Below are 57,671 nucleotides of genomic sequence, written 5' to 3'. Positions count from 1 at the left end.
TTCATGAAAAGCAGCCTCTAAGATCCTATCGTCCTTATGAGCCAACTGCGCTTTGATATGTTCACAAATGAATTGACTCAATTGCGAGGTAATAAAGTCTTTAACTTGCAGTGAATTAGCGCTTTGCTTTTCGAGTAAGACTTGTTCAACTAATCCATAGCTTTTTTGCTCTAACGCTTTATTCATCCATAAGGTTTTTTCAGCAAAGTAAGTTAACGAATCACTAATAAGATCTTTAATATCGTCAAAATAATAGGTTGTTGACGATAACGGCACCGATGCTTCACTCGCCACAGCTCGGTGCCGAACACCTCGGATCCCTTCTTTGACGATAAGACGTAAAGTGGCTTCTAAAATCTCTATTCTGCGGGCTTGTCCATCGCTTCGATTTGATTGCCGACCAACATAGGTCAATGCTTCCAGCATATTCGCTTCCTTAATTGCTAAAAATGGACTGCTAACGTTATAAAAGGGCTTCTTCAGCTGTAACAGGCCAACTTAGCACCTGAAGTCAGATCAAGTTCAAACAATAAACAAACTGTAACATGTAAAATGCGCGCCTCACTAATTATGTCATCGCTTATCTCGGTTAACTTATGTCCTTTTATCGCTCTCCTCTTTCTATCAGCGCTTTTGATGCAAAATTTGAAGCTCAGAAAATTGCTTTCGCCCCTATTAGCTTTCAAGTTGCCCGTTGCCTTTTGAAATTTAACCTATTGCAATTAATCTCTGAACACGGTGATAAAGGCTGTAGCCTAGATGCCTTAGCCATGCAGTCTGAACTATCTGAATATGCAATCGGTGTGCTAGTCGATATGGGACTTAGTATGGGTTTGCTTTACCTTAAAGATGATACCTACGTATTGGATAAGATTGGCCACTTTTTATTGCATGACGATATGGCGAAAGTGAACTTAAATTTTACCCATGACGTTTGTTACCAAGGTTTGTTTGAACTAGAGGCTTCTTTATTAGAGGGCAAACCTAAAGGTCTAGCTTCACTTGGTGATTGGCCTACTATTTATCCCGGTTTAAGCCAACTACCAGACGAGATAAAAAAGAGTTGGTTTGAGTTTGATCATTACTATTCAGACCATGCTTTTGAGTCATTGTTGCCGTTAATTTTTCAAGCACAGCCTAAGCTTATTGTCGATGTGGGTGGTAATACTGGTAAGTGGGCTCTCGCTTGTACTAGTTATAACTCAGACGTACAAGTCACCATAATGGATTTACCGGGACAATTAAAAGTTGCAATGGAAAATGCAGAAAATGCTGGCGTTGAACAGCGAGTACATGCTTTTGTGACTGATCTTTTAGACGAGCAAAAACCTTTTTGTGAAAACGGCGATCTATATTGGATGAGCCAATTCTTAGATTGCTTTTCTGAAGTAGAGATCCTTAGCATATTAAAACGTGCAGCTATGGTTATGAAACCAAATAGTGAGCTGTGTATTTTAGAAACTTTCTGGGATCGCCAACCCTTTGAGGCCGGTGCTTATTGTGTGAATGCAACTTCGCTATATTTTACCGCCATTGCCAACGGTAATAGCCGTATGTATCACAGTAAAACGCTACTTAAATTAATCAGCCAAGCGGGTTTATTTGTAGATGAAGATATCGATAACATTGGTCTTGGGCATACTCTGCTGCGTTGTAAACGCAAGCCTTAACTTCAAGCGAACACGGCGATTAAGAAAAATTGAACCCAAGATTAACTTAACTTCAATTTTAATTAATTAGCGTGTTCGCTAATATAATCTCATAAAGATTGTTAGAAGGATTTCATTATGACCAGCACAAATAACCAAACTCTTAGACATCGTGTTTCACGTCTACCTAGTCCAATGGCAGGTTTAGCATTAGCTATCGCAAGCCTTGGTTGGGCTTGGGAAAGCATGGTTCCAGGGTTAAATGGTCAAGGCCAACTAGTCGGTGCCTCTATTGCTGCAGTTATGTTGCTGATGTTAGTCGCGAAATTTGTACTTCACCCTAGAGTACTTATTGAAGAGCTGACCCACCCTGTAGTGGGCAGTGTGATCCCTACTTTTGCTATGGGCTTAATGGTTGTCTCTGCAGCTCTGGGGAAATTCAATCATGCTGTTGGCGTCGCTTTATGGTTGACTGCTATCGCCATCCATATCGGCTTTCTAAGCATGTTCATTTATTATCGTGCAATTGACTTCAAACTTGAGCATATGGTGCCAAGTTGGTTTGTTCCCCCTATCGGCATTATTGTCGCGGCTGTATCTTTCCCTCATGGCTCTGAAATGCAATATCAATGGCTCGCTGATGCAATATTGATGTTTGGTATGGTGAGCTACTTGGTGATGTTACCTATCATGTTATATCGCCTGATATTTTGTGAGCCAATTGCCGATGCAGCAAAGCCAACAATAGCGATTATGGCTGCGCCTGCGAGCTTATCTCTTGCTGGATACTTAACAATGACCTCGCAGCCATCTCTAATTATTGTAGGAGTATTGCTAACGTTAGCGTTACTGATGACAAGTGTGATTTACTTGGCTTTTTTCCACTTACTAAAACTGCCTTTTTCACCAGGGTATGCGGCATTTACCTTCCCTATGGTGATCGGTGCTACCGCCTTATTTAAAACTGTTAACTGGATAGTCGCTACATTCGGTGCCAACAATGTTTCAGCAGATTTGTTAATTACAGCCAAAGTAGAATTAATTGTAGCAACCCTAGTTGTCACTTATGTTGCAACAAAGTATCTGTTTCACTACAAAGGTAGCATCCTTAAGCGCAGCGTAATTTAGTAATCAGGTATATGAGTTTGTTCATTTTTTAATAGGCTGAGCCCAAGGTTATTACTTAGATCTCCTCATATTTTTTTACTTTGCACTTTAAATGCTAAACGCCAAACGTGACCTTCTTCACATTTGGCGTTTTTTGTTCACCCTCATACTAACAAGATTAAACAGCTGTACACTCCCAATAAAAGAAACCATACGGCAAACAATCAACCCCAAAAAACAAACCCATACGCAACACCAAAACAACAAATGCAACACCTGCAGTACAGCTAAACACCAAAAGTTAATATTAAGGGTGAAATAAGTTAATCGTGGCAACAATAAACCAACAAACCACACCGTAACACACCTGTAAATAGCATGTTGCTCCAGTTATTTACTTGTGTTTATATCCCGCCTCAGGAATAGCTTTTAGATACATTTGCAACATCTTAAAAAGCAAATCCTAAATAAAAAATATAATGATGATGAGTTCCAAGGGAGTAAAAGATATGCAGCTTAACTCAAGATTGGCCAAAGCAATCCGCTTTGCGTTAGCTACAGGTGCCGCAACAGCAGCACTTAGCTCGCCAGTAGTTCTTGCAGCCGATGATGAAAATGTAGAACGTATCCAAGTTACAGGTTCACGTATTCAACGTAGCGATATGGAAACAGCCACACCAGTCACAGTGTTAAGCGCTGATGAAATGTCTAAACAGGGTTTCACTAGCGTTCAAGAGGCATTAGAAAGCCTAACTTCGACAACTGGCGCGATGACAACTCAGTCTGTACACGGATTCACACCTGCAGCATCTTCTATCAGCCTACGTGGTGCAGGTGCAAACCGTACCTTAACCCTTATCAACGGTAAGCGTTTAAACCAATATCCAAAACCCGCTGGCGGAACAGACAACTTTGTTGATACTGCTAACCTGCCTATGGAAGCGGTACAACGAATTGAAATCCTACAATCGGGCGGTTCAGCTATTTATGGTGCTGACGCAGTAGGTGGGGTAATTAACATCATTCTAAAGAAAGATTTTGAAGGTGTAGCCCTTAAATACCGTCATGGCGATACCACTAACGGTGGCGGTGCAAGTGACCGTATTTCTCTATCATTGGGTGCGTCTTCAGACAGAGGTAACGTATCTAGCTTTATCGAATTTACTGACAACCAGTCTCTTTTAGCATCTGACAGAGATAACTTTGGTCTTCATACCGACAATGTTCCACATAGTGAGTTTTCTGGCTACAGCTCATACGGTGCGCGCATTGCAGGTGTTAAGCCTGTAGGCGGCGAAACTCCAACGGGTCAGCGCGTATTAACTGAACAAGAATGTGAAGCTGGCGGATTCCTTTGGACCGGCAGCACTTGTGGTTTCGATCGCTCTGCATGGCGTGATCTTCAACCTGAAAGTACACGTTTCATCAGCTCAACCAACTTCAACTATGAACTAGCTGAAGATGTTAGCTTTGTCGGACGTTTAGATTTTGCAGAAGCTAAGTCTGTTACTAACATCGAGCCTTCAGCATTTGATGATTACGACATCACAGTTGATGGTGACAAACTAACTGTCAGTTATGGTCAAATTGGCAAAGATGGGTACATGAGCAAAGAGTTCGACAAAGACACAGGTCTTGGTGGCGACTTTGCCAATGCAGAAGACGGCTCATATTACTATGCACGTCGTCTACATGAGTTAGGACATCGCTCAACAGAAACCAAAACTCGTAACTACTTCTTTACCGCAGGCTTGGAAGGCTTAATTGCTGACGAATACAGCTGGGATGCATCAGTAAACTACGGTCGCACCAGTGTCGATGTTTTCGGCAGCGGTAACGCGACTGTTGGCGGTATGTTTGACTACATCACTGCAGGCGAAAACGGTAACTCTCTGTTAGAAAATATCTCAGCAGAAGATGCAGATAAAGTGGCTTACAGCTCATTTGAACGTGCTCAGTCTACCCAAAAGAACGTACAAGCAAACATCACAGGTTCCTTATTTGAGATGGATGCTGGCGATGCGATGTTCGCGTTTGGTGCTGAATACACGATTCAAGACTACGAAACAGACTCTGATTCAGAGTCTAAAAATGGCAATATCTTAGGCAAAGGTGGTTCGTCAGGTGCTGGTGAACGCAAAAACTGGGCGACTTATGCTGAAGTTAGCTTCCCTGTATTAGATGATTTAACAATCGATGCAGCACTTCGTTACGACCATTACGATAACTTTGGCGGTAATCTTTCGCCACAAATTGCTGTTGAATACCGCCCTGTTAGAGAGCTGTTAGTTCGTGGTTCATGGAGCTCAGTATTCCGTGCACCAGATATGCACCGTGTATACGGCGATCCAACAGATGCATTTACGACTGTAATCGACTTTAAGCAATGTGCAGCTATGGGCGGTACACCAGGTACCGTTTATCCTGATGAACTGCTGAATGCGGTATGTAATGAATTACACATTGATACCACAACCGGTGCTAACCAAGAGCTTGATGCTGAGACAGGTTATACTGCTAACATAGGTGCTGTTTGGGGCGGTGATTCATTTGACGCTTCATTTGACTTATGGGAATGGAAACTTGATGACATGGTCAGCGACATCAGCGCTTCTCAAGCCGCTCGTGATTATGAGCTGTATGAAGACATGATCACCCGTGACGACCAAGGTACTATTACTCACATTAATGCTGTTGCACAAAACCTTGCTTACCAAAAGGTTCGCGGTTTAGATTTAACAGCAGGTTATTCTTGGGATCTAAATAGTTTTGGTGAGCTTAAGCTTAACTTTAGCGGTACCTATATCATCAATTCTGAGTACCAGTTAACTTCAACTGATCCTGTTGAAGATGATATCGAAAACGGTGGTTTACCACAGTATCGTGCAAACTTAATCTTGGGTTACTACATTGAAGATTTTGAGGCGACTTTAGGCGCTTACCACACAGCGCGTATGCATGGTGTACAGTACAAATCTTTCAAAGAAGCTGCTGAAAATGCAGGTGAAGCGTTTGTTGAAGAAGATCATGAAGTGGCTTCACAAACTAAGTGGAACCTAACTGCGGGCTACACTATCTCAGAGTCTATTAAGCTAAAAGCAGGTATCATTAACTTGTTTGATGCGGGTCCAAACTTTGACCCAACTGATACTCAGTGGCCTCATTACCCACGTGGGATCTACAATGCTCGTGGTCAAGAGTACTTTATTGAAGGTGAAGTGAAGTTCTAAGCTAAGCTCACTTAACCTGATAGTATTTTAAACGGCACCTTAGGTGCCGTTTTTTTATGTCTAAAGTAAGGCCGCCTAAATGACTAAAATCAAAAAATTTTTGATGAGAAAATAATTAAAAATATAATGCCAATCTATAATTGTGATTAATAAAAAGCTCCCAGAAAGGGAGCTTAAACAGCGTTATGTAAAAGTATCGTGCTCTATTTAATCGTTAGCTAAAACCCAAGTAATGCGCACCAATAACGATAACACTTGAAACAACAAATAACGCTAACATGAAACGCCAGATAAACTTAAGCCACTGGCCCCAGTCAACGCGGCAGACACCTAAGGTCGCCATCAAAGAAGCTGAAGTCGGTACTAAAATATTGGTAAAGCCGTCACCAAGTTGAAACGCGAGTACAGATACTTGCCGCGTGACCCCCACAAGATCAGCTAACGGTGCCATTAGCGGCATAGTTAACGCTGCTTGGCCTGATCCAGATGTTACAAAGAAATTAAACACCGACTGGAACACATACATAAACCAAGCAGACATCACACTTGGCAACTGACCAATAAACTCTCCAGCCTTACTCAAAATGGTATTGAGCACACTTGGAGTCGAAGCATCACCACCGCCAAGTAATAATAAAATACCGGAGGCGCAACCAACCAGTACAGCCGGCTCCAACATGGTTGCAGCGCCCTGCTTAAAGCTTACCGCGACCGTATTAATGTCCATTTTATTAAGTTTAAACACCACACCAATAATACCGACAACAATACCCATAGTGAAAAACTGACTGGCGATTTCAGGGATAAACCAGGCTTGGGTAACCACGCCCCAAATAATCCAAGCAACGGTAGCAAAAATCGTCAACAGCACTAAAATATCGCCGAGATTAAAACGACTATCTAACTTGGCTTCTTTTTGATTTTCTCTAAAATAGCTATCACTTTGATAACTGTATGAGTGCAGAGGGTTAGCTTTTACTTTTGCGCCGTAACGTAAGGTAAAAATTAGCCCCATTAAGGTAAAGACCGTCCACATAATAAAGCGGACACCCGCTCCAGAAAGTACCGGAACGCCAGCAATACCTTGAGCGATTGCAACACTAAATGGATTCATCCACGATGCGGCAAAACCTATTTGGGTGGCAACATAAGTCACCATAACAGTTGTTATACCGTCATAGCCTAAACGAATCATCAGTGGACAAATGATAATTGCAAATGCGATGGCCTCCTCGCCCATGCCAAATACTGCACCGCCTAACGAAAACAGGATGAAGATAACCGGTATAAACAGTCCCTCTTTTCCCCGTGTCACATCAATCAACTTTAATATGCCGTTGTCTATGGTGCCTGTAGCCATGACAATGCCAAACGCACCACCAATAACCAACATAAACATGATCACGCCAATAGCGCTGCCCCATTTAGAGCCCGATACCAAACCTTCAAAGGCAAAATTAAAAAAGCCTGCGCCGCCATGTCCTTCAAATAAGGCAACGGGCTTTAAAATGGGCTCTCCTGCATCATCAACTTCAAAGACAAAAGAGTTTGGATCAATAACGCTACGACTTTTTTCAACTCCGTCAACAACATAAGTCACTTCCTGAGTGTCAAAAGAGCCTATCGGTACAAAGTAAGTCAGAACGGCTGCCGCAATGGCGACAAAAAAGATGATGACGAGAGTGTCAGGCATTTTCCACCTTACACCAGAGGCAGTTGCTTGCTCGTTGCTAGTATTTATTGGGCTAACAGGATCCATTTTGCTTCCACTTTATTATTATATGGCGGCAAATATAAACCAATGTCTAGCCCTTGACCAGCATGGGGTTAACCTATTTATGTACAACTAACATTAAGCCATAACATTAGCGTTTCATAAGTTATACCTTTACTTAGGGATTAATACAGCCCCTCGTATTACTGATTAGTCACAGTTCGTTTAGCAAGCGCATGTTCGATGATATGATTGAGCAGCAACATAGATAGTGAAAACACCAGTGCAGGAACAATTGGATGTATACCCGCTTGCAAGGGGATTTGTAGCTGTAAGGCCAAATAACTCAGCATTCCGCTGCACATAGCAATCAAAGCCGACTGACCACTGACACTAGGGAAAAATAGTCCGGCTATTATAGGCCATAAAAAAACGGCCTGCAGAGCACCAAATGCCGCAAGGTTTATCCACACAATCATGTCTGGTGGCTCTATTGCCCAAAAACAAGCTAATGCCGTGATGACAATCATCATTACTTGCGTTAATCGAACTTGATGAGTAGGAGTCATATTGGGTCTAGTTTTTACAATGCCGTCACGCACGATACTCACTGCAGATTGCAATAACATTGAGTCCACTGATGACATTACTGCCGCAATAGGGGCTGCCAGTAAAATCCCTGCCCAAAACGGCGTCATCAGCTGCGCAATTAGCGTTGGCATGATTTGATCTGGGATCACTAATTCAGGAAAAAGAATGCGACCGAGAAAACCACATAGATGTGGGATGAGTGTCATTAAAAAACAGATTAATGTTCCCCAAATCATGCCACGCTTCAATGATTTACTATCTTTCACCGCAAGCAACCTGACAATAGTATGTGGTAAACCCATAGTTCCAAAGCAAATTAACACCCAAAACGACAACATCATAGGCCAGCCAAGGGCATCACCGACTCCATGAGGACTGAGTAATTCAGGTGTATTTGAGGTCTCAGATGCAAGCTTGCTCGCTAAATCTGGCTGAGAAAGAATAACCATCAACAAGATAATTAACCCCATCAGCATTACCATGCCTTGCAGCGCATCAGTTAAAACTACAGCGCGAAAGCCACCGGTTAATGTATAAGCCAGCACGGTTACGACAAACACACCAAGACCTAATTCATAACTTATGCCAGTAACACCTGAAAGCAAACGTGCACCGCCAATAAATTGCACCGCAATCATAGCCACAAAGCCAATCACTAAACTTAGCATAGCTATACTACTTAACCAGTTGTTGTTATAGCGATTGTCTAACCATTCAATAATGGTGCTGTATCGTTGTTTTTGCGCTAAAAACTTAGGCCCTAATACACCTAACGTTAAAATAACCACTGGCACTTGGATCACAGCAAGCCATACCCAGCCTAAGCCGTATTTATAAGCAGCCCCAGGACCACCAATAAATGACCCGGCACTGGTGTAGGTTGCAACAAGTGTTAACGCTAATAATGGACCACTAAGAAAAGCACCACCTATGAAAAAACGTTTCGCTTTATCATCATTAAGTAATGCTGACTGGCTAGATTGACGGGCACTCCAGACTCGAGTGATCACTAAGCTAAGCGCTAAATAAATTAATACCGGAATTAAGCTAGTCATTATGTTTTTCAGTCATACGGCTCAGCAACCAACTAAGGCTGACTATCAATAATATTGGCGTAGCAATACAGGAAAGCCAAAACCATAAGGGTAAACCATACCAAGTTCCAAGGTGTTGCAACCATAAAGGGCCGGCACACCAAAGGAAAAAGTAACTAAAAGCGAGTAACAATGAGGTTTTTGTAAGTAAACTCATATATGAGGAGCGCCACTGCTGGTGTAAGCCGTAAATTTTAATCAATAATAATCAGCGATACCAGCTATCTGCGGGCCATTTAGTAAAAACATGATTCGCGTTCAATTCTCATCACTAATAAAAACCTACGGATCATTATATAAAGTCACTAAACACAGTTTTCGTAACCAATAAAAAAGCAGCTCATCTGAACTGCTTTATTTAAGAAAAACCTAACACCTAGTAACCAAGCACTAACGCTTACTTGCAGAGTCCGCACGAGTCGTTGCATCAACAGACTGCGTGCTTTCATTAACTGATAGAGTTGTTAGCGCGCTGTTTTCTACCATCCAATAGCCCAAGCCTACAAATACACCGCCACCGACAATGTTACCTAACGTGACAGGGATAAGGTTATTGAAGACAAAGTTCATTATCGTTAAATCAGCAAACTTATCACGGCTAATGTTTAATGCTTCAAACCAGGCAGGATCAGCAAACTGGTGAATAGTGATCCCTAGCGGTACCATAAACATATTGGCGATGCTGTGCTCAAATCCACTGCTAACAAACATAGCAACTGGCAACATAAGCAGTACAACTTTAGTTAAAATATCTTTGGTGGCAAATGTCATCCATACACCAAGGCAAACCATCATGTTACATAAAATCCCCAAGACAAATGCTTGAGTCCAGCTGTGATGCAATTTATGTTGTGCAATATTCAGTGCACTTAATCCCCAACGTCCACCATCGAGTTGGTACATCCCGGCTAGCGTGATGAGTAACACCATCAACATAGCGCCAACAAAGTTACCGGCATACACGCGTGCCCAGCACTTCATTACCGCTAGAGTACTAACCTTTTTCTGTGCCCAAGCAACGCTACTAAGCACTGTGCTGGTGAATAACTCCCCACCACAAACCACAACTAGGATCAGACCTAAACTGAACGCTAAACCGCCTATAAAACGTGTTAGCCCCCAAGAACCTTGGCTACCGGTAGTGACGGTAATATAAAAAACAAAAGCCAAAGCAATAAAAGCACCCGCAAAAATAGCGAGTCCAAAAGATTGCTTCTTAGACTTGAAAACTTTATCTGCGCCATAACTCGCAGCTTGTTCAACGAGGCTCAATTTAGCTGCAGACAAAGTGTCAGGTGCCTTGTTTGGCTGGTGATTCACAGTCATTTAATCCACCCAATATGGTTACGTCTGTCAAAACCGAATACAAATAACATAAACTTTCTCCACAACCCCAATATTCATCAATCACTTACAGTCTAAACAAGACTTAAAAATACAGAACCAAAACCAGTATGTTCAATGAGGGTTAGCGCCTCAAAGGTAAATTGGTCATACCAATTTGATTTTATGTAAGCCAAGATAACATAGCTGTAAAATAAAGGCATTAAAAACGCCTTACTAATATAGCAAAATATGATCATAGTTTAATCTAGATCTAATTATGACGAGTTTATCCCATTCATTTATGTCGATTCGTTGATGGGAAGAGCCATTTACTGCAATACAATCGCCCTGCTGTACTGGTTTTTCTCGGTTACAGATATACAAAAAAAACATATCTTTTGTGATAACGGATGCTATTCGGAATAGGTTGCAGCTGCTTTATAATCACTAAAAAAATCTCCAAATTTATCCGTGTCGCCTATAGCCATTATTATTAGCCAGCCAAAAGCCCACTCGACTATCGCGGTAGCACTTTCCCTTATCGCAACATGCCATTTCCAGTTAAAGCTGTAATATCACTCTTACAAAATATGACCTGAGCAGTTTTGCCGTATTGCCCCTAAAACCGGTAAATACATACAGGTTACAAGTTAGCAACCTCACACCGACTAGAGCATTAAAGATAGTGGTTTATTGTCTTAGCTAAACAATTAAATGACCACTTTATTGATTACTACAGCTTGACTAACACATTTAGCCGTTATTTTTTAGCCAAGTTGATTCATATGTATTCAACTTCAAGCTCACAATTAAATGCTTACTAACTAGACCGACATTGGTAACAGAGGTAATTTTTCATCTATAATTTCGATGCTATTTATAGAGCTTTTATTGTTAAAGCATTATTTCTAGCAAGAAGTTAGCTTGATATTGAAACTCTGAGCATAGGCTTACATATTCACTTTAAGTAACCTGCGAAAATCAGACCAGTTTTAAACTCAAGCAATAAACCTGAGACACTAAAAGCAGCTATCGTTCAAAAAGTGCTACCTCGGTAACAGTTTTTGCATTTCTCAGCCAGATGAAGACTGATTTAAGTGCAGTGCATCCTAGGTTATGCTAATATAATCATGGTTAATTGGTCTTACCAATTTTAATCTTCAGCCAGAGATGAGTGCTGGAGAATACAAGACAATTGAACTGAACAGATTACTGCGAAGTGAAATTACTTCGAAACGCGTCAATATGAATTCATGTTTAACGCGTTTAAGAATTTACTATTGGTGTATCGCACGCCTCATTTAGAGCCAATATCGATACCCAACAACCTTATCTCAAACAGAAGGTAATTGTACGATGACCGAAAAAACTGAACAGTTTGCAACCGCGTGGGCAGGTTTCACCGCTGGCGATTGGAAAACTGAAGTCAATGTGCGTGACTTTATTCAAGCTAACTACACTCCTTATGAAGGCGATGAGTCTTTCCTTGCTGGTGCTACTGAAGCAACAACCGAACTTTGGGACAAAGTTATGGTTGGCGTTAAAGAAGAAAACCGCACTCACGCTCCTGTAGATTTTGATACTTCACGTGTATCAACAATCACTTCTCACGAAGCGGGTTACATTACTAAAGATCTAGAAACTATCGTTGGTTTACAAACAGAAGCTCCGCTTAAGCGCGCTATGTTGCCAAACGGTGGTATTCGTATGGTTGAAAGTTCTTGCGCTGCATACGGCCGTGAACTAGACGCTGACGTTAAATACGTATACTCAGAGCTACGTAAGACACACAACCAAGGTGTGTTCGATATCTACACTCCAGAAATCATGCGTTGTCGTAAGTCTGGCGTTTTGACTGGTTTACCAGATGCATACGGCCGTGGTCGTATCATTGGTGACTACCGTCGTGTAGCGCTATACGGTATTGATTTCCTAATGGCGGACAAGTTTGCTCAATTCAGTTCACTTCAGTCTGACTTCGAAACTGGCGAAAACTTGTCTTATACTATGCAACTTCGTGAAGAAATTGCAGAGCAGCATAAAGCTCTAGGTCAAATGAAGAAGATGGCAGCAAGCTACGGCTTCGACATCTCTCTACCTGCGACTAATGCTCAAGAAGCTATTCAGTGGACTTACTTCGGCTACCTAGCTGCAGTTAAGAGCCAGAATGGCGCGGCTATGTCTTTAGGTCGTACTTCTAGCTTCCTAGATATCTTCATTGAACGCGACATCAAAAATGGCGTGATCACTGAGCAACAAGCTCAAGAAATGGTTGACCATTTCGTAATGAAGCTACGTATGGTTCGTTTCCTACGTACTCCTGAATACGATGAGTTATTCTCTGGTGACCCAATCTGGGCGACTGAGTCTATCGCTGGTATGGGTCTTGACGGTCGTACACTAGTAACTAAGTCTAGCTTCCGTTTCCTACACACATTGTACAACATGGGTCCTAGCCCAGAGCCGAACATCACGGTTCTATGGTCTGAGCAATTACCGCTAAACTTCAAGAAGTACGCGTCTAAAGTATCTATCGATACGAGCTCTATCCAGTACGAAAACGATGACCTAATGCGCCCAGATTTCGAATCTGACGATTACGCTATCGCTTGTTGTGTAAGCCCAATGGTTGTTGGTAAGCACATGCAATTCTTCGGCGCGCGTGCAAACCTTGCTAAGACTATGCTGTATGCAATTAACGGCGGTGTTGACGAAAAACTTAACGCTCAAATCGGTCCTAAGTCAGCTCCAATCACTGACGAAGTACTAAACTTTGATGACGTTATGGGTCGTTTAGACACTATGATGGACTGGTTAGCAACACAATATGTGTCTGCACTAAACGCTATCCACTTCATGCACGACAAGTACTCTTATGAATCTGCTCTAATGGCACTTCATGACAGAGATGTACGTCGTACTATGGCGTGTGGTATCGCAGGTCTTTCTATCACTGCTGACTCTCTAGCTGCTATCAAGTACGCTACTGTTAAGCCAATCCGTGATGAAAACGGTATTGCTGTAGACTTCGACATCGAAGGCGACTATCCAAAGTTCGGTAACAACGACCCACGTGTTGATGATATCGCTACTGAATTAGTTGAGCGCTTCATGGCTAAGATCCGTCGCATGAAGATGTACCGCAACGCGATCCCAACACAGTCTATCTTAACCATTACTTCTAACGTTGTTTACGGTAAGAAGACGGGTAACACACCTGACGGTCGTCGTTCTGGCGCGCCATTTGCTCCAGGTGCTAACCCAATGCACGGTCGTGATGAAAAAGGCGCTATCGCTTCTTTAACATCTGTTGCTAAACTACCATTTGCTCACGCTCAAGACGGTATTTCTTACACCTTCTCTATCGTACCTAACGCACTAGGTAAAGATGATGATGCACGTAAGACTAACCTTGCAGCGCTTATGGATGGTTACTTCGCTCACAACGATAACCGTGAAGGTGGTCAACACTTAAACGTTAACGTTATGAACCGCGAAATGCTTGAAGACGCAGTAGTTAACCCAGATAAGTACCCACAGTTAACTATCCGTGTTTCTGGTTACGCAGTACGTTTTAACTCGCTAACACCAGAGCAACAGCAAGACGTTATTACCCGTACCTTTACTAAAGGTCTGTAAGTTTAATTAAGTGTCGATTGGGCTGATGCTAGGCTAAGCCAGCATCAGCTAAACAGGAGTATAGATGGCAGTTATCGGTCGGATTCATTCAATAGAATCTTTTGGAACAGTAGATGGTCCGGGCATTCGGTTTATCACCTTTATGCAAGGCTGCTTAATGCGCTGTCTATACTGCCATAACCGCGACACTTGGGACTTACACGGTGGTAAAGAAATGAAAGTCGATGACTTAATGAGTCAAATCATTAGTTATCGACCTTTTCTTGAAGCCAGTGGCGGTGGTGTGACCGCAAGCGGCGGCGAAGCAATTTTACAAGCAGACTTCGTAGCTGAGCTTTTCAAAGCCTGTAAAAAAGAAGGTATTCATACCTGTCTTGATACCAACGGTTTTGTTCGTAAACACACACCGATTATCGATGAATTACTCGATAACACAGATTTGGTGATGCTAGATATCAAACAGATTGATGATGCAAAGCATATCGATCTAACCAATGTCAGCAACCAGCGTACGCTTCAGTTTGCAGAATACCTGCACAAGCGTGGGCAAAAAACTTGGATTAGATACGTGGTAGTTGGTGGTTACACCGACGATATCCCATCAGCGCAGGCTCTTGCTGAATTTATTCAACCTATGACTAACGTGGAAAAGGTCGAGTTACTCCCTTATCACGAACTAGGTAAGCATAAGTGGGAAGCGATGGGAGAGAAATATGAACTTAATGATATTTCTCCACCTAGTAAAGAGACCATGGAACTGATAAAGCAAACTTTTACCAATTTAGGTATTAACGCAGTTTATTAATATTGCGGGGAAAACGGGAAGTGCTACAGCTCTTCCCAATAGCTAGCGTCTAAGCGCTCGAAAGCGGCCTTTAAAATGAGTGCCATATCGAAATAACATGCTTTAGCGCCAAGCGGTCGGCAATTAACACCTAATTGGATTAATTTAGTCGATAATTGATTGCCCCAATCAAGTAATGAAAGCGGCAGTGGATGGCGAGCACGCCAACCTAACCAAAGTAAGCCTTGAATAGGCAAGCTGATAAAGAATAACGCGATAGTTATCGCCTGGGGTAAATAGCTCCAACCGTGCAAGTATAGCTGACTCGCTGCCGCTAATATGGCCAATAATGGCATTAACGGTAGAGCAAGTTTAGTGGCTCGCATAACGCGATACTCAGGAAAGTAAAAACTGAGTTGTCGAACCATAGGCCAAGTCTTCATATAACGACGACCTTCGCCCAAGGTTTTGAGAACTTGAATGCTCAAAGATGGCACCTATAAATAAAAAGAACAGCCTAACTTTAGCATAAACACTCAGCATGCCCCAAGGGCTAGCGCAGAGTATGACACAAATTTTGCTCTTTTGAAGAGCATACTTTACGACTTCGGCTATAGTTGCCATAGAAGTTTTGTTACTGGGTGGATCAAACGGATCCACTATTTATTGCAAAAGGTTTAAACATGTCAAACAAACTGGTACTGGTACTTAACTGTGGTAGTTCATCTCTAAAGTTTGCAGTTATTGATGCGCTAACTGGCGATGACCAAATTTCAGGTCTAGCTGAGTGTTTTGGTCTTGAAGATTCAAGAATCAAATGGAAAGTTAACGGCCAGAAAAGTGAAGCTAGCCTAGGTGCTTTCACTGCTCACAGAGAAGCTGTTGAATACATTGTTAACGACATTCTAGGTGCTCACCCAGAAATCGCTGCAGAGATCCAAGCAATTGGTCACCGTGTAGTACACGGCGGTGAGAAATTCACTCGCTCAGTAATCATTGACGAATCAGTTATTCACGGTATTGAAGACTGTGCAACACTTGCACCTCTTCACAACCCAGCTCACCTAATCGGTATTCGTGCAGCTCAAGCATCATTCCCAGCACTACCACAAGTTGCTGTGTTTGATACTGCGTTCCACCAGACTATGCCAGAAAAAGCATACATCTACGCACTGCCATACAAGCTATACCGCGAAAACGCAATCCGTCGCTATGGCATGCACGGTACTAGCCACCTATTCATCAGCCGCGAAGCTGCTGCAGCACTAGGTAAAGACGAAGCTGACACAAACATCATTTGTGCTCACCTAGGTAACGGCGCATCTGTTACTGCTATTAAAGGCGGTAAGAGTGTAGATACTTCTATGGGTCTGACTCCACTAGAAGGTTTGGTAATGGGTACACGTTGTGGTGACGTTGATCCTTCAGTTATCTTCCACCTAGTTAACCGTTTAGGTTACACACTTGACGAAGTTGAGTCAGTACTTAACAAGCAAAGTGGTCTACTAGGTATTTCTGAACTAACTAACGATTGCCGTGGCATCGAAGAAGGTTTTGAAAGTGGTCACAAAGGCGCGACACTAGCACTAGAAATCTTCTGCTACCGTCTAGCTAAGTACATCGCTTCTTACACTGTGCCACTAGAGCGTCTTGACGCAGTTGTGTTCACTGGTGGTATCGGTGAAAACTCTGATCTAATCCGTGAGAAAGTTCTTAACTCTCTAGCGATCTTCAACTTCAACGTTGATAAAGAGCGTAACGCTGCAGCTCGTTTCGGTAACGGTGGCCAAATCACTACTGATGAAGGTACTGTTGCTATGGTTATCCCTACTAATGAAGAGTGGGTTATTGCGCAAGACGCAATCGAGCTAATCAAGTAATAAAGCAAAAATACGGCTAATACTCAGTATTAGCCGTAGTTAGCGCAGTAAAGATTTTAGTCATACTTTGTATGGCATCACCGAGTTTCAAGAGGTCAATATGTCTCGTAACATTATGCTCATTCCAGTGGGTACCGGCGTGGGTTTAACTTCCATCAGCCTAGGTATGGTTCGTGCACTTGAACGCCATGGCGTTAAAGTACGCTTTTTCAAGCCAATCGCCCAACAACGTCCAAACGACAATGGTCCAGAGCGCTCTACGACAATTTTGAGCAAGTCTCCAACTGTTAATCCGCTTGAGCCATTCGAGATGGAACATGCAGAAAAGCTAATTCGTGCAGACCAAACTGACGTGTTGATGGAGCAGATCATTGCTCGTGCAACAGAATGTGCTGATGATACAGAAACCTTGATCGTTGAAGGTTTGGTGCAAACTCGTAACCATCCTTTCTCTAGCGATGTTAACCATGCAATCGCTAAAGCACTTGATGCAGACATCATCTTTGTTGCTACACCAGGCAACGAAAGTGCTACAGCATTAATGAACCGCCTAGAGATTTCTCATAACTCTTGGGGTGGATCTGAAAACAAGCGTCTAATTGGTGCTATCGTCAACAAAATTGGCGCACCGGTTGATGACGAAGGTCGCGCGCGCCCTGACCTATCAGAAGTATTTGACCATGACGAAATGCCGCGCCCAGACGCAGCAAGCATGTTCCAACTTCCAGGTAAGAGCCCACTACGTATTTTAGGTAGCGTGCCTTACAACCTAGATCTTGTTGCCCCACGTGCATCAGATCTTGCTAAGCACTTAAGCGCTAAAATCATCAACGCTGGTGAGATGAACACTCGCCGTATGCGTAAAGTGACTTTCTGTGCACGTAGCATCCCGAATATGGTTACCCATATTAAAACTGACTCACTACTAGTGACTTCAGGCGACCGCTCAGACGTTATCGTATCTGCATGTCTTGCATCGATGAATGGCGTTAAAGTGGGCGCACTACTACTTACTGGCGGTTATGAGCCAGAGCCACAGATCATGGAGCTTTGTGAACAAGCTTTCGAAACAGGCTTACCAGTATTCTTAATCGATACTAACACATGGCAAACAGCGTTAAACATCCAGCGTTTCGACCACGAAGTGCCTGTAGATGACGCTGTACGTATTGAACAAGTTCAAGAATACGTTGCCAGCCACATCGACCAAAACTGGGTTGAGAGCATCACTAAGAACTCTCCACGTGAACACCGTCTATCGCCACCTGCATTCCGTTACAAGCTAACTGAACTTGCTCGTGCTGCGCGTAAGACTGTTGTACTGCCAGAAGGTGATGAGCCAAGAACAATCGAAGCTGCAGCTATTTGTGCTGAACGTGGTATCGCTCGTTGCGTGCTTTTAGGTAACCGCGAAGAGATCGAACGTATTGCCAGCCAACAAGGTGTTGTATTAGGTGAAGGCGTAGAAATCGTTGATCCTGAAACATCACGCAGCCGTTACGTTGAAGCTATGGTTGAGCTACGTCGTGGTAAAGGCCTAACTGAAGTTGTTGCTAAAGAGCAATTAGAAGACAACATGGTACTAGGTACTATGATGCTTGCTCAAGGCGAAGTAGACGGTATTGTTTCTGGTGCGGTTAACACAACAGCGAACACAATTCGTCCACCACTACAGTTAATCAAAACTGCACCAGGTTCAAACCTAGTCTCGTCTATCTTCTTCATGCTAATGCCTGATCAAGTATACATCTACGGTGACTGTGCGATTAACCCAGATCCAAGCGCTGAGCAGTTAGCTGATATCGCGATTCAATCTGCAGAGTCTGCAATTGCATTCGGTATTGAGCCACGCGTTGCCATGATCAGTTACTCTACCGGTAGTTCAGGTACAGGTTCTGACGTAGATAAAGTTCGTGAAGCGACTCGTATTGCTCAAGAAAGACGTCCAGATCTAATGATCGACGGCCCTCTACAGTACGACGCAGCAGTAATGCCAAACGTTGCACGCTCTAAAGCGCCTAACAGCCCTGTTGCTGGTCAAGCGACTGTATTCGTATTCCCAGATCTAAACACGGGTAATACAACATACAAAGCAGTACAACGTAGTGCTGACTTGATCTCTATTGGTCCAATGCTTCAAGGTATGCGTAAGCCAGTGAACGATCTATCACGCGGCGCGCTAGTAGACGATATCGTTTACACTATCGCTCTAACTGCGATTCAAGCGGCTCAAAACGAACAAGCTTAATTAGCCTCGTTTAAATCCTAATAAAAAGCCTGCATTTGCAGGCTTTTTTGTTTTTAAATCTGTTTATAAACATTATGGACAGGATTATTTGTAAATCGGACTATCGTAATGGTGCCCTTCGTCACTGTAAGCGGTAACAATCGCATCAGCGACTAAGCCTGTTTCAGCTTGCACTTGAGTTTCAAAAAAGTGCTGAATTTGCTTACGAGTACCATGGGCAGCCCAAGCCTCTGCGCTTTGCCAGATCTCGTTAAATACAATCGGATATTCATTACGTGTAGCACTCGGATGATCAATCTGACGGGTGAGCATATATTGAATACAGCCCTCTTCTCTATATGAATCCGGCTCTAACGCTTTTAACACTTCAAATAATTCCGCTTCTTTACCCGGCTTAGGTTTAAATTGCGCTAATACATATACACGGCTAGACATATTCACTTCCTTCAGCTTTTTCAGTTAAAACAGATACTAGATGAGTTTTTAAGCAAATAATAGTTATACCAAGTAACTCAGGTTAATTGGCTACGCCGTATATTCAATTAAAGATAATTTGAGATGGTTATACGATCGCAAGATCGTTTATCTGCGCTAGAAATAGCGATTTTGATGCTTTAAAAGTAGATAAATATTAGACAAAACAGAATGTATCAAAAAATAACCAGTAGATTTACTGGTTACGAATCAGCAGCTTAAGCATGTTAAAAATAGTCTTCAACATGGTTATCCACAGATTCTGTGGATAACCTTTTCAAGTCATCTATACAGATATGCCTTAGATCTTTACTTAGGTCAAGCTTTAGATAAGATCTAAACTGATTTTCTTGCGTTAGCCCTTAATAATCGTAATACTGAGCCAAACTCATAAGAAGTTAACACATGTTTAAAGCCATTATTTTTGCCATTACTTTATTGGGTCTTAGCGCTTGCAGTCCATCAAACCAAGCCAGTGAAGAAATAAACGCTGGTGCAAAGCCATCCCTTCGTACACCTGAATTATCGTCACTAGGCTTTCTCAGCGCTGTGTACAATGACAAAGACATAGAAAAAGCTAAATTTTATGTTGATGATCCATTAAAGGAAATTTTAGGTCACTACTACATTGCCGCAGCAGTGCAGCGAAATATGCTTAATTTATCGATGACAAATGTTGAATTAGAAGTTGATGAGGTAGATATCGACTTCTTCCGTAAATTTACCGATGACGTCACCGTCATCGTCAAAATGAAGGGACTACGTGGCGGACAACCTTGGGTGGACGATAGAACATTACGCCTAAATAAGCGCAACGGTAACTGGATCATTGTCGAAATCATGCCAGAAAAGCGACAGGTGAACGGTTAAACCCTGCTATAAATAAGCTGCAGCCTATACTTTACAAACCGGCACGATAAAAGGCATCAAAGTAAGCACTCGTTACCTACTTTATACCAATCAATATAGTGACGGTTTTTTATGCTGGTTTAGCGGTCATCCAACAAAAAATAGCAACCCTTAGGTTGCTATTTTGTCTTAAGACTCGAGTTACAGTTTATGATGTCACACGCTATAACTGAGCTCTTAGCTATTTTCCTTAATCTAAAAACGCTTCTTCATCCATTTCAACTGGTAGAGACTCTAACATCTCATCTTGTAGTTGGTAATATGCGCCTTCATATTCCTGAATTTCCATAACGACTCCGGATCTTTGATTAAGGTGTAGGGTAAAGAGGCATGTCATCAAAAGTGTGACATTTAGCCTTTTTTCAAAAATATGCCAAATATGCATAGTTCTTAATTCGGAGTATAACAGTTTGCTGGCACCACTTACAGAAAACTTTCATTATTATTCTAATAAAACAGCAAAAACCACCTAAACCCCCCTAAAAACCGTCAACAACGGTTTGTGCAAGTGAAAGACTTTCAGTTTAATATTCACATTAACGCTTAACAGCCTACTTTTAGCGCTTAAATATTATACTAACCATTCCGTTTTTCGCACTTTATCTCCCCCCATTAGGTTATAAATAGGCTTATTTAGCACAAAACTGGCATAAAAAAGGCCAAACATCTTGTTTGGCCTATCGCGTCTTTCTAAAAGCTAGCGCATCTAAAAGCTATGACATCTAAAAACTAAACCTTATAAAAGCTAGCACCCGGCTTGCTTACGGTACCTAAGCACTTTTAACGCTTTATTAGGATCGACATCTTCAAACACTGTAGGGTTAGCCAGTTGCTCACAAAAAACCAAGCTTGGGCTGTACTCCTCAACCTGCTGCATTAAGAAATCAATACTCAATTCTGGCGCATTAAGGCACAGTAACATATCACCATCATCGGTTAATAACTCAGGCAAACGTTTTAGCAATCGAGCATAATCTTTGGTCGCCACAAAACTGCCCTTTTGATTACTTGGAGGATCAGCAACGATTACCTCATAAGGCCCAAGCTTGGTTAACTTACCCCAAGACTTAAAAATGTCATGACCTAAAAAACGCGCCCCGGCTTTAAAATCATTCAAAATGTGATTTTGCTTACCGATAGATAAAGCACCTTTACTCATATCGATATTAACCACTTCATCGGCTTTACCTTGCAAAGCGGCCACCGAGAAGCCACAAGTATAAGCAAATAGGTTTAGCACTTTTTTATGTGCACTATTCTCACGTACCCATTGGCGACCATTTGCCATATCCAAAAACAAACCATGGTTCTGGCCACGTAATAGATGCACTTGAAAACACGCGCCATTTTCAGTGACGATATGTTTTTCAGGCACTTCACCTTGAATGATTTCAGTATGAGTCTCACCACCACGGCGATATTGAAACACTAAGTTTAATGGCTCATTCCCTTTAACGGCTTGCCAACGTTGCTCTATTGCTTCGCACAACGTCTCAAGCTCACTTGGCTCTAAGCCTTTAAAGCTAGTTAATAGCAATACTGGCGAAAACCAATCCAAACATAAGTGTTCACAACCCGGGAAACGCCCACCACGCCCGTGAAATAAACGCGTAACATCTTCAGGAAACTCTACTTGTTGTACTGCTTCAATAAATAACTGCATCAAACTCACTTTTCACTATTTTTTAACTGATTACTGTCTTGCTGCTCGCTCGCTGCTGCAGATTGCTCTACGTCAGACTGCGCTAGCGATGTATTCTCTAATGCTGCGGTCGCGCTAACTTTGGCTTCTTGTAATTGCTCCTCAGACACATCATCACCTAGCAGCACCGCCAACCAACGTCCGCCAGAGCTAGACTCAAGGGCGATTTTCACGATCATGGTCAAAGGTACAGATAACAACATGCCCACAGAGCCTAATAACCAGCCCCAGAAAATTAACGACAGGAACACCACCAATGTCGATAAGCCTAAACCTTTACCCATGTATCTTGGCTCAACGGCGTTGCCCATAACCGTATTGGTACCAAGGTAAAGTAATGCCACACCACCTGCAGCCCCTGGGCCTAATTGAATGAAGGCTAATAGCACCGACGGAATAGCTGCAATGATAGAACCGATATTGGGAATATAGTTAAACAAAAACGCAATCACGCCCCATAACAATGCGTAATCGACACCAATAAAGTACAAACCAACACCAATGATTAAGCCCGTTGCTAAACTGACTAATGTCTTGATCACCATGTACTGGTTTACAGAATGTAAGAAACGGTCCACCTGCTTTAAGCGCATATCTGGATCGTCTAGTGCAAGGTGCATTTTGGTTGAAAAACCGTTCGACTCAAACAACATGAATACCACGGTCAAAATAATCAAAAACAGGTTAGCCATCACACTACCTACACCTGACAACATATTTGTTGTCATCGATAGTGCAACCCCTGGGTCGAAATAAGCCAAAATCTGTTCTTTGGAAATTTGAATATTAAACGCCGCTAGCTTTTCTACAATCCAAGAAAACTGATCGATTAATTGGTCACGATAAAAAGGTAACTGTTTGGAGAATTCATTAATTGAAGTGCCAACCACTGAGGCCAACCACAAGCCCATTAACACAATAAACACCATCAACAGCAGTACAGCTAAACCGCGTGGTGTACGATGACGTGTCATCCAACTGATCATCGGATTACAGATCACCGCAATAAATACTGATAATACAAACGGCACAACAATAGGGCTAGCTGCTTTAATACCTGCCAAAATGACCACAATAAATGCGGAAATGGCGAAGCCTTTAAAAGCGACCCCTTGATTCTCGAATCGAGTCATTACAATAAAGTCCTTCTTGATTCACTATAATATTGATAGGGTTATATAAACTGCTTCTAACATGAACTACAACAGGGACATCGTTTTTTATGAAACCAGAAATCGCCGTGATCCGCATTAAGAACCTAAGGTTACGTACTTACATTGGCATTAAAGAAGACGAAATTCAAAATAAGCAAGATGTCACCATTAATACTGTTATTCATTACTGTGCAGATAAAGCCAGAAACAGTGACAATATGGATGATGCTCTGAATTATCGCACGATTACGAAAAAGATCATTGCTTTAGTTGAAAACAACCGTTTTTCTTTACTGGAAAACTTAACCAGCCAAGTGCTGAGTATTGCCAGTGAGCATGATTGGGTCGACTTTGCTAAAGTAGAAATCGATAAGCCCCATGCATTACGTTTTGCCGATTCAGTGTCGCTAGAGCTGTGTTATCAAAAACAGTCGATCCAATAGGTCAGCCATAGCGTACTGATAATCATCTATTTTATAACCTCTGAGTTTGAGCCTATGAACATATTAATAACTGGCGCCAGCGGATTTATTGGTACGCAACTGGTTAACGCCTTAAAAGACAGCCATCAACTAACGATTTTAAGCCGCTCAGTTGAGGCTGCCAAAAAACGATTGGGCGCCTCACACCAGTACCTAGCGTCAATAGATCTGCTCACTCACCTCAATGACTTTGACGCCGTTATCAATTTAGCCGGCGAGCCCATTGCTGGAAAACGCTGGAGCGATAGCCAAAAGCAAGCTATTTGCCAAAGCCGCTGGGACCTTACCAGCAAACTAAGCAGCTTAATCAAACAAAGTGACACACCACCGCACACATTTGTTAGCGCCTCAGCCATTGGTTATTACGGTGACCAAAAGCTACAACCTATCGATGAGAGCTTTGAAGTTAGCCAACAGACCCAAGCAGAATTTACCCACAAAGTCTGCCGCCGTTGGGAAGATGAAGCCTTAAAAGCCCAAAGCGAGCAAACACGGGTGTGTATTGTCCGCATCGGGTTAGTATTAGGTCGCCACGGCGGCGCACTCGCCAAAATGTTACCGGCATTTAAATTGGGTCTCGGCGGCCCTATTGGTAACGGGCAACAGGGAATGAGCTGGATCCATCAGGCAGATCTTATCGCGCTTATCAGCCATTTGACCCTTGATGCTGACTGCGAAGGTGTTTATAACGGCACAGCGCCCAACCCTGTCAGCAATAAAGCCTTTACTCAGGCACTTGGCAAAGCCGTCAATCGCCCAGCTTGTATTCCCGCGCCGACATTTGCGTTAAAGCTTGCTTTAGGTGAGATGTCGACGCTATTAATTGAAGGCCAATACGTTACACCTAGGCGTGCATTAGCGTCGGGCTTTGAGTTTACCTATTCAGAGTTAGCGCCAGCATTAGCTGACATAGTAGCTAACTGATGTTTGATTAGCTCAATCACTAAGCTTAATCTACAGATAGTGACTAATTAGAAAGATGACTAAAACAAAAAGGATAACGCCCAGCGTTATCCTTTTTTGATTAGTGCTCAATTTGTTATGGGTAACTAATGCCCTTTAAGCAGCTCGCCACATGACTTGCTCAGTAGTTGTCTACAGCGCCAAATACCTAAAGTCGCCACAACTAATCCACCACAAAGCGGCGCAATCCCCCACCAAGGCCAATGCATATACACGTTTAACTCAAACACCTGCGTTTTAAGTAGGTAAAGCGTAAACTCGGCAACGATTACCGCCAAAATGCCGGCAATGGTACCAAGTAGCGCAAATTCAAGCCCTGTTGCTGCTCGCAGCAACCAGCCAGAGGCACCAAAGGTACGCAATACCGCCAACTCTCGCTGCCTTGTTGCCATACCTGCTTCAGTTTGTGCAATCATCACTAAGGCACTTGCTAGTAACACCAACACGAGTACCAATGACAGAGACAAAGAGACCTGATCAATAATCTGCCTAAGCTGACTCACCATAGCGCCAACATCAATAATCGATACCGTTGGGAACTGTTTGATTAACTCTAAAATCAATCCTCGCTGCGAGTCATCAAGATGAAAGCTCGACATAGAAGTATAAGCAAACGGCGCTAATGCTTCTTGAGTAAAGATCATAAAGAAGTTGGGTTGTAGTGTTTCCCAATGCACCGCACGAATGCTGGCAACATTTACCGTCAGGCTTTGGTTATCTATGGTGTAAGTTAATTTATCACCCAAAGATAAATCCAAGCGCTCAGCCACGCCCGACTCAACCGACACGTCATACTTGTCTTTATTAAACTCACCTTCTAACAAATCGTTATTGGGTGGCATAGTGTCGCGGTAAGTGAGGTTTAACTCGCGCGAGATCCCCACTCTGCCCTCTACCCCCTCTTGCTGCTGATCTCGCGAAATTAACACCTCTCCGTTAATTGCCGTCAATCGTCCACGAATAACAGGGTAAATAATTGGTGCAGATTGTAGATGTGGCGCTAAAAACTCACTAATTGGCTGAGTTTCTTCTGGCGCAATATTGACTAAGAAATAGTTTGGCGAGTTTTCCGGTAACTGTTTTTGCCACTCATTGAGTAAGTCTTGTCTAAGAGCAAAAATAGTCAGTAGCAACACCAACGCGCTACTAAAGCCCACCAGCTGCACCGCATTTTGTTTGGCGCGGCGTCTAAGCCCCGCCAATGCTAACTGCAATGGATTGGTGGTTTTCATCCCCACACTGTGGCCAAGACGGATCATAAAGAAGCCAAGCACACTTAATAGTACGCCTAACAAAAGAACCGCTGCGACTACAGTTAAGGTTAATGCAAGGCTTTGCGAGTACAGATAACCCAATAGCGCCATCGCCCCTAAGCTCAGCACTAAGTGCAGCCACATTCCTAGCTGTATGCCTTCAAGCTGTCTTTGCAATACCCGTAATGGCGGAATAGCTAATAAGCGCATGAGTGGATAAGCCGAAAACATAAATGCACTAATAAAGCCCGTGCCTAAGCCCAGCATAATCGGCCGCATCATTGGCGGCGTATAAGCAGCAATTTCTGCCGGTAAAAATGCAGTAATGCCCCTATCTAAGGCAAAGCCACCAATAAGCCCGAGTACCACACCAACGGCGGTCACTAACAATAAGTGCATACCAAATAGCACGCGGATCTGTTTTGCCGATGCGCCAAAGGTTTTAAGCATGGCGACCACATCATAATGACGCTGACAGTAACGCTGCGCCGCAATGCCGATTGCCGCGCAAGCAAGTGCAATACCTAATAAGCTTGCCAGCAATAAGAAACGCTCCGCGCGCTTTACCGCTTCCGCAATAGGTGAATCACCAGACTGCACATCTACCCAGCGCTGACTGGTATTCAGTAACGGCTTAGCTTTTGCTTCAAATGCATTTAACGCGGTCGCATCACCTGCAAACTGATAACGGTAAGTCACCCGGCTGCCAGGTTGAATCACTTCAGTTTTAGCCACATCCTCAATGCGCATCAACACAACCGGCGATGAGGCAAACGGATTAAAACCAGCATCCGGCAAACGAATAATCTCTTTCGATAAGCCAAATTTGGCGTTACCTAGCTCAATTTGCTCTGGGTAACCTAACAAGCCACCTAAACGAGTTTCAAACCAAATGTTATTCGCACTAGGTAAGCCTTCGGCTTTACCCGTGCTAAGCTCAATATCGCCTTTTAACGGATAGCCTTGTTCAACCGCTCTGACCGTCACCAACTGAAACGCATCACCGGCATAAAGCATCGAATTAAACTGCATGCTACTGACACGAGACAAGCCGTTATCATCGGCTAACTGCAGCACCTTGGGGTCTATTGCATTGGGTGAATCAATGATGCGATCGGCAGCAATAAACTTAGAGGCTTGGCCGTTAATTGCCAGCTGCAAACGCTCACTTACACTGGCAAGGCCGGTAACCGACAGCACGGCTAAGGTTATCGCCAAAATAATCAACACCAGTTGGCCTTGCGATAACTCCCTTTTAAACAATCTCCACGCTAAACTTAACTCCATGCGCGCGCCTCGCCCGTTACCTCATCATTTTCCTCAGTCTTCTGCTCTACATCTCGCGCAGCCGTTTTTTCACTTAAGCAGCCCGAGTCCATAATAAATTGTCGCTGACAGCGGCTCGCAAGCTCCATATCGTGGGTGACCAGCACTAAGGTAGTGTCACTTTCACGGTTGAGTTCAAACAGCATATCGGCAATTTTATCGCTATTGGCTGAATCAAGGTTACCTGTCGGCTCATCGGCAAATAATACTTTAGGTTCGCAAATAAACGCCCTGGCAATCGCCACACGTTGTTGCTCACCACCAGACAGTTGATTAGGAAAGTGGGTTAAACGATGACTCAGCCCCACTCGTTCGAGCATAGCTTGGGCTTTGTCTTTCGCTTTAGCCATCCCGGCGAGTTCTGCTGGCAGCATCACGTTTTCAAGGGCGTTTAAGGTGTCAACCAACATAAAAGATTGAAAGATAAAGCTGACTTTTTGCTTGCGCAGGGAGGCTTTAGCTTCTTCATTGAGTGTTTCAAGTGCAACACCGTCAAGTTTGATTGAACCGCTGCTTGGCGAGTCAAGAGCTGCTAACAAACCTAATAACGTTGACTTACCTGAACCCGATGGTCCGAGGATCGCCACACTCTCTCCCTGCTTGACATCCATATTAATGCCGTTGAGGATAGTCAGTTCTCCCTCTTGAGTAACAACTGATTTAACTAGGTGGCTTACGGTAATGGCGCTATTTTCAGACATAGAATCCTTCTTCAACGTTAAAAACCGACTTCGCGGTTTGGTCTTATTATTGGTTTTCAGCAGTTTTGGGCTGAGTGCTACCCCTATATTAATCCTAGGTGATAGCCTAAGTGCAAGTTATGGCATGCCCGAAAATCAAGGCTGGGTACAATTACTACGTGAGAAAATGCCAAATAGCTCAATCATTAATGGCTCAGTTAGCGGCGAAACATCGGCCGGCGGATTACGCAGACTGCCCGCCCTGCTTGAATCTGCTCAGCCCAAAATATTATTGATAGAACTTGGCGGAAACGATGGACTTCGCGGATTCCCACCAAAACAATTGAAAAACAATCTTACAAAAATCATTGAGCTAGCTAAAGCACAACAGGTAAAAGTGTTATTAAGTGAGATTATGGTGCCACCTAATTACGGTCCAAGATACGCGTCACAGATTAATACGGTATATAAAGATTTAGCAACTGAACATGACATCACCTTGATGCCATTTTTTATGGAGCAAATTGTCATCGACCCATCATTAATGCAACGAGATGGCATTCACCCAAATCAAAAGGCGCAGATAATAATTGCCGAGTTTATGTTGCCATGGTTTGAGCAGGCTTTATAATCGCCGCTTAAATCATTGTACCGTTGTTTAATACTCAAACCTTGAATAGCATATTTACACCTTAATTAAAGCTGACCGGCTAAAAATAAAGTCAGCCAAAGGAGTCGCTTTTCAAGGGAAGCTTAATGGAATACCACATGCGCTATACACTTATCGCTGCGACCTGTCTCGCAGCCGTTTATTCTGGTTCTGCTATGTCAGCAGAAGCGGTTATCACGACACCAGCCACCTCTCAACAAGCACTTACGCCAGCCGATCTATATCCGCCAGCGGATGCTAAGTACGATTGGCTGCAACTCACTTCACTTGAGCTATTAAAGGGCGAAATTAAAAACCTTTATGATGACAAGTTAGAGTTTGAAAGTGATGAGCTCGATACTGTCTATATCGACTGGGAAGACGTTAAAGTGCTGCAAAGTAGTGGCATTGTGAGTATTGGCTTTACCGATCTAAGCACTAAAACGGGCCGTTTACTGGTTGAAAATGGCAAGTCGTACATTAATGGCGAAGAGTTTGATAACACGCAAATCATGACCATTATTGCTGGCGACCAATCAGAAGCTAATTACTGGTCAAGCAAGATCACCTTAGGTGCAAACTTTCGCAGCGGTAATACCGACCAAATCGATTACAGCGCATTAGCTAAGACGATTCGCCGTACCACTGAATCACGTTTTAACCTTGATTACATCGGTAATTACTCTAAGACTGACGGTGATAGCCGCATTAACAATCATCGTATCAATACTAACTTTGACTGGTTTATCTCAAAGCAGTTCTATGTGCGACCTATCTTTGCTGAGATCTACAAAGATCCATTCTCAAACATTGAGTATCGAGCGACAGTCGGTTCGGGTTTGGGTTACAACATCATTGATAACTCAAAAACAGAATGGAGCATCAGTGGTGGTCCGGCTTATACCTATACAAGATTCGATGAAGTAGCCGCTGGCGAAGAAACCGATGATGGCAGTGCTGCTATGGTCATTGAAACGGCTTTTGACACTGAAATTACCAGTGACATCGATTTCAATACGCTATACCGCGTGCAATACGGTAATGAACAGTCTGGTGGATATACTCACCATGCTATTGCCACATTAGAGATTGAATTAACCAGCATGTTTGACCTTGATCTGTCATTCGTTTGGGATCACATCAATAACCCACAGGCTGATGCCAGCGGATTGATCCCAGAGCAAGATGACTATCAATTTATTATTGGTTTCGGTATCGATATCTAAGCATGACTCGCTATGTAAATAGCGACTGCCACGCGTTAAAATAAAATCCCTGCCCTAATCGGTGGGGATTTTTTATAACTCATCGTTTTAGCTATTTGCTTTATCCCCTCCTATTTCCGCCCACGCCTTTTCGAGCAAAGCGCGATACCGTCATACCGCCGCTAAAATAACCTCACTTTTTATCAGACATAGCGAATCAATACAGGCGTTTGAAACTTATCGAGTTCAAATTAAATTTCAATACTTAAACCCAATCACCTCGTTTAAACCTCCACACAAACACTCAAGACAACAACTTGTTAAATAATTGTTGTCCACATTTCACATTGCTTATCTTGTACGCCAGTGCAATCTAGGAGTCGCATAATAAAAATAATTTTGGAGACGCTATGCTCAACAAGAAACCGACTTGGCTAATGCCAACTTTGATTGCCAGCGCTGTTGCAATAAGCTTGGGGGCTTGTTCATCAGACGATGATAAATCAGTAGTAGACGATACGCCCGCAGTGGTAGTGCCAGATCCACAACCTGAGAACAACTTTCCCGAAGGCGCCATTATGGTTGAAGAAGGTGACAACCTCACTATGCGCATTCAAGAAGCACTCATTAATGCCCAAAGTGGTGATGTCATCGTGTTGCCTAAAGGTAACTTTGAAATCGAATCAACACTGCTATTTGACGGCGATGTTGACGGCGATGGCAGCTACGCTAAAAACGTCACCATTATGGGTTATGGCATGGATGAGACTGTTTTAGACTTCTCAAATGCCAACTCAGGCGATGGTATTTTTGTGCAAAATGCCATGAACATTATTATTCAAGACTTGTCGGTTAACGAAGCGAAAAACAACGGCATCAAACTTAAAAACACCAATGGTATTATCCTGCGCCGCCTAGCAACAGTTTGGGAAGGTGAGCTTGACGAAGGCAATGGTGCTTACGGACTATATCCTGTTGAATGTGAAAACATTCTCATTGAAGATACCTATGTTCGTGGTAGTGCCGATGCCGGTATTTATGTGGGTCAGTCAGAGTACATTGTCGTGCGCCGCAATATCGCCAAAGAGAACGTGGCTGGTATTGAGATTGAAAACTCAAAATACGCCGATGTATATGACAACGAGGCCATGGGCAATACTGGTGGTATCTTAGTGTTTGACTTACCTATCGGTAACCATAGATACGGCTCAAGCGTGCGTATTTTCAATAACAAAATTTACGACAACAACACTAAAAACTTTGCTAATGCATCCGCCAACCCTGCAGGCGTACACATTGTGCCACCGGGTACAGGTATGATTATCCTGTCTACCGACGATGTGGAGATCTTTAATAATGAGATCACTAATCACGATACTATGGCTGTCACTATTTCGAGCTTCTTTATTGCTGAGCCTGATATTTCAGCTTTTGTGGCTAACTATGGTCAACCAGGACAACCCATTGCAGATGGCTGGCGCCCAACGCCGCGCAATATTTATATGCACGGCAACAAAATTGAAGGCTATGGCCAAAAGCCTAATGGTTACCTAATTGATGACATCATTAAAGGTTACCTATTTACCCACGGGCAGTTCCCGGGCGTGTTATACGATGGTCTTGGAGAACTGTTATCAAATAATGGCACCGCGGCATATTTAGGCTTGCAAGAACTGCCATTTGCAGCAGACGGCAGTGACAATATCTGTGCAACTGACAATGGTGATGTGTCATTTGGTCGCCTATATGCCAATGATAATACCGATACCAATAGCCCAGAATTCCTGCTTGAAAAAACCCAGGCCGATATCATGAACTGTCAACAAGTCAGCTTGCCAGTGCATACTGTCACCTTTGGCGATCAGATCTTTGGTTGTGGTGTCGATGATGACACAGCAGGTTGTGACGGCGGTAACCTAGTCGGTGGCGGTGGCACCATTGGCGAAGGTGAAGGTGGTCTTGAGGGCGATGGCGATTTAAGCTTGTGTAAGGCTGAAGGTTCAAATGCCTCTTGGGATGCGCTGCTTAAAGCAAACTGTCCTAACTTGTCTGACTACAACCTGTTTGCAGACATGAAAGATCCAACCAATGCCCCTCACTCTGGTGGACTGCCTTATGACTTAAATACGCCGTTATTTACTGACTACTCGAGTAAATATCGTTATGTATTTGTGCCTGAAGGCACTAAAGCGGATTACTCTGCAACCGAATCAATGGACTTCCCAGTCGGCACTGTCATCGTTAAATCATTTGCTTTGCCAATGGACACCAGTCAACGCAGCCTTGCTAATGAAGACCTGATTGAAACGCGTTTGCTTATCAACCGTGAAACAGGCTGGACTGCCCTACCTTATGTCTGGAACGCAGAAAAGTCTGATGCGGTTCTAGCCAAAGCCGGTGCTATTCAAGCCAAGAGTGTAATGCACAATGGCGATGACTTTGCCTTTGATTATGTCGTGCCAAGCATGAACCAATGTAAACAGTGCCACCAGTATAAACCTGACGCTGACAGCCCAGCCAAATTTGTGCCTATTGGCCCTAAAGCGCGCAATCTTAATAAAGATTACGCCTATAGCGACGGTAGCATGAATCAGTTATTAAAGTGGCAAGCAGCGGGTATTTTACAAGGTGTACCTGATGTAACCAGCATAGATACGGTTCCAGCATACAATGACGGCGATGAAACCAGTATTGCAGAGCTTTCAGACACAGAGCTAATGAACGCAGCCAAAGGTTATTTAGACATTAACTGTGCTCACTGTCACCGCCCAGAAGGTAACGCGTCTAACACTGGCTTAAAGCTTGAATACTGGCGCTCATATGCTGAAGATGCCGGTCTTTCACACGGTACCTGTAAGTCACCTGTGGCTTATGGTGGCGGTTCACTCGGATTTGATATCGTACCGGGTAAGCCAGAGGAGTCGATTCTGCACTTTAGAATGGAATCTAACGACCCGGGTGACAGAATGCCAGAGATCGGTCGAAGCTTATCTCACGCTGAAGGTGTTGCACTCATTAATGAGTGGATCAAACGTCTACCTGAAGCAAGCTGCTCTAACTAATAGCGGATTCTTTTAATCGCTATATCGACCTAAGGCCGGCACATGCCGGCCTTTTTTAACCCTAAAACACCAAAAATAGGGAAAAACCCATGCGCACAGTTTTGTTCATTATTGCAATTTATCTATTAGTCGGCTGCGGTGGCTCCGATGAGCAAGCACAAACAACACCTGATAACCAAGCGCCGGCGGTTACCCCAAATCCTACTCCGGATCCCCCCTCGCCAGATCCATCCTCAAGTTGTGAGGCCACCACCACTGAAGTTAATTGGGATGCACTGATGAATGAAGATTGTCAGTCTTTAGCGCAATATGGACTGTTTATCGACCCTTCTATTCCCACCAGCTCGCCAACATCCCCGGGGTTAAGCTACCAACTCTCAACAGCGTTATTTTCAAACTATGCCAGTAAACACCGCTTTATATTTATCCCCACAAACCAAACCATCGCCTTTGATGCCACAGATACATTCAACATGCCTGTGGGCACAGATACATTCAACATGCCTGTGGGCACAGTATTGGTAAAAACCTTCTCCCTGCCCTTTGATACTCAAGTGAGCGGCGCGAATAATGAAGTATTAATTGAAACTCGCCTGCTCATTCATCGAGACACCGGCTGGACGACATTGCCCTATATCTGGCAAGACGGAGAAGCAAGTCTGCAAGTCGCTGGCAAAGATATCCCCCATACACTTAACCATAAAGGCCAAAGCCAACCGTTTGATTATCATGTTCCTAGCCGCGCTGAATGTAAGTTATGCCACCAAACCAGTGGCGATAGCAGTCAAATTGAGCCCATCGGCTTAAAGGCACATTTGCTCAATAGAGACGTTAGCCATCAAGGTAGTCAAATCAACCAGTTGCAACTATGGCAACAGCAAGGATTGCTGCAAGGTTTGCCACAGCTTAATCAAGTCGGTAAAACCTACGATATTTTTGATGACTCGGCGCCGCTTACCGCCAGAGCAAAAGGCTATTTAGATGTGAACTGCGCCCATTGCCATAACCCCCAAGGTTTTGCCAGTATCTCAGGCTTAAGGCTTGGATTTTATGTCGACCACACCAGCTTTGAATACGGGATTTGTAAACAGCCTCCCGGCTGGGATGGCGGCGAACGCGGCTTATCTTACGATATTATTCCTGGCGACGGTGATCATTCGATTTTGGTGTACAGACAAGAATTGAACAACGCCAAAGACAGAATGCCGCCCATTGGTCGCAGTATTGCCCATAGCGATGCAGTCGCGCTGATAGAAAAGTGGATTGACCAAATGGAGCCGGCATTAGGTAATTGTCAGCAGTAATAGATTGTATTCAAGAAACCGTAACCAAATAGCGCAGGTCATTGATGAGGCATACTTGATGCTTATCGTAAACTTTATGCCCAGTATTTATGGCAATGACTTTCAGAAATTAAAGGACGATTTAATCGATGAAAATGACCTGGCGGGTGACCAATCCAATGTTTAAAGCTCTGCCGGAAATGGCTAACCTCACCAAAGCCCATCAGATCAGAAATCGCCTCGATTGAATAATCGCTGGTTAAAATCAAATCAATCGCCATTTGACAGCGAACTTGGTCAACCAACTTTTGATAACTGGTATTCGCATTGGCGAGTTTTCGCCTCAGAGTTCTAGCGCTAATATTTTGCTTTTCAGCCATCGCTTCCATACTTGGTAACTCAGGAGCTTGTAGCCTAAGCTGGTTAAGCACTTCTGAAATATAAGACTGTTCGCTATCAAGCCTGCCAGTATCTATCTGCTGTTCAAATTGATAAGTTATGGGTAAAGCAAGATAGTCATGGCTAATTGACCATTCAAAAAATCCACAAGTAAACTGCACTTCAGTGCCTGTTTTCATCGCTAAAAACTCAGCGTTTCTAACTGGCTCCGCAAGAGAAATATGGTTTAATTGAATCGCTTTACCTGTTAGCTCGTTGGCGAAAGCTAATAAAGAACAAATACTGTGTTGAAACTGACAACTGTAGCGTTCTGTATCGACTTTATTAGTATTTAGCCAACGTACATGTAAATTGCCATCATCATTTCTGAGTAACGTGTCGGAGAAACTACCAACAAGTTCTGGATGAGAAATAGCAAACTGTAAACAGTCGCCTAATGTGGCAAACGTCGCCAAATAAGGCTGCAACACATCAAGTTCAACTACCCGATAACAGCTAGCTGCCTTTGCAGCCACTTCTGGGTCTTGGCTCAAATGGCGGATAAAACTCATGGCATAATCGACCTGCCACACATAAACAAATTCACTGAGCTGCAGTTCAGTTTCTCCAATACCAATATCGCTATAGAGCTTCTCAACCTGCTCAGTCGCATAATTTCGCGCTAAATAGTTAACTAAATTTTTTAGCTCATAGGAAGGATACGATTGGTCCCCTACTCTCATATTTGGCTTATAGCTACAGGCTTGTTGCATTGCACTCAATAACTGATGAACGGTAATAATATTTTTAGCGGATCTAAATAAGAATTAATAGCCTTTTATTAATTTAAGCTTAAAAATTATTGTTACCTTGGAATGAAGGTTGGTTGCATTTTTTGATCGGTGTTACGGGGAAGCGAGTCTAAACTTGCCAAGTTAATGGTATTAATCGCCTACAGCGGGTGATGTGCAGATACTGCAGCCAGACGCAGCACTCGATAATTGGCGCACTCTAGGCGCAGAATTGTTTTATTTCTTAGTTAAAAATATCCCAAAGTGAGTTAGCCTGCGAATGAAGGCTGATTTACCTTTTGTTTTACTCGGTGTTAAATGGTTGTGAGTATTAAATCGATGCTCTTGAGTTATCAATCGCCTGCAGCGAATGATGGACAGGACGTTCGAATGTCGTGATCACATGGTCAATGATGTTCCCTACATCATAATGACATTTACCATATCCCTATGGACCAGATGTGAATGAACGACCTTATGTGCAGACGCTGCCGTGACACGCTGCATTTCTTTGTGAAAGACAGGGTCCCAGGTAGCTCGGCCATGACGAATAGCATACTTGCTAAAAAGCCAGTTCGGCATCCTGCCTCTCGTTCGAAAGCTTGATAACTGAGTTATCTCTCACCAGATCATGGACGGTCACGTCCGTATCTACAAGGGGTAATTTGTGTACTCATTTGCTAAGATGGTTGGTTTCTAAATTAGAAATGCCTCAAAATTAGCTAGCGAGAGAAATTTTCGCACCGGAGAACTGCAATAGCACCTTATATTTCCTAAAGTCTTGGGCACTCAGATCTGACTTTAAAGTACTAGATAGATAAACAGTTATAATTGTACGTTGATGACTTGTGAGTAAAGTGAGCAAAAATCGAGTAATTTATGCTCGATAAACTTCTGGTTTTTTGATAATTTATTCAATTAACCATTATTGGTAAAAGATTGTAGAGATCTCTACATCAAGTTGCTGCTAAGTTGGATTTTAGCCGGAAGATTATTGAGCAGCTAGATAATATGCTGTTATACGTTTCTAGGCTATGGAGTAATCTTAAATGGATTTTGATAAAAACAAATACAAAATATGGAAGTTACCTCATCCAATGTTATTACACTGGATATTAAATCCGGGGTTAGCTTTTAACGAACTAATCCTTGGTCAACGCATACCAAAAATAACATTGATAGACAAAACTAGCGATGCTCCGCTAATGGAAAGGCAATATGTTCCTTGCCCTCATTGCAACACAATTCATAACGGTTCATTGTGGGCTAAACAAAGAGGGTTTAAAAATTGGTTTGGTTTATTCTGCCCTAATTGTGAAAACATTATTCCGTGTATTTGGAACCTGACTAGCCTTGTTTTATTAGCTGTTACTTTTCCTCTTTGGGGTTGGTTTCGTCGTCCTTTAAAGTCAAAGTGGCGTAATTTTAAAAAGAATCAATTCCTTAAAAATAAAGATTTAGAACCAATAACAGCTAAAAATACTTCTTGGTTAAAAATGGGGCTTATTTATGGTACATTAATGTTTTGTTTTATGTCATTACCTAAAATCATCAGTGGTGATGTAACGTCAAAATATATAGTTACTCAAATTCTAATTTTCCTAGTTGCAGGATTGTCTTTTGGTGGCGCAATGAAGTTGTTTATAGGTCGTAGAAAAATCGTATAACAAGCTAATAAATAAGGACTAAAAACAGTTTACTGTTTCGTTCCTCAACATTTTAGCAAACTATTTTAGCCCATTATTAAGTCGTTACCGTATATCGACTTTTCATACTTCCCCTAATGAGAGTCATCACTTTAAGAGCTTTGAATCTAAATGATTCCTGTCCAATAATCAGTTATGGAGCAGGTCGAGTAAACGAGTTAATTTAGCAACGCTAAATAACACTCATAAAAAAACCTGCACTAGGCAGGTCTTTTTATTGTAAAACTAACTTGCTGAAACCTGTTCTTTAAAACCAGCTCTCTAAAAAAGCTTTATTATTTAAGCGGCTGGTTTTTCTCTGCGAATTTATTGAAAATCGCATTGAAAGACAAAGATGCGCCATGGGCAATTTTGTCTGATAGCTTTTTCTTAAGCTGGTAGCTCACTTTAATAACTGTGCGCTCATTGGCAAGTTTCATGATGACATCATCACTTGTTGAGATCTCATCGACTAAACCTAATTCAATCGCCTGTTGACCATACCAATGCTCGCCTGTTGCCACTTTTTCAAGATCTAACTCTGGACGGTATTTAGCAATGAACTCCTTAAAGAGTACATGGGTCTCTTCAAGCTCTTTTTGGAACTTTTCACGACCTTCATCAGTATTTTCACCAAAGATGGTTAAGGTACGCTTAAAGTCGCCTGCAGTATGCTGCTCGTAATCAATATCGTGCTTTTTCAGTAAACGATTAAAGTTAGGCACTTGAGCAACAACGCCAATTGAACCAACGATTGCAAATGGCGCAGAGTAAATCTTGTTGGCTACACAAGCCATCATGTAACCGCCACTGGCAGCCACTTTATCAACGCAAATGCTAAGTGGGATCTCAGCTTGTCTTAAACGGTCAAGCTGGCTAGATGCCAAGCCATAGCCATGAACCATGCCGCCGCCGCTTTCAACATTAACGATAACTTCATCGCCCTTTTCTGCAATAGCTAAAATCGCACTGATTTCTTCGCGTAGTGACGCCACTTCACCTGCGTCAATACTACCTTTAAAATCAACAACAAAAACTTTAGGCTCCGCTTCTTCAACCTTATCCTTTTGTTCTTTTTCTTTGGCTTTCTCATCAGCTTTCAATTGCTTTTCATAAGCCTTAAATGCTTTCTTAGATAACAGCTCTTCTTTCAAATCATGCTTAAGTGATTTTAAGTTATCGCTTAGATTTGTCAGTTTAAGCTCGCCTTTATCGGTCTTGTGCTTAATGGTTGAGGCAAGCACTACAATCACTACGGCCAAAATAGCCACGACGATAGTGACAGCCTTTGCCAAAAATAAACCGTACTCGTACAGAAATTCCAAAATATTCTCCAGCTTAACCAAATCTATCTCTTCAATTGCGAGCTATTCTACCAGCCTATTTAGTAATAAAACATGCCAATAAAAAACCCAGCTTTCGCTGGGTCTTTTTTTGCACAAAATTGGCTATATCAATTAACTCAACTTGCCTATGGGCAGCTTTGTAACACGCTGCTGTCTTGCACTAAGATAGTGGCTGAGCCTTTACCCGCTGTTAGGGCAAATGCGGCGACTTCTTGCTGCATTTCAACTGTCGCTTGTGCTGCCATACCATCAGTTACACCTTCAATCTCATCAGGACTAACAATTGAGCTATGGTGACCTTTGCTAAAGCGTACTGCACCAGAACCTGCTTCAGTACTGTCGATACACTTAAGACCAAGGTTAGTAATCAAAGGCTCTGTGCCTGACAGTGGGAAACCTTCAACCGTATTTGGTAATACCTGATCTGGTTTATTAGTTGCATCACCAACGACTTCGATTAAATGAACCGGTAATTGCGTATTAGCAAGTGATACTGCGTGGTTAATTGGATCCGCGCTATCAAATGCTGTTTGTACTGCAAATGCGAAAGTCGGGATAAATTCAGCGTAAACTGCTGCAACAATTGCGTTGTATTCATCACTCCCTGGCTCTGCATCATTCACATTAGCTTCGTCAACCAACGCCTGGAACGACTCAGTTGCCACTATCGTGTCAAACAATACAGGGCCAAAAGTTGGTGAACCAGCAAATGCCCCCGCTAGGCCACCAGCTGGTGCTACTAGAGAAGCTGCATTTACAACATAAGCATTCGGTAGCTCTGTTCCACTTGCTGGGTCGCGAAGACCGGTAGATGCATAGTTAGAGAATGTTGTACCAACAATACCACCTAAACTTAACCCTTGAGCACTGATTTTACTGATATCAAAAATCTGCGGCTGCTGAGCTTGTGCAAGACCTAGGTATAAACCTGTTAAGGCCGCACGCAACGCTAAATGGTCAACCGTTGCTTGGCGGAAGTTGTCACGCACCGTCAAGGTGCTAGCAATATTAACAAAGGCTAGTGGATTACCATTTTTAAAGGCATCTGGTGTACCGACAACAGCACCATAGCTAGGATCGGTTGCTGACACTTCATAAATACCATCACCGTTGGCGTCAAATGAGCGCGCACCATGCAGTGGCATATCAATTGATATAGTGGCAATACCCGATGCTGCGTAAGTACCAGCATAAGCAAGGGCCATCTCTTTACCACCACCTAGACCATGCATAGCAATGGTTGTTGGCCAGCCGTTAGTTGGTGCGGTAAATGGTAGACCTTGCTGCTGATAAAAACCGGCAAGTTTGACGGCATTAGGTAGAGTAATTTGTACGGCGACTTTCTCGTATCCCTTAATTGCAGGAATAGGATTAAACTTAGTTAGATGCTTAGTTGGATCAGCAGGTGTACCGTCGTCTAATAACCAAGTTTTTCCCGCAAGTAATGCAGGATTAGTTAGACCCGCAACAGGATCAACGCCTTGCGCCTCTGCTTGGGAGAAATAATTGGCTTGGCTTAGCGTTTGTGCTTCTAATGCTAATAACACTGAAACAGGGCTATCGCCTTGCGCTTTCCAGTGACCATTGATTAACGGATTTAAATTAGCATCTAAACAACTTGTCGATGAACAGTCGCCGTAAATAGGCACTTGAATTTCAGCAGCATAAACGTCTGCTAAATCTGAAACCACATAAGCCAAACCATCAGCAGGGGTTAAACCTGCAGCTTGAGCGACTGTGACACCCAATGGTGTTGGCATTGCCGTTAATTTAGGCGCATAAGGGTTGCCGTCTGTTGGGTCAACCATTAATAGTTTGGTGGTTTCATATACGTTAGCAACTGACTGAGTGGTAAACAGGCCTGAGTAAGTCACTTCTTCAGTGCTTGGACCACCTGCAGCAGCCATACCTTTTTCGTAGCTGTTTACTAACGTTTGTAAGAACAACTGATCAGGTGTTTCTAGTGGTTTAGTTTCAATATCAAGCTTTAATAACCCGTAAGTTGCAGATGGCGCGATAGGACGGCCAGCAGAATCTTGGATAAGTGTTGTGGTCGCATAAATATATGACTGACCGGCTTTTAAAGGCTTAAGCGGAATAATTGCCACTTTGTTACCAGAAGCTTGAGAGACGTAATCAACGCCGAATTGCAATTCATCACCCACTTTACAGGCAGATACTGAAGGTGCTCCGCTACATTCAGGATCCGATGAAAGCGCACCGCCTACGGTCGCTTCAAATACACGCACCGCACCCGGTTGCGCCACAGACGCCGCATCAATCGTTAATACTGCGCCATCGTTGTCGGTTGCTGGTGCAACGTCAATAGTAATAGGTGATGTCAGTGACCAACCATCTAATGCACCAAGCGCGATTTGCGGATCAACATAATCGCCAGACTCTTCACCAGGAATAGCTAACGTGCCATCGGTAGTACCGTTAAACAATAAATCGTTTGGTAGCGGCACAGCACCCGCTGCAGGATCAAAAACAAACACAGACTGAGGAACCAGAGGCTCAGTTTTGTCTACTAATTCGTTATAACTGTCTTCGCTACAAGCCGTGAGCCCCAATGCTGAGGTGATTGCTACGCCCAAAAAGAGTTTTTTCATCTTTTTTCCCCAAATCTTGTTGTAATAATTTTGTTTTCACTAAGAAATTGGTCACAATAGTCAACAATGTATACCAATAGGACTTATTGTTAGTCCTTAACTAAGTTCAAGTTAACGCAAAATTATTGAGTTAGCTACATTTTTGTCACATTCAACCACCAATTGAGCGGACAAAAATTAATCGTTTGTTTTAAACAGCTGTTTATCATATCAGCGATTCTAGAAGTGACGGGCGTTTGAGCTCTGAGGAAGTATTAACTCATGTTGGAATATCAAGCAGCAAAAGATTTACTCAAAGACAAGACCATTTTAGTGACCGGTGCTGGTGACGGCATAGGTAAAGCAGCAGCGATTGCTTATGCAAAACATGGCGCCACGGTGATCTTATTAGGCAAGACAGTAAAAAAACTAGAAGCAGTTTATGACCTAATTGAGCAAGCTGGTTACCCTACCCCTGCTATTGTGCCTCTCGATTTGAAAGGCGCAACCGAACAAAACTATAAAGATATGGCCGAGACTATTGAAGAACAGTTTGGCAAGCTAGATGGATTATTGCACAATGCGAGCCTTCTGGGAGTATTAGGTCCGTTTGAGCACATTACCATGAGTACAGTGAATGAAGTTATGCAGGTCAATGTTATTGCTGAAATCATGCTAACTAAGGCTATGTTGCCAATCATGCGCAAATCTCAATCAGCATCTTTACTATTTACCTCTAGCAGCGTTGGTCGCCAAGGTCGTGCTTATTGGGGCGAATATGCTATTTCAAAGTTTGCTACCGAAGGCATGATGCAATCACTGGCTCACGAATACGAAGATACTGTTATTCGTGTTAATAGCATCAACCCAGGTGCAACACGAACCGGCATGCGCGCAAATGCCTACCCTGCTGAAAATCCTCAGACACTTAAGGCACCTGATGAAATCATGGCGACTTATCTGTATCTAATGGGTGATGACTCTAAAGAAGTCAATGGTCAGCAACTGAACGCTCAGTAATCGCAATTAGCTTAATATCGAGCAATTGGTACAAAAAAGGCCGCTAGTTAGCGGCCTTTTTAATGCTTATCGATTCGTTGATGAGCGGGTTAGCAATTAGCTACGCTGACGGGTAGGCTTTGGCTTACCTGTAGCAACTTTATGCTTATGTACAGCGCGCTTAATTTTAGCACTACGTACTTTGTTACGCGCAACACTGTGCTTATCAGTGCCAAGTAATGTACGTGTTTCTTCGTCCATACCAGCTGTCTTACGAAGATAGTTTACTTCTTCGATTGGCAACTCAATCCAACCACCACGTGGTAGCGCTTTAGGTAGCTCAATCATACCGTAACGAATACGGATAAGACGGCTTACCTGAACTTCTTGAGATTCCCATAGACGACGAACTTCACGGTTACGGCCTTCAGCTAAGCTAACGTGCCACCACTTATTCATGCCTTCGCCACCAGCAGCTTTAACTTTGTCAAAGTTTGCAGGGCCGTCTTCTAACGTTACGCCCATACGTAAACGTTGAATACACGCATCAGTCACTTCACCAAATGTACGCACAGCGTATTCGCGCTCCACTTCATTTGATGGGTGCATTAAGCGGTTTGCTAATTCACCGTCAGAGGTGAATAACAATAAACCTGAAGTATTAATATCCAAACGTCCTACTGCTACCCAACGTGAATCGCGAGTTTTTGGTAGGCGGTCAAATACCGTTGGGCGTCCTTCTGGGTCTTTACGACTACAAATTTCACCCTCTGGCTTGTGGTATGCAATAACACGACAAACCACATCCTCTTCAGAACGAATTGAAACTGTACGGCCATCGATACGGATTTTTGCATCTGATTCAACGCGATCACCTAGGCTTGCAATTTCGCCGTCAACACTAACTCGACCTGCAGCAATCCATGCCTCCATCTCACGACGGGAGCCATGGCCTGCACGGGCCAAGACTTTCTGCAATTTTTCACTCATTAGTAGACTCTTCTGTTTTTTCGGTCACACTCTTTTCAGATGAAAACAGTGCAGCCAATGATTCGGGATCAGACAAAGGCGGTAGATCCGCAATAGTGTCTAAGCCGAAATAAGCTAAAAAATCGGTGGTTGTCGCATAAAGCGCTGGTCTTCCCGGCACCTCTTTATGACCCACAACTTTAATCCAATTTCTATCGTTTAAACTTTTTATAATGTGGCTGCTAATTGCCACTCCTCGCACAAACTCAATATCACCACGGGTAACAGGCTGACGATAAGCAATTACCGCCAATGTTTCCAAGGTTGCACGCGAATACTTAGGGGCTTTTTCTTGCCATAACGGCTGTAAAAATGGACTCAATTCAGCCAATGTCTGAAACCGATAGCCCCCTGCCACCTTTACTAATTGTACACCTCGATTCTCATAATCGAGCTGTAACTCTTCAATACATGCTTTGATTTTTACCCGTGACACATTAAAGTTCGACAATACAGTCTCTTTTAACGCTTTAATTGTCATAGGCTTAGCCAATACAAATAGGCTTGCTTCAATTAACTGTTTAAGCTGATCTGGATTTATCTGAGACAATCAGTACGCCCTAACATGTATTGTTGAAAATGGCTCAGCCTGTACAAGCTCAACCAACAACTCTTTAACTAGTTCCATTAACGCCAAAAAGCTCACTACTACACCACTGCGGCCCTCTTCGAAATCAAACAAAGCTTCAAAGGGTAAATAAGTCTCAGAGTTGAGCTTAGCTAAAATCTGCGCCATACGTTCACGTGTTGACAATACTTCACGTACAACATGATGACTCTCAGTGGCTTCAATGCGCTTTAATACCGAAGAAAATGCTCTCGCTATCTCTGTTAAAGAAACTTCTGGAGGCAACAACTCCGGCTTGATATTAGCAGCAGGGATTGCCTTAGCTTGAAACACATCGCGTTCCATTCTAGGCAACTCATCCAACTTCTCTTGAGCATCTTTGATCACTTCGTACGCTTTAAGCTGACGAATTAACTGTGCTCGTGGATCTTCCTCATCTTCTTCCTCAACTTCAGGTCTTGGTAGCAGTAAACGAGATTTAATCTCGGCTAAGGTTGCCGCCATAACAAGGTAATCAGCTGCAAGCTCCACTTTGGCACCTTGCAAAAGATTCACGTATTCCAAGTACTGCTGAGTAATAGAAAAAATAGGTAAATCAACAACATCAAGTTTTTGTTTACGGATTAAATAAAGCAGTAGGTCTAACGGTCCTTCAAATGATTCAAGAAAAACCTCTAATGCCTCAGGCGGAATAAACAGGTCTTTCGGCATCACCTTATAAGGCTCACCCCGAACAACGGCTAAAGGCAATTTTTGCTGAACGCCCTCCATCCGTAATACCCTCTATTTTCGCAAACGCGCGATTATACCTGTAAAACAACTGTGATTAAAGCAATAGCCGCAGTCAATTGTGGTTAACCGCGGCGTGACTGTGAAATTAGAACTTAAAGGAATGGCGTAACATCGCCCGCGCCTTCACGGATGACTTCAATGTCACCGTCTGACAGGTCGACAACTGTGGTTGGTTTTTCACCCAAATAGCCACCATGCATAATCAAATCAACTTGATGCTCTAGGATATCGCGAATATGCTCAGGATCTGACTCCGTGAAATCTTTACCTGGTAAAATCAAGCTGGTAGACATAAGCGGCTCACCTAAAGCTTCAAGTAAAGCCAATGCAATCACGTTGTCTGGTACGCGGATACCGATAGTCTTTTTCTTTGGGTTTTGTAATCTTTTAGGCACTTCTTTAGACGCTTTAAAAATAAACGTATATGGCCCTGGTGTATTTTGCTTCAACAAGCGATAAGCTTGATTATCGACTTGAGCATAGCTGGCAAGCTCTGACTGATCGCGGCACATCAACGAAAAGTTATGGTCATTTTCAATCTGTCTAATGCGCGCAATCTTGGTCATTGCATCTTTGTCGCCTATTAAGCAACCTAACGCATAACCGGAATCAGTAGGGTAAACAATTACTCCACCACTTTTAATTACATTGACAGCTTGGCTAATTAAGCGTGCTTGTGGGTTTTCCTCATGCACATAAAAAAACTGGCTCATTGTACTACCTTCCATTTATCTGACTGCCAAACCCAATCCACTCCTTGGGGTTGGAACATATTTTTACCGATCTCAATCCAGCTACCTGGAAAATGAAAATCACTGCCTAACGAGCATGTCAGGGCATTATTGATACTAAGCGAAATAAGATTATTGCGATCATCGATAGTCTGCTGTCCGAGTACAACCTCCATCGCATCGCCGCCTGCTAATTTAAATTCTCGAACTAAACGCTTAAGCCATTTAGCCGATAACTTATATCCACTTGGATGTGCTAAAACTGCCACGCCGCCAGCGTTATGAATAACCTCAACCGCACCGGCCATATCACCCCAATTATTGGGAACATAACCCGTTTTCCCACGTGCTAGATACTTCTTAAATACGTTAGCGGTTGTTGTAGCGTAACCTTTTTCAGCAAGCCAACGAGCATAATGTCCTCGGCTAATAGCCGCATCCCCCGCATAAGCTTTAGCACCTTCATAAGCGCCTTCAATTCCAGCTTTAGCTAAACGCTCACCAATCTCATGCGCTCGGGTTGATCGTAACTCACGTTGCTTATGTAAAAATGCGGCCAACTCGACATTATCGATATCCACATTTAGTGCCACAATGTGGATGTCGAAATTGTTCCAACGAGTAGAGATCTCAACGCCGTTGATTAGCTCTAATGGTGTGTCATGCTGTTGATTAAACTCATGAGCTTCTTTCAAGCCGTCTATTGTGTCGTGATCGGTAATAGCAAACATTTCAACACCTTTGCTAATGGCCCGTTCGACTAATTCTGATGGGGACAATTGACCGTCGGATGCGGTCGTATGGCTGTGTAAGTCAACCAATTTTACGTCTATATTATTTTCATCTTTCATGGCTATATGATACTTGAGTTTAGCCTTTAAAGGTGATTTTAATCCTGTTTTAAGTAATTTAATCCGCTAAAACAATGTCAAACTCCCGCAATGGCTAATACAAATCTATGTAAACAACTCAATTCGTAGAATTACTAATTAACTAATAAATTTAATTAACTCATTAATAAACATGCCTTTTACATGTGAGTTTCCATTATTGCTACTTTCATTCAATTTCTTGAAGCAGTGCAAAATATTCAATTAAATTCAATAGCTTTCTGTGCATCAGATAGCAGTACGTCATCGATGAATTATTTACTATTCGCACGCCTGAAAGACACGATATCAAGCCCCTGCTAATCTGAAGATTTACGGGGTACGCTCATGCAATTTCGTTAGTTATTGGATAAATACAACAAGATGAAAAAAACATATCTAGCATTAGTGCTGCTAAGCGCTATGCCATTGCTAGCTCATGCCGAAAAAGAAATGGCATTCGCTCCTTCTTACTTAAGTGTCGAAGGCGATAAAAAGCCTGAGTTAAAGCAGTGGCGCGACTCAAATAGCTGTAAGGGCTGTCATCCACGTCAGTGGAACGGCTGGCAAGGTTCTATGCACTCTATCGCTTTTATCGACCCAGTGTTTCAAGCTGAGTGGGCAATGGGTGAGAAAGAAACTAATGGCGCAGCCAAAAACCTTTGTGGTGGCTGTCACACAGTACTAGGTACCGTAACCCAAACTGTTGAATTTAAATCAGAGTCTGGCAAGTTTGGCGGCTTCACAACTCAAGCGATTGCTAACCAAGGCGTATCTTGTGAAGTCTGCCATAGTGTTGTCGATACTAACGCGTCACACACTGCAATGGGTGAGCATGGGAATGCTTCACTTGAAATCGCAAACGATAAAGTTAAGCGCGGCCCATTTGATGATGCAAAACCTCGCGGTCATAAGGCTGAGTATTCAGAATTACATACCAAGTCTGAGTTCTGCGCTAACTGCCATAACGTATTTAACCCAGTTCACGATAATTTTGCTCTAGAGCATACTTATGATGAATGGAAAAAGTCACCTTACGCAGCAGCTGATATCCAATGTCAAGATTGCCACATGGTACCTGTAGAAACAGCGATGCGCGTAGCTGACGAAATGTTGCCAGCTAAAAAGCTTGAAGAACATCGCCTAGGTGGTAAAGCGGCGCGCGGTGGCCCTGTTCGTAGCTTAGTGCACGACCATGGTTTTGTCGGTGGAAATGCGGTTATTGCTCCACTTTTAGGGGTTAAAAACGGCCAAGCTCACGCTGATGAAGCGGTTAAACGCCTAAAATCAGCTGCTGCACTTGATGCAAAAGTGACGGGTTCTGCAAACAATCCTGTACTTGAAGTCACCGTATTTAACCGCCGTGCGGGTCATGATTTACCAACAAGTTTGACTTTTATTCGTCAAATCTGGCTCGAAGTTATTGTACGTGACGTTAATGGAAAAGAGATTTTACGTTCAGGCTCATTAACGGCTGAGAACGCACTACCAGAGGGAACGGTTATTTTCCAAGACACCTCTGTTGATGTGCATGGAAAGCCTGAGCACAAGCCTTGGCGCGTAGCGAGCTTCTCAGTACAAAACACTATCCCAGCAAAAGGTTCAAAAACGGTTAAATATCCGTTTAAGTTACCTGCTGGCGTTACAGATTACAGCGTCGAAACCAAGCTACATTACCGCTCATTCGATCAAAGCGTTGCCGATCTATTGCTAGAAAAGAAAGTGATTGTGCCATCGGTAGAAATGGTTAGCTTAAGCCAGAATTATAAAGGCTTAACAGCATTATAATTCCTAAATCAATTTATTAGGCCCGTATTAACCGCTATAGCACTCTAATGAATTGAACGTTCTCACTAGCAGTCAGTCAATGACTGACTGCTATCATTCAACACATTAGATCCAAGCTTGGTCAGCGATATCCACGGTTAGCTCACTTGCAATGCTCCCCGTATGTGCCGTCGACTTTGGCTCTACCATTAAGAAATGAGTTTCCTCTGTGGCTTTAGGACAATGTGCTACCCCTTTTGGCACAATATACATTTCTCCAGGATTAAGCACCACTTCAGCGCCTTTCATCAGCAAAGTTAACTGCCCTTTAAATACCAAAAACAATTCATCTTCATTGTCGTGTTGATGCCAAACTAACTCGCCGCAGCCTTTTGCGATTTTGACCAGCTGCTCATTTGATTCAGCAATAATTTTTGGAGACCACAACTCTGAAAACAGGCTAAACTTCTCTTCAATATTAATTTTACTCACTCTTATCTCCCCCTTTAACTAAGCGATCTAAAACTCCACATTAATACTTTAACGCGACACAAAACCGCTTAAAAGTTGTACAGAAATTTACCTACAGGGATTGATGTCACGTAATAATGACAATGAAATAAGTAAGGGTAATAACTTAAGCTTGAACAAAAGGTCATTAAGTATTGCGCTATAGCCCCCTGCCATTTATTTACTAAAAGTCGACTCAAAAGAACCTAAATGTTTATGTAAAAATTGTTACTCAGAATAAACTTAATTTTTACAATTTTACAGCGTACCTAAAGGTAATGCGTAACCTAGCTTAAGCCGCAGGCTTGCGCTTTTTCCCCGTAAACTTGCATGCTACACTCTGTCTCACTTTCGACTTTCAAAACTGAATACAACGCTATGAAACAGTTGCTCGATTTTTTGCCTCTTGTCATTTTCTTTGTCGTCTATAAATTTTTTGATATTTATATCGCGAGTGGTGCCCTGATCGCGGCCACCGCTTTGCAACTTGTCATAAGCTACATGCTGTATAAAAAAATAGAAAAAATGCACCTGATCACTTTTGTCATGGTCACTGTATTTGGCACATTAACACTCGTTCTCCATGATGACTCTTTTATTAAATGGAAAGTCACCATTGTTTATGCGTTGTTTGCCATTGCGCTAGGGTTAAGCCAATTAATGCGCAAACCTATTTTAAAAAGTATGCTAGGCAAAGAACTCGTTGTAACCGATAAAATTTGGGCTCATGTAACTTGGTACTGGGTCGCCTTTTTTGTTGTTTGCGGCTTAGTCAATATCTACGTTGCCTTTAGCTTGTCACAAGAAACTTGGGTCAACTTTAAAGTTTTTGGTTTGACCGCTTTAACCCTTATCAATACAGTGTTAACCGTCCTCTACCTGTTTAAAAACATGTCTGAAGAAGATCGTAAGGAACTCAAATAATGTGGTACATGATTTCATCGCAAGATATCGAAAATAGCTTAGAAAAACGTTTGTCTGTTCGTGCTGACCATTTAGCTCGCCTGCAACAACTTGCAGATGAGGGGCGCTTACTCATTGCAGGTCCTCATCCAGCAACGGATAGCGAAAATCCGGGCGAAGCTGGGTTTACAGGATCATTAGTTGTCGCCGATTTTGCATCACTTGAAGATGCACAATGTTGGGCCGATGCCGATCCATATATCGCAGCAGGCGTATATGAAAGTTTAATTGTTAAGCCATACAAGCTAGTTTTACCGTAACAAAAGGATTCAACAAATGAAGATTGTTTCATTTAACATCAATGGACTGCGGGCTAGACTACATCAGCTACAGGCACTTATTGACACCCATCAGCCCGATGTTATTGGTCTACAAGAAACCAAAGTCCATGACGAAGCCTTTCCACTGACTGATGTTGAAGCTATGGGTTATCACGTACATTTCCATGGTGGCAAAGCTCACTATGGTGTCGCGATGCTGTCTAAAGCTGAACCAATTAAAATACAGAAAGGGTTTCCCACTGACGAAGAAGACGCACAGCGCCGTATGATCATGGGCACCTTTACCCAAGAAAATGGACGCACGCTTACCGTTCTTAATGGTTATTTCCCTCAGGGCGAAAATATTAGTCACGAGACTAAGTACCCAGCTAAGCGTAAGTTCTATAAAGATCTTATGCAGTACTTAAATGAACACCATAGTGCTGACGAAGATATCGCTATTATTGGTGACATCAATATCTCACCTGTTGATCTCGATATTGGTATTGGTGAGCCTAACGCCAAACGTTGGTTAAAAACGGGGAAATGTAGTTTTCAACCTGAAGAACGTGAATGGCTAAAAACCTTGATGGATTGGGGCTTAGTCGATACCTTCCGTGAACTTCACCCAACTCGCAGTGAACGTTACTCATGGTTTGACTACCGCAGCAAAGGTTTTGTTGATAACCGCGGCCTACGTATTGATGTTGTTTTAGCAACGAAATCGCTGGCTGAGCGTCTAGTTGAATCAGATGTAGATTACGATTTACGCGGTATTGAAAAACCATCAGATCATGCGCCTATTTGGAGCACATTTAGCTAACTAACTATAAAAATGCCAGCAATCATTGCTGGCATTTTTATATCAATTCAAATGAGTCTATTTATTATGACTCTTCAGCAGTAGGCTCTGCAGCCACAGCCTGAAACTTCTTGGTTAATGCTATTAACTGTCCCGTCAATAAACTCATGCTATAACCTAGCATGGCGCCAATCAGCAACGGAGGAATAATCGCCGCAACGTCGCCCCCCATAGCAAACGTAATACAGCAACCAATAAATGCCCCAGGAATAAAAGCCAGTTTTTGATAGCTAGCTTGCAAGCACATTGCTGATGTGGCAATACCGGTGAAGATATAGCCAAACAATGGTGAAACAAAGAAGCTACTGCCAAAAATAATCAACCATCCCCAAAATACGCCAGACATGTTAGTGCTCATTGCCATAAACATACCTTTAATACCTGAATGAGTCTGCGCAAAGAAAGTGCTACAGCTTAAGAAACCTATCCAAGTGACTAGGTGCAGTGCATCGGCAACACCAGCCCAAACGGCTGCAAGTAGTCCTGCTGAAATAGCTATCTGCCAACGATTTTCCATCACTCACCTCAATTACATTCACTCGCATAACAGCGAACTCGAAACAGGTGAGCTAAATTACCTTTTTTAGTTGTAAAAAAACACGATCTAAAGCCAATAATTACGCTTAAATGCCGATTAAACGCACAAAAAGACCATTTATGTAGTAAACATACCTATTTATGACTAGAGAAAAGCATACTTGAAGATAAATTAACGAAGATATAGCAGCTCGGTGAGGATAAAACATGAGATAAATTACAAAAAAGGCACTTCCCTTTGAAAAGTGCCCTTACCTAATTACTGCATATTTCTTCTAATAAGCAAAATACTAACTAAAGAGTTGATCAGCCACAAACGGGTTTTGCGCTCGCTCATCACCAAAAGTCGATAATGGGCCATGGCCAGGAATGAACTGAACGTCTTTGCCCAGAGGCCATAGTTTTTCAGTAATAGAATCGATCAGGTCTTGGTGATTAGACTGAGGGAAATCAGTGCGTCCAATTGACCCTCTAAACAATACATCGCCTACCCATGCCAACTTCATAAATTCAGAAAAGAACACAACGTGTCCAGGTGTATGCCCTGGGCAATGTAATACTTTTAACACTTGATTTCCTACAGTAACCTCATCTCCATCTTCAAGGTATTGTGTTGGCGTAAAGGCATCGCAATGCACAAATCCAAAGTGCTGACTTTGTTTGGGTAAACTATCGAGCCAATAGTCATCATCTTTGTGTGGGCCAATAATAGGAACATTTAATTGACTAGCTATGGTTGCAGCTCCACCCACATGGTCAATATGGCCATGAGTCAACAGTACTTTTTCAACAACGACATTATTTTTAGCCGCTTCTTCCAAAATACGCTCAATATTGCCACCAGGATCGACAACCGCCGCTTTCATGGTTTCAGTGCACCAAATTAAGCTACAGTTTTGCTGAAATGGGGTAACCGGTATTAACTGATACTTCATCGATAATCACCTAAGACTCTATGTTTAGCATGTATCAATAAAGATTACGTGAAGTTGAGCTATTCGACTATCTATTATTGGGAGAATTTGATCTTAGCTCTATATTATTTACGCGCATTTTAATTAAGCCTCTATCAAAAGTACGTTATTACTATGTTCAAGATTACAAACGCTGCATTCACCACAAAATTTGGTATACAATCCCAGTTATTCGTTTTGAGTGTATGCCATATAAAAGCTGAATCCCAGCTTGGCAAAGCTCAATAACAGCCCTATCAAAGTGCAATAATAAAAGGCCACTTCAATGCCCTCAGCATCCACTATACAGCTTGAGTTTTCAGGTATGATCGCTCAAAAACACCACTTTACCTTGCCTCTTGACTACAACAAGCCTGATGGTGAGCAGCTTTCTATATTCGCCCGAGAACTCACAAGCCCAGAAAACCAAGGAAAATCATTACCTTTCATTGTTTTCTTCCAAGGTGGTCCAGGTTTTGGTGCTGTACGCCCTGCAGCAAATGGCGGCTGGATTAAGCGCGCACTACAAGAGTATCGAGTTTTACTGCTTGATCAACGCGGAACAGGGCTATCTACTCCTGTTAATTTTGCAAGCCTAGCTCACCTATCAAGCGCAGAGCAAACCCAGTATTTAAGCCATTTTAGAGCTGACAATATTATTCGCGATGCAGAAGCTATTCGCCAGCAATTAACCAATAACCAAAAGTGGACAATTCTGGGACAAAGCTTTGGAGGATTTTGCGTATTAAAATACCTTAACGATGCACCCGAAGGATTAGCTGAGGCATACATTACAGGGGGGATCCCGTCACTCTCTCGTACAGCAGATGAAGTCTATCAAGCAACTTATCAACGCGTACTTACCAAGAACCAAAACTTTTTCAGTCGTTTTAGCGATGCACAACAACTCATCAAAGCACTGGCTGACCATATTGACAACAACCAAGTTTATTTAGCAACTGGTGAGCGTTTAACCGTTGAGATGCTGCAGCTTCTAGGTATTAATTTAGGTATGGAGCAAGGCCCTGAAAGCGTTTACTACCTCCTAGAGCAAGCGTTAATTAATACACCATCAGGCACTCAAGTTAATCCACTGTTTTTAGCCCATTTCTGCCAGCTACTAGATTTTAATACGAATCCGATTTTTGCCTTGCTGCATGAGTCTATCTATTGCCAACAAAATAGTTCAAATTGGGCAGCTCACCGTGTTAGACAAGCATATCCAGAGTTCAACTACAGTGATGACAAGCCTTTTCTATTTACTGGAGAAATGGTTTACCCTTGGTTCTTTGAGCAATTTGGTAACCTTAAGCCATTGCAGCAAGCCGCTGAAGATTTAGCACGAAAAAGTGATTGGCCAATACTCTATAATCTAGACACGCTTGCGAATAATCAAGTGCCTGTAACAGCGGCTATTTACAGCGAAGATATGTTTGTTGAGATGCAATATAGTCTCGAAACAGCTGCTAAAGTTGGTAATTTAAAATACTGGTTAACCTCTGAATATGAGCACAATGGTATTCGTATGGACGGTGAACATATTCTGGATAGATTAATTGCAATTAATCGTGGGGAAAAGCTGCGTTAATTAATAAACCCTTAAGCTTTATGGGACATTATGTAATCTGTTCCTCACCTGTATCACCTTCGCAAGCCTCCACCAAGGCTTGCTTTTTTTTGCCTTGAATTTACCGACCAATGACTAAGGCCATTAATAGCCTTAACCTCATTCAATGCAAAAATCAGCAGTTAGCACTAAAATAAAGATCCTTGCTATCAATAATCACTTTCAATCGACTTAATCGCAAGCATCAGGTGGCTTCTAATGAATATCGATAAACTTGAAACGCTCTCAGCAGAAATCTTAGTTGGAATAGCTAACGAGCACCTGCGTTTAGGCTGTAAAGATCAACAAGCACTGTTTTATGATTTAGATATCAATAGCAAGTTATTAGAGAAAAAACTAGCCGCTAGCGGATTTGAATATGATCCGGATTGTAACCAATACAAACCTCGCTAAAGTTTAAATATAAACTAGTTAGTTGAATAGTGAGTCCCACGGACTTCACGTAGCCGTTTTGCCGCTTGTTCAGGTGTTAGATCTCGTTGCGCTTCGGCTAGCAACTCATAACCTACCATAAACTTTTTCACACTAGCACTGCGTAATAGAGGTGGATAAAAGTGTCCATGTAATAACCACTCAGGATGCTGCCGTTTATCAAATGGCGCACCTTGCCATCCCATAGAGTAAGGAAAAGAGCATTCAAATAAATTGTCATAACAGCAAGTCAATTGCTTAATAATATCGGCAAGCGCTCTCTGCTTGTTATCATCTAACTGTGTTATCTGCTGAATATTAAATCGAGGTAATAGCAAGGTTTCAAATGGCCATGTAGCCCAATAAGGCACCACCACCAGCCATAACTCGTTACTTACCACAACTCGTTCCTGTAACGCATACTCTCTTGCAGCATAATCACAGAGCAAATTCCGGCCATATTGATTGAAATACTCACACAAGTTCTTCTGCTTCTTAACCACTAAACTTGGCAATTGTTGTTGAGCCCATACCTGTCCATGAGGATGTGGATTAGAGCACCCCATTACAGCCCCCTTGTTTTCAAATACTTGTACCCAGGCATACTGCTTGCTAAGTTCTGCTGTTTGCTGACGCCATGCTAAAATCACCTTCTCAATTTCACTTAACGACAAAAACGCTAAAGTCTTAGAATGATCCGGTGAAAAGCAGATCACTCTGCTTTCACCACGCTCGGTTTTAAATCGAAATAAAGGATCGTCACAACTTGCATTAACAATATCAGGCCTTAACGCGGAAAAGTCATTTTGAAATACAAAAGTTGATTGATAGTCGGGATTGATCTCACCATTAATACGCACATTACCTGCACATAAAAAACAGTTTGGATCATAAGAAACACTTGATATCTCGCTCGTTTCTACTTGTCCAAGCCATGGACGCTTACCTCTATGAGGAGCGAGAAGTACCCACTCGGAAGTCAGCGGGTTAAAACGCCGATGTGCATGTTCACTTGGATCAAACTTGAGCTCTGGCTCTTCTTGCATAGTAAGGTCACTAACAATTTTTAATAAAAGCTATGCTGAGCCAATTAACGGTGAAGGTCATTACTAAAAAGCCTCCTTTAACTCCCAGAAAATACTCTCAAGGTTGCTGTAAATAACCAATACCTGCGCTTTTGTAAGAATATCAACCCACAACATGGGGACGTAGTAGCCAAGATCCACGTATGGAGCACTTATCGAAACGGTCTATATCAACAGCATTAAACTTATCAATTTTTACAAATTTAATAATCTTAGGTTATCATTGGCTATCTACCACCATTTCAACAAACTTAGTTTTAAGTCAACAACATGAGGTTTTTTTCATGCTCAATCCTATTTGGCTGCATACTTTTAAAACCCTTATCGAGGTTGGTCACTTTACCCAAACCGCAGAAAAGTTGTATATGACACAACCCGGTGTAAGTCAGCAAATAAAGAAACTGGAGCAAGCTTGTGGTCATCCATTAATCAAACGCATTAACAAACAGTTTGAAATAACAGAGCAAGGCAGACAAGTTTATCAATATGCACGAGATCTAACTCAGCATGAACATAAACTGATGGAAAGTTTAAGTTTCGACGACCCTTTTTCTGGCCAATGTCGCCTTTCCTGCTCAGGTTCCTTAGCCCTATTGTATTACCCTAAATTACTTAAGCTTCAAGCAAAATATCCTGCGCTTTCAGTTCATTTAGAAGCTGCACCTAATTATAAAGTCCTTAAGGATATTGCTGAAACCAACATCGATATTGGTGTAGTCACCCACAAACCGAGTGCTAGCGAATTTTATATTGAACCGTTAGGTCTTGAGCCTTTATGCTTAATCATGCCAAAACGCTTTGAAGGCCAAACTATTAATTCACAAACCTTAATTAACTGCGGAGTGGTAAAACATCCTGATTCAGCACATTACCTATCACTCTATTTTGACCAATGTGGTGATAGAGAATTTGCCGAACTTAATATTGAAAAGCTGCCAACAGCTAGCTACGTAAACCAACTCAGCCAAATATTATTACCCGTTTCACAGGGTATTGGCTTTACCGTACTACCAAAAAGCACCTTCGACAGTTTTATCCATAAGGACTCATTAAGCTTGCATAACCCTAAGGTTCAAGTAACTGAACAGCTATATCTGGTCCATAAGCGTAATCGAGAATTACCTGCGCGTTACCAAACCATAGAGAAAATATTAAAAGAATCCGTCAGCCATCAAACTATTAGTTAACACAATACTTAGGCTAAAATGGACAAAGGCGAATCGTAAAATAAAACACTATTTAGCATTGCGCTGTTGCCTTTGTTTACAACGAACACTCGGCTCTGAAGCAGACTTGACGATAGTTTACAGGCATAACTTAAACACAAAGCCAAACCCGCCTTAATCCTCCCTAAAATATTTGCTAAAACAATCAGTTTAACCAATCACCTTACGCCGAAACTCGAGTGGTGACATGGCAAATTCACGCTGAAAAATATCATAAAAACGGCTTACCGAGCCAAAACCAGCTTCTAAAGCAATATGTAGTACAGGGCTTTGTGTATCAATAAGCAAGGCCTGCGCATGTTGCAAGCGCAGCTGGTTGATATATTGCTTTATAGATACCTTCATGACGCGATTGAATAGCTTCATCGCGTAGTTTTTGTGCAGGCCAGTAGAACTTGAGACATGTTCAATAGTAATTTTTTCGTCGTAATGGTCGGCTATATAACGCAGCATATTTTGAATATGACTTAAACCGCTAACAAGGGTTTTCTTATCCACTTTGTTTACCTGATTAGACAAATTAAAGTTGCAGTAATCTTCTAGCGCCATTCTGCGAATTCGGCTACGAATTTCATTAATCACCTGATCTGTTAATAGCGCTTCGCCACGACTGATATCAGCTTCCCAAATCTGGGTAAATTGTCTGTCACAAACATAGAGGCTATCCGATACAATCACTTCACCATGCAGCAATTGGCTCACAAATTGGCTTGGCAACATCCAAGAAAGGAAGGTCTGCAGCGGTACATAGATATTAACCAAGTCTCCATCCCCTCTTACTGCCGTCATCTGATGGGGGAATGACGCCCAAAAGAGAATCATACGTCCTTCTGGCACAGCAATTTCTTGACCATTAATCAAGTAATCTGCTGAGCAATCAAAAAGATAATTGATTTCTATATGTCCATGCCAATGGCTATGGGCCATCACTGCTGGTTTTTTACGCTGAAAACCAAATTGTGTGTCCTGCGCCTGAACCGTTAGCGGACTTGCTTGGTTAAAAGCAATTTTTTCAACCCAGTCAAACATTTAATAAATCCATCTACAAGGTAAAAGCTGCTTATAAAAGCAGCTAGGTTTAAAGCACTCTTTAACAGACTGATTTAAAGTAAAATATAGGAAAGCCAAACTCTCAGCAAGGCTCTTTAATAGCCAAATTCTGCCGTCAAAAGCACCTACAAATAGCGACAAACAGCTTATTGTATAAATTATCCCGTTAGACAAATCAACACAATTGAAAGTTATTAAATAAGAGCAATTGGTTAAATTGAGTTGAGTTGAGTTGAG

General features: G+C 42.5%; 46 protein-coding genes (1 of these 46 running past the window's edge). 23 read left to right on the top strand and 23 right to left on the bottom strand.

Features of this window, described 5'->3' with window-relative positions; all coding sequences use genetic code 11:
• Positions 1-426, bottom strand: the 5' portion of a protein-coding gene (locus AB4298_RS14355; protein ID WP_371987235.1) for a TetR/AcrR family transcriptional regulator. 246 nt of this gene lie to the left of the window's left edge; only the first 426 of its 672 coding nucleotides appear in the window; the start codon lies at positions 424-426; its stop codon lies beyond the left edge, outside the window.
• Positions 427-596: 170 nt separating this feature from the next.
• On the opposite strand from AB4298_RS14355, the gene AB4298_RS14350 reads away from it, so the two are divergent.
• The 3 genes from AB4298_RS14350 (at position 597) to AB4298_RS14340 (ending at position 5,986) form a co-directional block, all read left to right on the top strand.
• Positions 597-1,670, top strand: a complete 1,074-nt coding sequence (locus AB4298_RS14350) for a methyltransferase (RefSeq protein WP_371987234.1) — start codon at positions 597-599, stop codon at positions 1,668-1,670.
• A gap of 117 nt (positions 1,671-1,787) precedes the next feature.
• A complete protein-coding gene (locus tag AB4298_RS14345) occupies positions 1,788-2,777 on the top strand; it encodes a TDT family transporter (RefSeq protein ID WP_249000135.1) in 990 nt (329 codons plus the stop codon).
• A gap of 488 nt (positions 2,778-3,265) precedes the next feature.
• Positions 3,266-5,986, top strand: a complete 2,721-nt coding sequence (locus AB4298_RS14340; RefSeq protein ID WP_249000136.1) for a TonB-dependent receptor plug domain-containing protein — start codon at positions 3,266-3,268, stop codon at positions 5,984-5,986.
• Positions 5,987-6,200: 214 nt separating this feature from the next.
• Here the strand turns inward: AB4298_RS14340 and yfcC are convergent, their stop codons facing one another.
• The 3 genes from yfcC to focA all read right to left on the bottom strand — a co-directional run bounded on the left by yfcC (position 6,201) and on the right by focA (position 10,711).
• On the bottom strand, positions 6,201-7,745 hold the full coding sequence (gene yfcC, locus AB4298_RS14335; protein ID WP_371987233.1) for a putative basic amino acid antiporter YfcC: 1,545 nt from the start codon (positions 7,743-7,745) through the stop codon (positions 6,201-6,203).
• A 158-nt stretch (positions 7,746-7,903) separates the two neighbouring features.
• Positions 7,904-9,346 carry a sodium/pantothenate symporter gene (panF, locus tag AB4298_RS14330; RefSeq protein ID WP_371987232.1) on the bottom strand — a complete coding sequence of 481 codons (1,443 nt, stop codon included), beginning with the start codon at positions 9,344-9,346 and terminating at the stop codon, positions 7,904-7,906.
• Positions 9,347-9,775: 429 nt separating this feature from the next.
• The gene (gene focA, locus AB4298_RS14325) at positions 9,776-10,711 is read right to left on the bottom strand and encodes a formate transporter FocA (protein WP_371987231.1); all 936 of its coding nucleotides are present in this window, start codon (positions 10,709-10,711) and stop codon (positions 9,776-9,778) included.
• 1,356 nt (positions 10,712-12,067) lie between these two features.
• On the opposite strand from focA, the gene pflB reads away from it, so the two are divergent.
• Positions 12,068-14,350, top strand: coding sequence for a formate C-acetyltransferase (pflB, locus tag AB4298_RS14320; RefSeq protein ID WP_249000141.1), 2,283 nt, complete (start codon positions 12,068-12,070; stop codon positions 14,348-14,350).
• 64 nt (positions 14,351-14,414) lie between these two features.
• Complete coding sequence (gene pflA / locus AB4298_RS14315) at positions 14,415-15,155, top strand: pyruvate formate lyase 1-activating protein (RefSeq protein WP_249000142.1); 741 nt, start codon at positions 14,415-14,417, stop codon at positions 15,153-15,155.
• A 23-nt stretch (positions 15,156-15,178) separates the two neighbouring features.
• On the opposite strand, the gene yfbV is transcribed toward pflA, so the two are convergent.
• Positions 15,179-15,622: a terminus macrodomain insulation protein YfbV gene (gene yfbV / locus AB4298_RS14310; RefSeq protein WP_249000143.1), complete on the bottom strand. Its 444-nt coding sequence runs from the start codon at positions 15,620-15,622 to the stop codon at positions 15,179-15,181.
• 195 nt (positions 15,623-15,817) lie between these two features.
• Between yfbV and ackA the strand changes: the two genes are divergently transcribed.
• Together ackA and pta are read left to right on the top strand one after the other, a co-directional pair.
• Positions 15,818-17,014 (top strand): acetate kinase, encoded by a 1,197-nt coding sequence (ackA, locus tag AB4298_RS14305; RefSeq protein WP_220782488.1) that lies wholly within the window; start codon positions 15,818-15,820, stop codon positions 17,012-17,014.
• A gap of 100 nt (positions 17,015-17,114) precedes the next feature.
• Entirely contained in the window at positions 17,115-19,262 is a 2,148-nt protein-coding gene (gene pta / locus AB4298_RS14300; RefSeq protein ID WP_371987230.1) for a phosphate acetyltransferase, read from the top strand.
• 84 nt (positions 19,263-19,346) lie between these two features.
• Here pta and AB4298_RS14295 read toward each other — a convergent pair whose 3' ends face one another.
• Positions 19,347-19,697, bottom strand: coding sequence for a putative quinol monooxygenase (locus tag AB4298_RS14295; RefSeq protein WP_220782489.1), 351 nt, complete (start codon positions 19,695-19,697; stop codon positions 19,347-19,349).
• Positions 19,698-20,141: 444 nt separating this feature from the next.
• Here AB4298_RS14295 and AB4298_RS14290 point away from each other — a divergent pair, with 444 nt between their 5' ends.
• Positions 20,142-20,606 carry a hypothetical protein gene (locus AB4298_RS14290; RefSeq protein WP_371987229.1) on the top strand — a complete coding sequence of 155 codons (465 nt, stop codon included), beginning with the start codon at positions 20,142-20,144 and terminating at the stop codon, positions 20,604-20,606.
• 784 nt (positions 20,607-21,390) lie between these two features.
• On the opposite strand, the gene AB4298_RS14285 is transcribed toward AB4298_RS14290, so the two are convergent.
• Positions 21,391-22,308, bottom strand: a complete 918-nt coding sequence (locus AB4298_RS14285) for a class I SAM-dependent methyltransferase (protein WP_371987228.1) — start codon at positions 22,306-22,308, stop codon at positions 21,391-21,393.
• A 5-nt stretch (positions 22,309-22,313) separates the two neighbouring features.
• Complete coding sequence (locus AB4298_RS14280) at positions 22,314-23,480, bottom strand: AI-2E family transporter (protein WP_371987227.1); 1,167 nt, start codon at positions 23,478-23,480, stop codon at positions 22,314-22,316.
• Between the two features lie 89 nt (positions 23,481-23,569).
• On the opposite strand from AB4298_RS14280, the gene folX reads away from it, so the two are divergent.
• Both folX and AB4298_RS14270 read left to right on the top strand, forming a co-directional pair.
• Positions 23,570-23,944, top strand: a complete 375-nt coding sequence (gene folX / locus AB4298_RS14275) for a dihydroneopterin triphosphate 2'-epimerase (protein ID WP_220782494.1) — start codon at positions 23,570-23,572, stop codon at positions 23,942-23,944.
• A 54-nt stretch (positions 23,945-23,998) separates the two neighbouring features.
• Complete coding sequence (locus AB4298_RS14270) at positions 23,999-24,907, top strand: TIGR01777 family oxidoreductase (protein ID WP_371987226.1); 909 nt, start codon at positions 23,999-24,001, stop codon at positions 24,905-24,907.
• A 125-nt stretch (positions 24,908-25,032) separates the two neighbouring features.
• Here AB4298_RS14270 and AB4298_RS14265 read toward each other — a convergent pair whose 3' ends face one another.
• On the bottom strand, positions 25,033-27,486 hold the full coding sequence (locus AB4298_RS14265) for an ABC transporter permease (RefSeq protein WP_371987225.1): 2,454 nt from the start codon (positions 27,484-27,486) through the stop codon (positions 25,033-25,035).
• Positions 27,477-28,226 (bottom strand): ABC transporter ATP-binding protein, encoded by a 750-nt coding sequence (locus AB4298_RS14260; RefSeq protein WP_371987224.1) that lies wholly within the window; start codon positions 28,224-28,226, stop codon positions 27,477-27,479. The genes AB4298_RS14265 and AB4298_RS14260 overlap by 10 nt, the downstream gene beginning before the upstream one ends.
• On the opposite strand from AB4298_RS14260, the gene AB4298_RS14255 reads away from it, so the two are divergent.
• From AB4298_RS14255 to AB4298_RS14240, 4 genes are all read left to right on the top strand, one after another.
• A complete protein-coding gene (locus tag AB4298_RS14255) occupies positions 28,207-28,836 on the top strand; it encodes an arylesterase (protein WP_371987223.1) in 630 nt (209 codons plus the stop codon). The two genes, AB4298_RS14260 and AB4298_RS14255, sit on opposite strands and share 20 nt — an antisense overlap.
• Positions 28,837-28,961: 125 nt before the next feature.
• Positions 28,962-30,080 (top strand): DUF481 domain-containing protein, encoded by a 1,119-nt coding sequence (locus AB4298_RS14250; RefSeq protein WP_371987222.1) that lies wholly within the window; start codon positions 28,962-28,964, stop codon positions 30,078-30,080.
• Between the two features lie 389 nt (positions 30,081-30,469).
• Positions 30,470-33,121, top strand: coding sequence for a parallel beta-helix domain-containing protein (locus AB4298_RS14245; RefSeq protein ID WP_371987221.1), 2,652 nt, complete (start codon positions 30,470-30,472; stop codon positions 33,119-33,121).
• An 89-nt stretch (positions 33,122-33,210) separates the two neighbouring features.
• On the top strand, positions 33,211-34,425 hold the full coding sequence (locus AB4298_RS14240) for an SO2930 family diheme c-type cytochrome (protein ID WP_371987220.1): 1,215 nt from the start codon (positions 33,211-33,213) through the stop codon (positions 34,423-34,425).
• 74 nt (positions 34,426-34,499) lie between these two features.
• Here the strand turns inward: AB4298_RS14240 and AB4298_RS14235 are convergent, their stop codons facing one another.
• Positions 34,500-35,525: a helix-turn-helix domain-containing protein gene (locus AB4298_RS14235; protein ID WP_371987219.1), complete on the bottom strand. Its 1,026-nt coding sequence runs from the start codon at positions 35,523-35,525 to the stop codon at positions 34,500-34,502.
• A 1,097-nt stretch (positions 35,526-36,622) separates the two neighbouring features.
• Here AB4298_RS14235 and AB4298_RS14230 point away from each other — a divergent pair.
• On the top strand, positions 36,623-37,240 hold the full coding sequence (locus tag AB4298_RS14230) for a hypothetical protein (RefSeq protein WP_371987218.1): 618 nt from the start codon (positions 36,623-36,625) through the stop codon (positions 37,238-37,240).
• A 314-nt stretch (positions 37,241-37,554) separates the two neighbouring features.
• Here the strand turns inward: AB4298_RS14230 and sohB are convergent, their stop codons facing one another.
• Positions 37,555-38,583, bottom strand: coding sequence for a protease SohB (sohB, locus tag AB4298_RS14225; RefSeq protein ID WP_371987217.1), 1,029 nt, complete (start codon positions 38,581-38,583; stop codon positions 37,555-37,557).
• 146 nt (positions 38,584-38,729) lie between these two features.
• Positions 38,730-41,216 carry a VolA/Pla-1 family phospholipase gene (locus AB4298_RS14220; RefSeq protein ID WP_371987216.1) on the bottom strand — a complete coding sequence of 829 codons (2,487 nt, stop codon included), beginning with the start codon at positions 41,214-41,216 and terminating at the stop codon, positions 38,730-38,732.
• A gap of 261 nt (positions 41,217-41,477) precedes the next feature.
• On the opposite strand from AB4298_RS14220, the gene AB4298_RS14215 reads away from it, so the two are divergent.
• The gene (locus AB4298_RS14215; protein WP_371987215.1) at positions 41,478-42,215 is read left to right on the top strand and encodes a YciK family oxidoreductase; all 738 of its coding nucleotides are present in this window, start codon (positions 41,478-41,480) and stop codon (positions 42,213-42,215) included.
• Positions 42,216-42,311: 96 nt separating this feature from the next.
• Here the strand turns inward: AB4298_RS14215 and rluB are convergent, their stop codons facing one another.
• From rluB to rnm, 5 genes are all read right to left on the bottom strand, one after another.
• On the bottom strand, positions 42,312-43,184 hold the full coding sequence (gene rluB, locus AB4298_RS14210; RefSeq protein WP_220759543.1) for a 23S rRNA pseudouridine(2605) synthase RluB: 873 nt from the start codon (positions 43,182-43,184) through the stop codon (positions 42,312-42,314).
• Positions 43,177-43,773, bottom strand: coding sequence for an SMC-Scp complex subunit ScpB (scpB, locus tag AB4298_RS14205; RefSeq protein ID WP_249000162.1), 597 nt, complete (start codon positions 43,771-43,773; stop codon positions 43,177-43,179). Before scpB ends, rluB begins: the two co-directional genes overlap by 8 nt.
• The gene (locus tag AB4298_RS14200) at positions 43,774-44,562 is read right to left on the bottom strand and encodes a segregation and condensation protein A (protein ID WP_371987214.1); all 789 of its coding nucleotides are present in this window, start codon (positions 44,560-44,562) and stop codon (positions 43,774-43,776) included.
• Between the two features lie 113 nt (positions 44,563-44,675).
• Positions 44,676-45,296: an L-threonylcarbamoyladenylate synthase gene (locus tag AB4298_RS14195; RefSeq protein ID WP_249000164.1), complete on the bottom strand. Its 621-nt coding sequence runs from the start codon at positions 45,294-45,296 to the stop codon at positions 44,676-44,678.
• Positions 45,293-46,165, bottom strand: a complete 873-nt coding sequence (gene rnm / locus AB4298_RS14190; protein WP_249000165.1) for an RNase RNM — start codon at positions 46,163-46,165, stop codon at positions 45,293-45,295. The genes AB4298_RS14195 and rnm overlap by 4 nt, the downstream gene beginning before the upstream one ends.
• A gap of 402 nt (positions 46,166-46,567) precedes the next feature.
• Here rnm and AB4298_RS14185 point away from each other — a divergent pair, with 402 nt between their 5' ends.
• Positions 46,568-47,971, top strand: a complete 1,404-nt coding sequence (locus AB4298_RS14185) for a multiheme c-type cytochrome (RefSeq protein ID WP_371987211.1) — start codon at positions 46,568-46,570, stop codon at positions 47,969-47,971.
• 105 nt (positions 47,972-48,076) lie between these two features.
• Here AB4298_RS14185 and AB4298_RS14180 read toward each other — a convergent pair whose 3' ends face one another.
• Entirely contained in the window at positions 48,077-48,442 is a 366-nt protein-coding gene (locus AB4298_RS14180; protein WP_249000167.1) for a cupin domain-containing protein, read from the bottom strand.
• A 396-nt stretch (positions 48,443-48,838) separates the two neighbouring features.
• Here AB4298_RS14180 and AB4298_RS14175 point away from each other — a divergent pair, with 396 nt between their 5' ends.
• Genes AB4298_RS14175 through xthA form a run of 3 tightly spaced genes read left to right on the top strand, consistent with a single transcriptional unit; the run spans position 48,839 to position 50,506 of the window.
• A complete protein-coding gene (locus AB4298_RS14175; protein ID WP_371987210.1) occupies positions 48,839-49,384 on the top strand; it encodes a septation protein A in 546 nt (181 codons plus the stop codon).
• On the top strand, positions 49,384-49,683 hold the full coding sequence (locus tag AB4298_RS14170) for a YciI family protein (protein WP_371987209.1): 300 nt from the start codon (positions 49,384-49,386) through the stop codon (positions 49,681-49,683). The genes AB4298_RS14175 and AB4298_RS14170 overlap by 1 nt, the downstream gene beginning before the upstream one ends.
• Before the next feature lie 16 nt (positions 49,684-49,699).
• The gene (gene xthA, locus AB4298_RS14165) at positions 49,700-50,506 is read left to right on the top strand and encodes an exodeoxyribonuclease III (protein ID WP_371987208.1); all 807 of its coding nucleotides are present in this window, start codon (positions 49,700-49,702) and stop codon (positions 50,504-50,506) included.
• Positions 50,507-50,570: 64 nt separating this feature from the next.
• On the opposite strand, the gene AB4298_RS14160 is transcribed toward xthA, so the two are convergent.
• Together AB4298_RS14160 and AB4298_RS14155 are read right to left on the bottom strand one after the other, a co-directional pair.
• Complete coding sequence (locus AB4298_RS14160; protein ID WP_371987207.1) at positions 50,571-51,062, bottom strand: DUF1097 domain-containing protein; 492 nt, start codon at positions 51,060-51,062, stop codon at positions 50,571-50,573.
• A gap of 310 nt (positions 51,063-51,372) precedes the next feature.
• Positions 51,373-52,017, bottom strand: coding sequence for an MBL fold metallo-hydrolase (locus AB4298_RS14155; protein ID WP_249000172.1), 645 nt, complete (start codon positions 52,015-52,017; stop codon positions 51,373-51,375).
• A 304-nt stretch (positions 52,018-52,321) separates the two neighbouring features.
• Between AB4298_RS14155 and AB4298_RS14150 the strand changes: the two genes are divergently transcribed.
• Both AB4298_RS14150 and AB4298_RS14145 read left to right on the top strand, forming a co-directional pair.
• On the top strand, positions 52,322-53,623 hold the full coding sequence (locus tag AB4298_RS14150; RefSeq protein WP_249000173.1) for an alpha/beta fold hydrolase: 1,302 nt from the start codon (positions 52,322-52,324) through the stop codon (positions 53,621-53,623).
• Positions 53,624-53,860: 237 nt separating this feature from the next.
• Complete coding sequence (locus tag AB4298_RS14145) at positions 53,861-54,055, top strand: DUF4250 domain-containing protein (protein WP_249000174.1); 195 nt, start codon at positions 53,861-53,863, stop codon at positions 54,053-54,055.
• A gap of 14 nt (positions 54,056-54,069) precedes the next feature.
• Here the strand turns inward: AB4298_RS14145 and AB4298_RS14140 are convergent, their stop codons facing one another.
• Positions 54,070-55,119, bottom strand: a complete 1,050-nt coding sequence (locus AB4298_RS14140; RefSeq protein WP_371987206.1) for a UDP-glucose--hexose-1-phosphate uridylyltransferase — start codon at positions 55,117-55,119, stop codon at positions 54,070-54,072.
• 323 nt (positions 55,120-55,442) lie between these two features.
• Between AB4298_RS14140 and AB4298_RS14135 the strand changes: the two genes are divergently transcribed.
• A complete protein-coding gene (locus tag AB4298_RS14135) occupies positions 55,443-56,345 on the top strand; it encodes a LysR family transcriptional regulator (RefSeq protein ID WP_371987205.1) in 903 nt (300 codons plus the stop codon).
• A 189-nt stretch (positions 56,346-56,534) separates the two neighbouring features.
• Here AB4298_RS14135 and AB4298_RS14130 read toward each other — a convergent pair whose 3' ends face one another.
• Positions 56,535-57,413 (bottom strand): helix-turn-helix domain-containing protein, encoded by an 879-nt coding sequence (locus AB4298_RS14130; RefSeq protein WP_371987204.1) that lies wholly within the window; start codon positions 57,411-57,413, stop codon positions 56,535-56,537.
• Positions 57,414-57,671: the final 258 nt, after the last annotated feature.

Origin of the sequence: Shewanella sp. 10N.261.52.F9 (assembly GCF_041471165.1) — a bacterium.
Lineage (GTDB): Bacteria > Pseudomonadota > Gammaproteobacteria > Enterobacterales > Shewanellaceae > Shewanella > Shewanella marinintestina.
This window is presented reverse-complemented; position numbering and strand designations above follow the sequence as displayed.

Excerpts from the sequence above, each read along its gene's own strand:
- AB4298_RS14170 (WP_371987209.1), top strand. The coding sequence starts at position 49,384 with ATGTGGTACATGATTTCATCGCAAGATATCGAAAATAGCTTAGAAAAA.
- AB4298_RS14200 (WP_371987214.1), bottom strand. The coding sequence starts at position 44,562 with ATGGAGGGCGTTCAGCAAAAATTGCCTTTAGCCGTTGTTCGGGGTGAG.
- AB4298_RS14340 (WP_249000136.1), top strand. The coding sequence starts at position 3,266 with ATGCAGCTTAACTCAAGATTGGCCAAAGCAATCCGCTTTGCGTTAGCT.
- AB4298_RS14155 (WP_249000172.1), bottom strand. The coding sequence starts at position 52,017 with ATGAAGTATCAGTTAATACCGGTTACCCCATTTCAGCAAAACTGTAGC.
- AB4298_RS14235 (WP_371987219.1), bottom strand. The coding sequence starts at position 35,525 with ATGAGAGTAGGGGACCAATCGTATCCTTCCTATGAGCTAAAAAATTTA.
- AB4298_RS14295 (WP_220782489.1), bottom strand. The coding sequence starts at position 19,697 with ATGTCTAGCCGTGTATATGTATTAGCGCAATTTAAACCTAAGCCGGGT.
- AB4298_RS14220 (WP_371987216.1), bottom strand. The coding sequence starts at position 41,216 with ATGAAAAAACTCTTTTTGGGCGTAGCAATCACCTCAGCATTGGGGCTC.
- AB4298_RS14285 (WP_371987228.1), bottom strand. The coding sequence starts at position 22,308 with ATGCAGTTATTTATTGAAGCAGTACAACAAGTAGAGTTTCCTGAAGAT.
- rnm (WP_249000165.1), bottom strand. The coding sequence starts at position 46,165 with ATGAAAGATGAAAATAATATAGACGTAAAATTGGTTGACTTACACAGC.
- AB4298_RS14260 (WP_371987224.1), bottom strand. The coding sequence starts at position 28,226 with ATGTCTGAAAATAGCGCCATTACCGTAAGCCACCTAGTTAAATCAGTT.
- AB4298_RS14145 (WP_249000174.1), top strand. The coding sequence starts at position 53,861 with ATGAATATCGATAAACTTGAAACGCTCTCAGCAGAAATCTTAGTTGGA.
- AB4298_RS14140 (WP_371987206.1), bottom strand. The coding sequence starts at position 55,119 with ATGCAAGAAGAGCCAGAGCTCAAGTTTGATCCAAGTGAACATGCACAT.
- AB4298_RS14290 (WP_371987229.1), top strand. The coding sequence starts at position 20,142 with ATGTTTAAAGCCATTATTTTTGCCATTACTTTATTGGGTCTTAGCGCT.
- focA (WP_371987231.1), bottom strand. The coding sequence starts at position 10,711 with ATGACTGTGAATCACCAGCCAAACAAGGCACCTGACACTTTGTCTGCA.
- AB4298_RS14195 (WP_249000164.1), bottom strand. The coding sequence starts at position 45,296 with ATGAGCCAGTTTTTTTATGTGCATGAGGAAAACCCACAAGCACGCTTA.
- yfcC (WP_371987233.1), bottom strand. The coding sequence starts at position 7,745 with ATGGATCCTGTTAGCCCAATAAATACTAGCAACGAGCAAGCAACTGCC.
- panF (WP_371987232.1), bottom strand. The coding sequence starts at position 9,346 with ATGACTAGCTTAATTCCGGTATTAATTTATTTAGCGCTTAGCTTAGTG.
- AB4298_RS14255 (WP_371987223.1), top strand. The coding sequence starts at position 28,207 with ATGGCGCTATTTTCAGACATAGAATCCTTCTTCAACGTTAAAAACCGA.
- AB4298_RS14135 (WP_371987205.1), top strand. The coding sequence starts at position 55,443 with ATGCTCAATCCTATTTGGCTGCATACTTTTAAAACCCTTATCGAGGTT.
- AB4298_RS14130 (WP_371987204.1), bottom strand. The coding sequence starts at position 57,413 with ATGTTTGACTGGGTTGAAAAAATTGCTTTTAACCAAGCAAGTCCGCTA.
- AB4298_RS14270 (WP_371987226.1), top strand. The coding sequence starts at position 23,999 with ATGAACATATTAATAACTGGCGCCAGCGGATTTATTGGTACGCAACTG.
- AB4298_RS14280 (WP_371987227.1), bottom strand. The coding sequence starts at position 23,480 with ATGACTCGATTCGAGAATCAAGGGGTCGCTTTTAAAGGCTTCGCCATT.
- rluB (WP_220759543.1), bottom strand. The coding sequence starts at position 43,184 with ATGAGTGAAAAATTGCAGAAAGTCTTGGCCCGTGCAGGCCATGGCTCC.
- AB4298_RS14250 (WP_371987222.1), top strand. The coding sequence starts at position 28,962 with ATGGAATACCACATGCGCTATACACTTATCGCTGCGACCTGTCTCGCA.
- AB4298_RS14215 (WP_371987215.1), top strand. The coding sequence starts at position 41,478 with ATGTTGGAATATCAAGCAGCAAAAGATTTACTCAAAGACAAGACCATT.
- pflA (WP_249000142.1), top strand. The coding sequence starts at position 14,415 with ATGGCAGTTATCGGTCGGATTCATTCAATAGAATCTTTTGGAACAGTA.
- AB4298_RS14265 (WP_371987225.1), bottom strand. The coding sequence starts at position 27,486 with ATGGAGTTAAGTTTAGCGTGGAGATTGTTTAAAAGGGAGTTATCGCAA.
- AB4298_RS14240 (WP_371987220.1), top strand. The coding sequence starts at position 33,211 with ATGCGCACAGTTTTGTTCATTATTGCAATTTATCTATTAGTCGGCTGC.
- AB4298_RS14245 (WP_371987221.1), top strand. The coding sequence starts at position 30,470 with ATGCTCAACAAGAAACCGACTTGGCTAATGCCAACTTTGATTGCCAGC.
- AB4298_RS14350 (WP_371987234.1), top strand. The coding sequence starts at position 597 with ATGTCCTTTTATCGCTCTCCTCTTTCTATCAGCGCTTTTGATGCAAAA.
- ackA (WP_220782488.1), top strand. The coding sequence starts at position 15,818 with ATGTCAAACAAACTGGTACTGGTACTTAACTGTGGTAGTTCATCTCTA.
- AB4298_RS14345 (WP_249000135.1), top strand. The coding sequence starts at position 1,788 with ATGACCAGCACAAATAACCAAACTCTTAGACATCGTGTTTCACGTCTA.
- AB4298_RS14230 (WP_371987218.1), top strand. The coding sequence starts at position 36,623 with ATGGATTTTGATAAAAACAAATACAAAATATGGAAGTTACCTCATCCA.
- AB4298_RS14150 (WP_249000173.1), top strand. The coding sequence starts at position 52,322 with ATGCCCTCAGCATCCACTATACAGCTTGAGTTTTCAGGTATGATCGCT.
- folX (WP_220782494.1), top strand. The coding sequence starts at position 23,570 with ATGAAACCAGAAATCGCCGTGATCCGCATTAAGAACCTAAGGTTACGT.
- AB4298_RS14175 (WP_371987210.1), top strand. The coding sequence starts at position 48,839 with ATGAAACAGTTGCTCGATTTTTTGCCTCTTGTCATTTTCTTTGTCGTC.
- pflB (WP_249000141.1), top strand. The coding sequence starts at position 12,068 with ATGACCGAAAAAACTGAACAGTTTGCAACCGCGTGGGCAGGTTTCACC.
- AB4298_RS14160 (WP_371987207.1), bottom strand. The coding sequence starts at position 51,062 with ATGGAAAATCGTTGGCAGATAGCTATTTCAGCAGGACTACTTGCAGCC.
- AB4298_RS14185 (WP_371987211.1), top strand. The coding sequence starts at position 46,568 with ATGAAAAAAACATATCTAGCATTAGTGCTGCTAAGCGCTATGCCATTG.
- pta (WP_371987230.1), top strand. The coding sequence starts at position 17,115 with ATGTCTCGTAACATTATGCTCATTCCAGTGGGTACCGGCGTGGGTTTA.
- xthA (WP_371987208.1), top strand. The coding sequence starts at position 49,700 with ATGAAGATTGTTTCATTTAACATCAATGGACTGCGGGCTAGACTACAT.